The 54000-nt window shown below is 54.0% G+C and carries 54 protein-coding genes, 1 tRNA gene and 1 other annotated feature; of the genes, 16 read left to right on the forward strand and 39 right to left on the reverse strand.

The genetic code is table 11. The annotated features are described in order from the left end of the window. The 4 genes from E0L13_RS08085 to E0L13_RS08100 form a co-directional block, all read left to right on the forward strand. A partial coding sequence (locus E0L13_RS08085; RefSeq protein ID WP_168061609.1) for an aldo/keto reductase occupies positions 1 to 867 on the forward strand: 867 nt, incomplete at its 5' end. 343 nt (positions 868 to 1210) lie between these two features. Then, positions 1211 to 2062, forward strand: a complete 852-nt coding sequence (locus E0L13_RS08090; RefSeq protein WP_168061611.1) for an aldo/keto reductase — start codon at positions 1211 to 1213, stop codon at positions 2060 to 2062. Between the two features lie 241 nt (positions 2063 to 2303). Further along, on the forward strand, positions 2304 to 2729 hold the full coding sequence (locus tag E0L13_RS08095; RefSeq protein WP_168061613.1) for a MarR family winged helix-turn-helix transcriptional regulator: 426 nt from the start codon (positions 2304 to 2306) through the stop codon (positions 2727 to 2729). A 98-nt stretch (positions 2730 to 2827) separates the two neighbouring features. Next, positions 2828 to 3382, forward strand: a complete 555-nt coding sequence (locus E0L13_RS08100; RefSeq protein WP_168061615.1) for a DUF2148 domain-containing protein — start codon at positions 2828 to 2830, stop codon at positions 3380 to 3382. A 221-nt stretch (positions 3383 to 3603) separates the two neighbouring features. Here E0L13_RS08100 and E0L13_RS08105 read toward each other — a convergent pair whose 3' ends face one another. After that, positions 3604 to 4509: a LysR family transcriptional regulator gene (locus E0L13_RS08105; protein WP_168061617.1), complete on the reverse strand. Its 906-nt coding sequence runs from the start codon at positions 4507 to 4509 to the stop codon at positions 3604 to 3606. A 143-nt stretch (positions 4510 to 4652) separates the two neighbouring features. On the opposite strand from E0L13_RS08105, the gene E0L13_RS08110 reads away from it, so the two are divergent. Next, positions 4653 to 5552, forward strand: coding sequence for a DMT family transporter (locus E0L13_RS08110; RefSeq protein ID WP_168061619.1), 900 nt, complete (start codon positions 4653 to 4655; stop codon positions 5550 to 5552). A gap of 17 nt (positions 5553 to 5569) precedes the next feature. Then, positions 5570 to 6634, forward strand: coding sequence for a hypothetical protein (locus E0L13_RS08115; RefSeq protein WP_168061621.1), 1065 nt, complete (start codon positions 5570 to 5572; stop codon positions 6632 to 6634). Between the two features lie 91 nt (positions 6635 to 6725). On the opposite strand, the gene E0L13_RS08120 is transcribed toward E0L13_RS08115, so the two are convergent. After that, positions 6726 to 7715: a bile acid:sodium symporter family protein gene (locus tag E0L13_RS08120; protein ID WP_168061623.1), complete on the reverse strand. Its 990-nt coding sequence runs from the start codon at positions 7713 to 7715 to the stop codon at positions 6726 to 6728. A 499-nt stretch (positions 7716 to 8214) separates the two neighbouring features. Beyond that, the gene (locus E0L13_RS08130) at positions 8215 to 9564 is read right to left on the reverse strand and encodes a hemolysin family protein (protein WP_206081590.1); all 1350 of its coding nucleotides are present in this window, start codon (positions 9562 to 9564) and stop codon (positions 8215 to 8217) included. A 261-nt stretch (positions 9565 to 9825) separates the two neighbouring features. Here E0L13_RS08130 and E0L13_RS08135 point away from each other — a divergent pair, with 261 nt between their 5' ends. Next, positions 9826 to 10713, forward strand: coding sequence for a radical SAM protein (locus E0L13_RS08135; protein WP_168061629.1), 888 nt, complete (start codon positions 9826 to 9828; stop codon positions 10711 to 10713). A gap of 15 nt (positions 10714 to 10728) precedes the next feature. Continuing rightward, positions 10729 to 11361, forward strand: a complete 633-nt coding sequence (locus tag E0L13_RS08140) for a hypothetical protein (protein WP_107196220.1) — start codon at positions 10729 to 10731, stop codon at positions 11359 to 11361. Between the two features lie 56 nt (positions 11362 to 11417). Here the strand turns inward: E0L13_RS08140 and E0L13_RS08145 are convergent, their stop codons facing one another. The 5 genes from E0L13_RS08145 to E0L13_RS08165 form a co-directional block, all read right to left on the reverse strand. Continuing rightward, on the reverse strand, positions 11418 to 12710 hold the full coding sequence (locus tag E0L13_RS08145) for an aldo/keto reductase (RefSeq protein WP_206081591.1): 1293 nt from the start codon (positions 12708 to 12710) through the stop codon (positions 11418 to 11420). Between the two features lie 4 nt (positions 12711 to 12714). Next, positions 12715 to 13710 (reverse strand): DUF6282 family protein, encoded by a 996-nt coding sequence (locus E0L13_RS08150; RefSeq protein ID WP_168061631.1) that lies wholly within the window; start codon positions 13708 to 13710, stop codon positions 12715 to 12717. A 194-nt stretch (positions 13711 to 13904) separates the two neighbouring features. Continuing rightward, a complete protein-coding gene (locus E0L13_RS08155) occupies positions 13905 to 14189 on the reverse strand; it encodes a hypothetical protein (RefSeq protein WP_168061633.1) in 285 nt (94 codons plus the stop codon). A 293-nt stretch (positions 14190 to 14482) separates the two neighbouring features. Beyond that, the gene (locus E0L13_RS08160) at positions 14483 to 15067 is read right to left on the reverse strand and encodes a LysE family transporter (RefSeq protein WP_095629754.1); all 585 of its coding nucleotides are present in this window, start codon (positions 15065 to 15067) and stop codon (positions 14483 to 14485) included. 25 nt (positions 15068 to 15092) lie between these two features. Beyond that, complete coding sequence (locus E0L13_RS08165; protein WP_168061635.1) at positions 15093 to 15584, reverse strand: GNAT family N-acetyltransferase; 492 nt, start codon at positions 15582 to 15584, stop codon at positions 15093 to 15095. Positions 15585 to 15711: 127 nt separating this feature from the next. On the opposite strand from E0L13_RS08165, the gene E0L13_RS08170 reads away from it, so the two are divergent. After that, on the forward strand, positions 15712 to 16632 hold the full coding sequence (locus E0L13_RS08170; RefSeq protein WP_168061637.1) for a LysR family transcriptional regulator: 921 nt from the start codon (positions 15712 to 15714) through the stop codon (positions 16630 to 16632). Positions 16633 to 16725: 93 nt separating this feature from the next. Here E0L13_RS08170 and ilvD read toward each other — a convergent pair whose 3' ends face one another. From ilvD to E0L13_RS08210, 8 genes are all read right to left on the reverse strand, one after another. After that, complete coding sequence (gene ilvD / locus E0L13_RS08175) at positions 16726 to 18378, reverse strand: dihydroxy-acid dehydratase (RefSeq protein ID WP_168061639.1); 1653 nt, start codon at positions 18376 to 18378, stop codon at positions 16726 to 16728. Positions 18379 to 18407: 29 nt separating this feature from the next. Continuing rightward, positions 18408 to 18920 (reverse strand): acetolactate synthase small subunit, encoded by a 513-nt coding sequence (gene ilvN, locus E0L13_RS08180; protein ID WP_206081592.1) that lies wholly within the window; start codon positions 18918 to 18920, stop codon positions 18408 to 18410. Continuing rightward, positions 18917 to 20614 (reverse strand): biosynthetic-type acetolactate synthase large subunit, encoded by a 1698-nt coding sequence (gene ilvB, locus E0L13_RS08185; protein ID WP_168061641.1) that lies wholly within the window; start codon positions 20612 to 20614, stop codon positions 18917 to 18919. The genes ilvN and ilvB overlap by 4 nt, the downstream gene beginning before the upstream one ends. A 34-nt stretch (positions 20615 to 20648) precedes the next feature. Next, on the reverse strand, positions 20649 to 21659 hold the full coding sequence (gene ilvC, locus E0L13_RS08190) for a ketol-acid reductoisomerase (RefSeq protein WP_168061643.1): 1011 nt from the start codon (positions 21657 to 21659) through the stop codon (positions 20649 to 20651). A gap of 91 nt (positions 21660 to 21750) precedes the next feature. Continuing rightward, positions 21751 to 21994, reverse strand: a binding site (T-box leader). A 143-nt stretch (positions 21995 to 22137) separates the two neighbouring features. Next, positions 22138 to 23367: an ATP-binding protein gene (locus tag E0L13_RS08195; RefSeq protein ID WP_168061645.1), complete on the reverse strand. Its 1230-nt coding sequence runs from the start codon at positions 23365 to 23367 to the stop codon at positions 22138 to 22140. Between the two features lie 263 nt (positions 23368 to 23630). Then, positions 23631 to 24056 (reverse strand): hypothetical protein, encoded by a 426-nt coding sequence (locus tag E0L13_RS08200; protein ID WP_168061647.1) that lies wholly within the window; start codon positions 24054 to 24056, stop codon positions 23631 to 23633. Positions 24057 to 24164: 108 nt separating this feature from the next. Then, a complete protein-coding gene (locus tag E0L13_RS08205) occupies positions 24165 to 24440 on the reverse strand; it encodes a hypothetical protein (RefSeq protein WP_095629274.1) in 276 nt (91 codons plus the stop codon). Between the two features lie 603 nt (positions 24441 to 25043). Then, a complete protein-coding gene (locus tag E0L13_RS08210; protein ID WP_168061649.1) occupies positions 25044 to 25916 on the reverse strand; it encodes an aldo/keto reductase in 873 nt (290 codons plus the stop codon). A gap of 341 nt (positions 25917 to 26257) precedes the next feature. Here E0L13_RS08210 and E0L13_RS08215 point away from each other — a divergent pair, with 341 nt between their 5' ends. From E0L13_RS08215 to E0L13_RS08225, 3 genes are all read left to right on the forward strand, one after another. Continuing rightward, positions 26258 to 26467, forward strand: a complete 210-nt coding sequence (locus E0L13_RS08215; RefSeq protein ID WP_168061651.1) for a DUF6485 family protein — start codon at positions 26258 to 26260, stop codon at positions 26465 to 26467. A gap of 58 nt (positions 26468 to 26525) precedes the next feature. Continuing rightward, complete coding sequence (gene sugE, locus E0L13_RS08220) at positions 26526 to 26846, forward strand: quaternary ammonium compound efflux SMR transporter SugE (protein WP_168061653.1); 321 nt, start codon at positions 26526 to 26528, stop codon at positions 26844 to 26846. Between the two features lie 170 nt (positions 26847 to 27016). Continuing rightward, positions 27017 to 28195: an aminotransferase class V-fold PLP-dependent enzyme gene (locus E0L13_RS08225; protein WP_168061655.1), complete on the forward strand. Its 1179-nt coding sequence runs from the start codon at positions 27017 to 27019 to the stop codon at positions 28193 to 28195. A gap of 88 nt (positions 28196 to 28283) precedes the next feature. Here the strand turns inward: E0L13_RS08225 and E0L13_RS08230 are convergent, their stop codons facing one another. From E0L13_RS08230 to E0L13_RS08310, 17 genes are all read right to left on the reverse strand, one after another. Next, positions 28284 to 29495 (reverse strand): DUF819 family protein, encoded by a 1212-nt coding sequence (locus E0L13_RS08230; protein ID WP_168061657.1) that lies wholly within the window; start codon positions 29493 to 29495, stop codon positions 28284 to 28286. A gap of 106 nt (positions 29496 to 29601) precedes the next feature. After that, entirely contained in the window at positions 29602 to 29967 is a 366-nt protein-coding gene (gene rplL / locus E0L13_RS08235; RefSeq protein WP_168061659.1) for a 50S ribosomal protein L7/L12, read from the reverse strand. A gap of 52 nt (positions 29968 to 30019) precedes the next feature. After that, on the reverse strand, positions 30020 to 30577 hold the full coding sequence (gene rplJ, locus E0L13_RS08240; protein ID WP_087477292.1) for a 50S ribosomal protein L10: 558 nt from the start codon (positions 30575 to 30577) through the stop codon (positions 30020 to 30022). Positions 30578 to 30755: 178 nt separating this feature from the next. Next, a complete protein-coding gene (rplA, locus tag E0L13_RS08245) occupies positions 30756 to 31472 on the reverse strand; it encodes a 50S ribosomal protein L1 (RefSeq protein WP_095629271.1) in 717 nt (238 codons plus the stop codon). A gap of 62 nt (positions 31473 to 31534) precedes the next feature. Continuing rightward, positions 31535 to 31960 carry a 50S ribosomal protein L11 gene (gene rplK / locus E0L13_RS08250; protein ID WP_087477290.1) on the reverse strand — a complete coding sequence of 142 codons (426 nt, stop codon included), beginning with the start codon at positions 31958 to 31960 and terminating at the stop codon, positions 31535 to 31537. Positions 31961 to 32049: 89 nt separating this feature from the next. After that, positions 32050 to 32592 (reverse strand): transcription termination/antitermination protein NusG, encoded by a 543-nt coding sequence (nusG, locus tag E0L13_RS08255; protein WP_087477289.1) that lies wholly within the window; start codon positions 32590 to 32592, stop codon positions 32050 to 32052. A gap of 16 nt (positions 32593 to 32608) precedes the next feature. Next, entirely contained in the window at positions 32609 to 32836 is a 228-nt protein-coding gene (gene secE, locus E0L13_RS08260) for a preprotein translocase subunit SecE (protein WP_087477288.1), read from the reverse strand. Between the two features lie 49 nt (positions 32837 to 32885). Beyond that, positions 32886 to 33035, reverse strand: coding sequence for a 50S ribosomal protein L33 (rpmG, locus tag E0L13_RS08265; RefSeq protein ID WP_087477287.1), 150 nt, complete (start codon positions 33033 to 33035; stop codon positions 32886 to 32888). Between the two features lie 245 nt (positions 33036 to 33280). After that, a complete protein-coding gene (locus tag E0L13_RS08270) occupies positions 33281 to 34654 on the reverse strand; it encodes a tripartite tricarboxylate transporter permease (RefSeq protein ID WP_168061661.1) in 1374 nt (457 codons plus the stop codon). After that, positions 34654 to 35100 carry a hypothetical protein gene (locus tag E0L13_RS08275; protein ID WP_168061663.1) on the reverse strand — a complete coding sequence of 149 codons (447 nt, stop codon included), beginning with the start codon at positions 35098 to 35100 and terminating at the stop codon, positions 34654 to 34656. Before E0L13_RS08275 ends, E0L13_RS08270 begins: the two co-directional genes overlap by 1 nt. A gap of 15 nt (positions 35101 to 35115) precedes the next feature. Next, positions 35116 to 36372, reverse strand: coding sequence for a hydroxymethylglutaryl-CoA reductase, degradative (locus E0L13_RS08280; RefSeq protein WP_168061665.1), 1257 nt, complete (start codon positions 36370 to 36372; stop codon positions 35116 to 35118). A gap of 54 nt (positions 36373 to 36426) precedes the next feature. Further along, a complete protein-coding gene (locus E0L13_RS08285) occupies positions 36427 to 36747 on the reverse strand; it encodes a hypothetical protein (RefSeq protein ID WP_087477283.1) in 321 nt (106 codons plus the stop codon). Between the two features lie 4 nt (positions 36748 to 36751). Beyond that, a complete protein-coding gene (locus E0L13_RS08290) occupies positions 36752 to 38110 on the reverse strand; it encodes an acyclic terpene utilization AtuA family protein (protein WP_168061667.1) in 1359 nt (452 codons plus the stop codon). Between the two features lie 273 nt (positions 38111 to 38383). Beyond that, positions 38384 to 39802 (reverse strand): sigma 54-interacting transcriptional regulator, encoded by a 1419-nt coding sequence (locus E0L13_RS08295; RefSeq protein ID WP_168061669.1) that lies wholly within the window; start codon positions 39800 to 39802, stop codon positions 38384 to 38386. Positions 39803 to 39834: 32 nt separating this feature from the next. After that, positions 39835 to 42819, reverse strand: coding sequence for an AAA family ATPase (locus tag E0L13_RS08300; RefSeq protein ID WP_168061671.1), 2985 nt, complete (start codon positions 42817 to 42819; stop codon positions 39835 to 39837). A gap of 5 nt (positions 42820 to 42824) precedes the next feature. After that, complete coding sequence (locus tag E0L13_RS08305) at positions 42825 to 44087, reverse strand: DNA repair exonuclease (RefSeq protein ID WP_168061673.1); 1263 nt, start codon at positions 44085 to 44087, stop codon at positions 42825 to 42827. Positions 44088 to 44091: 4 nt separating this feature from the next. Next, the gene (locus E0L13_RS08310) at positions 44092 to 45486 is read right to left on the reverse strand and encodes a PLP-dependent aminotransferase family protein (protein WP_168061676.1); all 1395 of its coding nucleotides are present in this window, start codon (positions 45484 to 45486) and stop codon (positions 44092 to 44094) included. 204 nt (positions 45487 to 45690) lie between these two features. Here E0L13_RS08310 and E0L13_RS08315 point away from each other — a divergent pair, with 204 nt between their 5' ends. After that, positions 45691 to 46239, forward strand: coding sequence for a radical SAM protein (locus E0L13_RS08315; RefSeq protein WP_346766171.1), 549 nt, complete (start codon positions 45691 to 45693; stop codon positions 46237 to 46239). On the opposite strand, the gene E0L13_RS08320 is transcribed toward E0L13_RS08315, so the two are convergent. From E0L13_RS08320 to E0L13_RS08330, 3 genes are all read right to left on the reverse strand, one after another. Beyond that, positions 46181 to 47452, reverse strand: a complete 1272-nt coding sequence (locus E0L13_RS08320; RefSeq protein ID WP_168061680.1) for a hexokinase — start codon at positions 47450 to 47452, stop codon at positions 46181 to 46183. The two genes, E0L13_RS08315 and E0L13_RS08320, sit on opposite strands and share 59 nt — an antisense overlap. A 127-nt stretch (positions 47453 to 47579) precedes the next feature. Beyond that, the gene (gene folP / locus E0L13_RS08325) at positions 47580 to 48431 is read right to left on the reverse strand and encodes a dihydropteroate synthase (RefSeq protein WP_168061682.1); all 852 of its coding nucleotides are present in this window, start codon (positions 48429 to 48431) and stop codon (positions 47580 to 47582) included. A gap of 134 nt (positions 48432 to 48565) precedes the next feature. Continuing rightward, positions 48566 to 49348 (reverse strand): aldolase/citrate lyase family protein, encoded by a 783-nt coding sequence (locus E0L13_RS08330; RefSeq protein ID WP_168061684.1) that lies wholly within the window; start codon positions 49346 to 49348, stop codon positions 48566 to 48568. Positions 49349 to 49609: 261 nt separating this feature from the next. On the opposite strand from E0L13_RS08330, the gene E0L13_RS08335 reads away from it, so the two are divergent. Both E0L13_RS08335 and E0L13_RS08340 read left to right on the forward strand, forming a co-directional pair. Continuing rightward, on the forward strand, positions 49610 to 50344 hold the full coding sequence (locus tag E0L13_RS08335; RefSeq protein WP_206081593.1) for a cyclase family protein: 735 nt from the start codon (positions 49610 to 49612) through the stop codon (positions 50342 to 50344). Between the two features lie 143 nt (positions 50345 to 50487). After that, positions 50488 to 50563, forward strand: a tRNA-Thr gene (locus E0L13_RS08340). A gap of 64 nt (positions 50564 to 50627) precedes the next feature. Here the strand turns inward: E0L13_RS08340 and E0L13_RS08345 are convergent. The 3 genes from E0L13_RS08345 to E0L13_RS08355 form a co-directional block, all read right to left on the reverse strand. Beyond that, entirely contained in the window at positions 50628 to 51707 is a 1080-nt protein-coding gene (locus tag E0L13_RS08345; protein ID WP_168061686.1) for a site-specific integrase, read from the reverse strand. Between the two features lie 292 nt (positions 51708 to 51999). Beyond that, positions 52000 to 52323 (reverse strand): hypothetical protein, encoded by a 324-nt coding sequence (locus E0L13_RS08350; RefSeq protein WP_168061688.1) that lies wholly within the window; start codon positions 52321 to 52323, stop codon positions 52000 to 52002. A gap of 84 nt (positions 52324 to 52407) precedes the next feature. Beyond that, on the reverse strand, positions 52408 to 52869 hold the full coding sequence (locus tag E0L13_RS08355; protein ID WP_168061690.1) for a hypothetical protein: 462 nt from the start codon (positions 52867 to 52869) through the stop codon (positions 52408 to 52410). Positions 52870 to 53049: 180 nt separating this feature from the next. Here E0L13_RS08355 and E0L13_RS08360 point away from each other — a divergent pair, with 180 nt between their 5' ends. Then, positions 53050 to 53265 carry a helix-turn-helix transcriptional regulator gene (locus E0L13_RS08360; RefSeq protein WP_168061692.1) on the forward strand — a complete coding sequence of 72 codons (216 nt, stop codon included), beginning with the start codon at positions 53050 to 53052 and terminating at the stop codon, positions 53263 to 53265. The last annotated feature ends 735 nt before the right edge of the window (positions 53266 to 54000 follow it).

Here is a 54000-nt window from a genome sequence, read left to right on the forward strand (position 1 = left end):
GAAGCTGTCGATATGGGATATACATTTTTTGATACAGCGGAAGTCTATGTCGGCCAATATGCCGACGGCACGCCGGCAATTAATGAAGAACTTGTCGGCGAAGCCTTAAAGCCCATCCGGGACAAGGTCGTCGTCGCCACGAAAGGAGGGATCACCTTAGGCTCGCAGCATCACACCGTATCAGACGCATCGCCGGCTTCGCTGCGGCGTTCTTTGGAGCAAAGTTTACGGCGCCTCCAGACCGATACGATTGATCTATATTATCAGCACCGTCTCGACGCCGCCAGAGAACCTGAGGAAGTGGCCTATACGATGCAAACCTTTATCAAAGAAGGTAAAATCCGCCATTGGGGCATATCAAACGCCTCGCCCGGCTATATCCGCCGCGCCCATGCCGTTTGTCCCATAACAGCCATACAAGAACGGTATTCTCTCATGTATCGCCAGACGGCGCAGCTCTTTCCCCTATTAGAAGAACTGCACATCGGCTTCGTCGCTTATTCGCCCTTGGCAAACGGCTTTTTATCCGGCCTCTATAAAGGAACGGAGCAATTTGACAAAGAGCTGGACTTCCGCAGCTGGATGCCCCAGTACACGGAAGAAGGAGCGCAGAAAGCCAAAGAGCTAACCCATTTGCTCGCCGGTCTAAGCGTGGAAAAAGACGCGACGCCGGCGCAAATCTCCCTGGCCTGGATGCTCTGCAAAAAGCCCTGTATCGTCCCCATTCCCGGCACGACGAAAGCCAACCACCTTTGCGAAAATACCGAGGCCGCAGATATTATCTTATCGGAAGAAGACGTCAAAAAAATCGACCAGGTATTAGACCATTCCGAATTCAGCGTCTTTGCCCCGCACACAGAATCATAAAGAGACACTGCGCCATGAAAACGGCGTTAGCAGCGGGAGCTCCTTCCGGCATCGGCGTAAGCGCCGCCATGCGATTATGCCGGCCGCAGCAGCTGCATCAACGCCGTTTGACCTAGTACGACCAATACGCTATGGTCGCCCAAGCAATCAAAGACTTCCCAGACGATATAGCTAAGTCTATCGGACAAATTCCTATGCAGCACATAGCGTCTGTGTCGTAAATCACCGATACCCTCCTCACCGGGATATCCAGTAAAGAGGGTACATATCAGCTGTCGTTCCTTACGGCGGTTATTCTATTGGTTAAACTCATGATGAATGTTCAGCAAAGGAGAAATTTCTTATGGATTACTTGACGTTAAATGATGGAAATACTATCCCCGCCGTCGGATTCGGCGTATTTCTCATCCCCAACGACGGCAGCACCTACGACGCCGTGACGAAGGCCCTGCATCTCGGCTACCGCCACATCGACACGGCGGCGGCCTATTTCAACGAAGACGAAGTCGGCAGGGCCGTCTGCGACAGCGGCATCCCCCGCGACGAAATCTTCGTCACCAGCAAGCTCTGGCTTCAGGATTACGGCTACGACGCCGCCTGCAGGGGCATCGACGCGTCCCTGAAAAAATTGGGCCTCGACCACATAGACCTGTACCTGATTCATCAGCCCTACGGCGACGTGCCAGGCGCGTGGAAAGCCATGGAAGACGCGCAAAAAGCCGGAAAAATCAAATCCATCGGCGTCAGCAACATGACGCCTAATATCTGGAACCATTTCGTCCCCCAGTTCGACACGATGCCGGCAGTAAACCAAGTCGAATGCAACCCCTTCTTCCAGCAGAAGCAGCTGCGGGAAGTATTAGACGCCTGCGGAACAGCGCTGGAAGCCTATTTCCCCTTAGGCCACGGCGACGAAGCCCTCCTCGCCCATCCCCTCGTCACGGCCCTGGCCCATAAGTACAATAAGACAGCCGGCCAAATCATCCTGCGCTTCGAAGTACAGGAAGGCTTCGTCGTCCTGCCGAAATCGACCAATCCCCAGCACATGGCCGACAACATAGACATCTTCGATTTTTCCCTGACCGACGAAGACATGGCGCGGATGCGCAGCCTCGATACGGGAAAGGGCAGCCACGACCCGGAAACGCCGGGCATGGGCGACATGCTGCTGAAAGCATATAAGGTTCACGATTGAGCGCTACATATAACTTCGGTATCGGTAAAGCTCAATCATGTAAATCATGTCAACAAAACAGCCTTAGTCTGTATCGATAAGCAAATTATACATACCTATACGATAATAAGGGCAGCCGCACGAAGACGATGCTCATCTTCGGCGGCAGCCCTTATTTTTTGTTGTCAACCACATGGTAATAGCCTTGACAGAAAGCCATATATTAAATACAATGGTGTATATACACGATTAGGAGGAAATCATGAAGCGTTCCATAAGTCCCTGTTTTTGTATCAACCTGCGGCGCGCTGCCGGCGTCTTATCCGATTTCTATGACAAATCATTGTCAAAAGCGCAGCTCACAACAAGTCAATTTTCTTTGATGAAATCGTTAAGCCGCATACAGCCTTGTACCGTTACGGCGTTGGCCGATGAAATGGGGTTGGAACGCACGACGCTGGTCCGTACGATAAAGCCCCTTGCAGATCGCGGTCTGATACATAATTTAGCGCCTGCCAAAAGCCGCAATAAGCTATTGTCGCTGACAGAGGACGGGGACGCGCTTATGGAGTACGCAGCCTCGTTGTGGGAAGAAGCCCAAGGAGCCGTGAAAGCTTACATGGGAGCAGAGCAGATAGAAACCCTGATGCAGCTCCTGGCCCGGTTGGAAGAGTTCGGGGAATCCTAATCTCTCTCAGCAGCGCAGTACATAACGCACGGCGCAGACTAGTCAGGCTGCAGATTCCCACTATGCATGTAAGTATTTTCCGAAAGGAGACGATATGTATGAAGTACGAACATGAGCAGATTTATAAGGACGCCTTGTTATCGACGGCAAAAAGAATGTGTGCGGCGGCGCAAACGGCTCCAAAAGGACATGGCGTAGACTCTATTTTGACATACATTCTTACTGGCGATGAAAAAGAACAGCTTGCCTGTGAAATGGAGCGGCTTGGTACAGAATATATGGGAGCTGAGATGCCGACCTGGTATGGCCGAGATGCAAATTGCGTCCGCAAGGCCGGCGCAGTCGTCGTCATTGGAGCCAAACATATTCGCCGGGGCATGAGCCGCTGCGGGCAATGCGGTTTTGAAAACTGCGCAGCTAACGCTGCCGCCGGCGGCCGCTGCGCCGATACGTTTATGGATTTAGGCATCGCCATCGGCTCCGCCGTTTCCGTGGCCGGAGATGACCGCATAGACAACAGAATTATGTTTTCTATCGCTCAAACGCTGAGGCAAATGCCTGAATACGGCCCGGAATACGTCTGGTACGGGATTCCCCTTTCCATATCGTCGAAAAACATATTTATGGACAGAGGCATCACCCACAAGCTGTAACTACGACTAGCCTGCATATGATGGACAATTTAGGAAGGGGCCTGCGTAAAAAAAAGACGCAATTCTATAACGGGTTCGCTTGTTCACCATAGCTTTTACTCCTATGATTTTAAGTTTTACAGAAAACAGGCAGTTTCATTCGCCCATAAACCAGGGGCTGTCGCACGAAGATGAGATAATTCTTCTTCGGCGACAGCCCCTTTGATTGTATGCAATAGGCATCATTCCTCAGAACCGACAATATGCCGCTTGATAATGCCGATAAATCCCCGCACTGCCTCGGACGGCTTCTTAGCGTACAAAATCCCGTAGGAAACGCCGTAATCCAAATCGACGAGGGGCAGCGTAATCAGCGAGGGATGCACGCCTGCCCAGGCGTCCAGCGTCAAGAGGGGCAAGCCCTGCTGCCCGCAGAGATTGAACGTATCGACGTCGTAATAATAGCTTGCCTCTTCGATGATAATCTGGGGATGCTCCCGCTTCAGCAGGCGATGAAACTCGTCTATCTGCTCTGTATCGCCGCTTTTTACCATGACGACGCGCTCGCCGTGAAGGTCGTCCAGCGTCAGGGTCTTCCGCGACGCCAGGCGATGGCCTTCAGGAAGGGCGATGCAGAACCGATACGTCCCCAAGGGCAGGTAATTGGCCCTGGCCTGCATGCTGCGGGAGTTGAAGGAGCCCACTAAGACGTCGATGCGGTCGCCCAGGGAAGTGATGACCGACAGAATCTGTTCCTTCGTATCTTCATAGGGGACGATGCGGAACGTATAGTTCCCATAGGTTTCGCGCAGCGGAGCCCACAGGTCCGTCAGTACGTTGCTGGGATTGAGCAGGGAAGAGCCGACGCGGATCGTCACGCCGTCCCGGCCGCCGGCCTTCTTCGCCCGGGTCACGGCATCGGCGGCATAGGCGCGCATCTTCCGTCCGTCTTCATACAGGGAACGGCCTGCCGCCGTCAGCAAAACGCCCTGATTGTTCCGTATCAGCAGCGTAAGGCCCAATCGCCGTTCCAAGGCGTTGATCTGCTTCATGACCGACGCCGGCGTTACGAAAAGGCGCTGGGCAGCCTTGGAAAAGCTGCCGCTGTCTGCGACCTGTAAAAAGACTTGCAGCTGTTGACTCAGCACGATGTCATCCTCCCCTTCTGTGTAGTACACGAATTGTAGCACGCCCCTTAGCAGAGGTCAAGAAATTTGCGTCGTTTATTCCCGTTTCCGTCAAGGTATGCTATACTGATTAAACATACATACGAAAGGAAGCTTGTTACAGTATGGCTCTATCGGCTCTTTACAAAGGCATTCTATACTGTGTCCTCGGCGCCGTCACCTGGGGCGTCAACGGCACGGTCAGTCAATATCTCTTCACCCATTACGTCGTCGACTCGGCCTGGATTACGGCGCTGCGCATGATCGCCGCCGGCGTCGTCCTCCTAGTCCTGTTTTTTCCGAAGCAGCGGGCTGCCTTTTACGGCATGTTTCACGACCCGGCCAGTCTCCGCAATCTTCTCCTCCTGTCGATTTTCGGACTCCTGCTCTGCCAGTATTCCTATTTGACGGCCATCAAATATTCCAATTCGGCAACGGCAACGGTACTGCAGACCCTCAACGTCGTCCTCATGTCCTTTTTCCTGGCCGTCCGCTTCCGCCGCAGGCCGTCGGCCCGCGAGCTCGTCTCCGTCGCCCTGGCCGTTCTGGGCGTATTCCTCGTCGCGACGAACGGCAACCCGTCGACGATGGTCCTGTCTCCCCAAGGGCTGACGTGGGGCCTCATCGGAGCCGTCGGCTGCGTCGCTTACCCCACCCTGTCCCAGGGCCTGGCCATCCAGTGGGGCGCCGTGCCGGTCAACGCCGCCGGCATGATTATCGGCGGCTCCGCCCTCTGCCTGGGCGTGCAGGCCTGGGGCATGACGCCGGAGCTGGATGCCGTCGGCTGGCTCACCGTCGCCTTTATCATCCTCGTCGGCACGGCTTTGTCCTTTACGCTCTTCGTGCAGGGCATCCGCCTCGTCGGCCCGATGAAATCCACCCTCATCGGTACGCTGGAACCGGTGACAGCCGCCGTTGTCTCCGCCGCCTGGCTGGGCACGGCCTTCCATCCCGTCGAGCTCGCCGGCTTCGTCTGCATCCTGGCCACAGTCTTCCTCATCGTAGTACAATGGCCTTCCCGGTAATGTAAAGGAGGATTCCCATGCCTGCCAGCACCTTCGACATCAGAAACAGCATCCGCATCGCCGGAGCCTTCATCGCCTGGGTCATCGGCTCCGGATTCGCTACGGGCCAGGAAATGCTGCGGTTTTACGCCAGCTTCGGCCTCTATGGGTACGGGGCTGTCGCCGTCAATTTAGCCGGCTTTTTAGGAATGGCCTACTTGCTGATGCGGACAGGCTTCGAGCACAAAAAAGAACCGGGCTTTAATCATTTTCAATTTTTCTGCGGCCAAAGGCTCGGCCTCGTCTATACGTGGCTCATCATCGCCACGCTGATCCTGCTCATGCCGGTTCTCGTCGCCGGCGCGGGGGCGACCTTATACGAATATTACCGCGTGCCCCAGCCTCTCGGCTCCGCCGTCATGACAGCCCTGCTGCTAGCGGCCTATCTCATGGGCTTTGAGCGCCTCATCCAGGTTATTTCCTCTATCGGGCCGGTCATCATCGTCTTTTCCTTGAGCATAGGCTGCGGCGCAATCGCCGTCGATTACGGCCAATTTTCCCGCATAGGAGAGTACGAATCGGCTCTCGCCCCCTATCAGGCGGCCCCCAACTGGTTTCTGAGCGCCGTCCTGCACCTGAGCCTGAATTTTTTTCCGCCCAGCATGTACTTCACCCGTCTGGGCGTCTCCGCCTCATCCAAGCAAGAGCTGCGGGCCGGCGCGTTCCTGGGAGCCTTCGTCGTCATCCTCTGCATCGCCGTCATGACCACGGCCATCCTGCTGAACAGCAGCGCCGCCGCAGGGCTGGACGTCCCCGTCCTGTACCTGGCGCAAAAGCTCCATCCCCTGCTGGGCACGGCCTTTTCCATCACGCTGCTCTTGGGTATTTTTTCTTCGTCGTCCGTCATGATGTGGTCCATCTGCAGCCGCGTCACCCGCTGGGGAAAGAAGGGCAACGTCGCCTTTGCCGTCGCCGTCGCCCTGTTTACCTACGTCGTCAGCCTCTTTTCCTTCGGCCGCTTAGTCGCCGTCCTCTATCCGGCCATCGGCTACGCCGGACTGCTCTTTATTGCCAGCGTAGTATACAAAAGCTTCAGAAAATAAGATATGCAAAACAGCGTATGTCCGCTCCCCTTTTCATCGGACATACGCTGTTTTTTACGTCATATAATATTATATTCTATAATACAGCAGCTTAATGGTGAGCCGGAGCCGGTACGGCTTCCGCTACGGCGGCCTTCCGCGCTTCTATAGCGTCCATCCTGCGGGCAAAGATACCAGCCAAAATGGAACCCGTGACCTGATGAATAGCCGCGCCGATGGCTGCGGGAATCGCCACGGCCGGAGCGAAGAATACCGACACGAGGGAAATAGCCAGGGCGTCGTTCTGCATACCCACTTCCAGCGTAACAGAATGGCGCTGCCGCTGTCCCAGTCCCAGCTTGCCCGTGACGAAGTAGCCGATGCCGAAGCCGAACAGGTTATGAGCCAATACGATGAGAACCATAAAGAAGCCCAATTCCAAAATCTTTGCGCCGTTGACGGCGATGACGCCGCCGACGATAGTCAGCACGCCGAAGGCCGAAACGAGGACCAATACCTTGGACAACGAAGCGATATGCTTTTCACCGATGATTTTGTGAACGATCAGGCCGGCGGCCAGCGGCACGAGGATAACCTTCATGACCGTCATGGCCATGGCCAGGAACGAGACTTCGACCCACTGGCCTGCCAGGGCCCAGACGATAAAGGGCATCATAATCGGCGCCAGCAGCGTCGAAACTGTCGTAATCGATACGGCCAGAGGGACATCGCCCTTGGCCAGAAAGCTCATGACGTTGGACGCCGTGCCGCTGGGGCAGGAGCCGAGCAATACCATGCCGACAGCCAGCTCCGGTGTCAGGTCAAAGGCCAGCACCAGGGCGTAAGCCACGATAGGCATAATCGTGTAGTGAGCCGTGCAGCCGATGAGCACTTCCTTCGGCCGCTGGATGACCAGCTTGAAATCCCTGGCGTGCAGGGTCATGCCCATGCCGAACATGATGATGCCGAGAAGCGTGACCGTATGGGGTACAGACCATAAAAACGCGCCGGGCATGAAGTAGGCCCAAACGACGACGAGGAAGACGATATACGTCAAATACCGCCCTACAAATCCACTCAGCATTCCAATCCATTTCATCATACAAAAAACCCCTTTCTTTACCCCTATCTTACGTATAACGAACAGCAAAACGGCGATTGGCGAAAAAAAAAATACTTTGCCTCAAAAAAGAGACAAAGTATCATATACTCTGCGGTACCACTCTCGTTGCCCAAAAGGCCCCCTCGTCGGCATCTCCGGAAACTCCATTCAATGCCCGGCATGATAACGGATGCCTGCCGGCTGCGTCTACTAACTTGAAGGATAAGCGTTCGGGCAGCTGCTCCTGGGCGACTTCCTGCAGCGCTTCCATCCCGCCTCTCAGCATACGGCCGGTTCTCTGTAATTTCTGCGGCAGCAGTACTATTCCCAATCAACACTGTTTTGTATTCGTTGAAGCCTATTATACGCTTAAATCCTTCAAAGTCAATACATTTTTAAAATTTTACGAAGTTTACTAAATAAATTAATCGCTTAACTTTATATTTTAAAGTCAGTAAAACGTATCATCTATCCGGCAGCGCCGAAGGGCGGAGGCCCGTCAATCCTTGTTCAGCTGCTCGTCGAGCATATCCTGGCTGACGTCGTCCAGCTCGCTCAGCAGCTTGATCTTCAAGCGCGTAATGCGGAGATTTTCCACTTCTTCCACGTAAATTTCCGCCTTGGGCAGCTTGACCATCTGGCCGGCTTCGGGCTGCGTGTTGAGCTGCGTGTAGACCCAGCCGCCGATAGTATCGCACTGCTGGTCTTCCAGCTCCAGCTCGAACAAGTCGTTTACGTCTTCCAGCAGCATCTTGCCATCGACGGAGTAGATCTTATCGGTCTTTTCCTCTACCTCCGGCCGTTCCTCGTCAAATTCGTCCTGAATATCGCCGACGAGCTCTTCCAGGATATCTTCGATCGTCACCATGCCGGCCGTACCGCCGTACTCGTCGATGAGGACAGCCAGCTGCTTCCGTTCCTTCTGGAGCTGGCGCAGGAGCTTGCTGATAGGCATGAAGACCGGCACTTCCAGCACGTCGCGGGCCAAGGTCCGCAAGTCCGATTTTTTCCCGTCCTTTAAGGACCGCAGCAAGTCCTTGATGTGCAGGAACCCGATAATGTGATCCTTGTCGCCGTCGCAGATAGGGTAGCGGGTCATGCGCTCGTTCAGGGCCGTCTCGACGCAGTCGTCGAAGCTGTCGTCCAGATACAGGCAGACCATATCCGTACGGGGCACCATGATCTCGCCGGCGCTGCGGTCGGAAAAATCGAAGACGTTGTCGAGATAGGTCAGCTCGCTTCTGTCGATATAGCCGTATTTATAGCTTTCCTTCATCAAAATGCGGATTTCTTCTTCGTTATGAGCTTCTTCCGCCTCGCTGGCAGCCTGTATGCCCATGCGGCGCAGCGTCCAGTTGGCAATATGGTTCAGCGTCCAGACGGTCGGGTACATGAGCTTGTTAAACCAAATCAGCGGGCGCGATACGAACAACACCACGGCTTCGGTCTTCTGAATCGACAGGGATTTCGGCACCAGCTCACCCAATACGATGTGCAGGGCCGTAATCAGAGAAAAGCCGACGATAAAAGCCAGCGTGTGCTCCAGCTGTACGGGCACCTGGAAAAAATGAAACACCGGCGCCAGCATCTTGGCCACAGCAGGCTCGCCGATCCAGCCCAGCCCCAGGGAGGCCAGGGTAATCCCCAGCTGCGTCACCGACAGGTAGGCGTCTAAATGCTCTGTCACCGTGCGGGCGTATACGGCGCTCTTATTCCCTTCCTTAAGCAGCGTATCGACTCGCGACGGACGCATCTTGACGATGGAAAACTCCGACGCTACGAAGAAACCGTTCAGCATGACTAAGGCTAAAATCAAAATGATGTTGAAAGTTATCTCAAAATAATCCAAGTACAGCGTTTCCCGAAGGAAACAGTCACCTCCGCTCAAAAAGCAAATAGTATTAAAAAGAAATATCATTTTTATTATATCATATAACGCAAAGGCTTCAAAGGGGCGGTACGATTACAAATTTGCATAGCTGTCTTTGGGAAGCGTGATTCTTTGTCCCTGCCATTTCCTGCCATGGCCAGCCCGAAAAAACTATTTGAAAATTTTACTTATATGCGTATAATTGTGTATAATATACATGAGAAAGGATGGTTTGCTTATATGATGATTGATAACGCAGAAGGCCTCGTATTCCGGCCGCCCAGCGAAGCGCGCAGCTTTATCCTGCGGGTGACTATCGGCTGTTCCCATAATATGTGCACGTTCTGTGCGATGTACAAAGATTCCAAATACCGCGTCCGTTCCCTCGAGGAAATCGACGGCATTATCGAGCGGGCCGCCCAGGCCTACCCCTTCGTGCGCCGCGTCTTCCTCGCCGACGGCGACGCCCTCGTCCTGCCGACGGACGATTTGATCCATATTCTGAAAAAATGCTATGCTACGTTCCCCAATATTAACCGCATCGGGGCCTACGCCACGCCGGCCGACCTGAACCGCAAATCGCCGGAAGACCTGAAGCGCCTGCGCGAAGCCGGCCTGGGTATCGTGTACATGGGCATCGAAAGCGGCGACGACGAAGTCCTGCGCCACGTCAAGAAAGGCACGACAGGCGAGCTGACTATCAAAGCCGGCAAAAAGGCCCTCGACGCCGGCATGAAGCTGTCGGCCATGATCCTCATCGGCCTGGGCGGCAAGGAGCGGACAAAGGAGCACGCCCTCCATACGGCAGAAGTCGTATCGGCCATCAACCCGACCATGCTCAGCGCCCTGACCCTCATCATCCCCGGCAACGTGCCGCTGTACGAAGAAGTCGTCACAGGCAAGTTTACGCCTCTCACGGCCCGGGGCTTCCTCGAAGAGCTCCATATGATTCTGAGCCATACGGACATGAAAAATCCCTGCATTTTCCGCAGCAATCACGTGTCCAACCTTGTCCCCGTCGGCGGCACCCTGCCGATGGATAAGGACGCCATGCTGGCTACGCTGGAACGGTATATTCCCCGGGCCGACAATGTGCGTCCCCTCTTAAACGACACCGGTAATTTCTGATAGGAGGTCTTTCCTATGAAAAAGTTCCTGCTTCTCATCCTGGCATTGTTCACTATGACGGCGTCAGCCTTCGCCGCTGACAGCGAGCCGCGCTTTGACAACATGCGCACGGCCCTCATCGTATCTACGACGCAGCGGGGAGCCGAAGCGCAGTACATGCTGAAACGGCTGAGAGAACCGTTCCGCATCCCCTACTGGGACCGCGTAGAGGCGCAGGAACAGCTCGCTCCCGACGGCATTACCATCGACGCCATGCGGGCTTTATCGGAAAAATACAACGCCGACATCGTCGTCGTTCCCGTCGTCCAGACCTGGTATTGGCGGCAGTATCAATTCTTCTTCCGCTTCGACGGCGAAATCGTGACGGACTGCGCCTATTACCTCTCGGTCTACGCCTACGACCGCCAGCAGGACACGCTGAAGAGCTACAGCTCCCGCGGCCGCGAACGGGAATCGGCGTCTATCCTCAACAATCCTTACGAAATCTTAGGGAAGGCCATGGACGAAGTCCTGGCCAAACTGCCGTACAAGCGGATTCCTACGGACATCGAAGCCGTCCGCGGCAGCATTTCCAAGCTGGACGTCAAGACGACCGAAGGCGGGGCAAAGATCATTACCAACGAACTGCCTATCCCCGTAACGCAATAACACGACAAAAAATCGGAGCAGACACTTTCGTCTGACTCCGATTTTTTTATTGCATCCTATTTTCCAAAGGCCCCTTCGACTCGTTTTAACAAGGCTGGAATATCCAATCCCTGCGGGCACTTGGCCAGGCATTGGCCGCAGTTCGTACAGGACGAAGCCGGGTCGCCGCGCTGGATCGGCGACATGGACGTCGTGTAGTCGAACATGGCCCGTTTTAAATCCTTGTGGAGCAAATAGTTGTTGTACACGTAGGCAAAGATATAGCCGATGGCTACGTTTTCCGGACAAGGAATACATTGATAACAGCCCGTGCAGTCGATATGACCCGGCGTTTCGCGGTAGGCCCGGATCGCCCGCCCCAGGGCTTCCCGTTCGTCCGGCGTCAGCATGTTGGGTTTGGCCTTTGCAGCGTACTGCAGGTTCGCTTCTACGTCCTTCATAGAGCCCATGCCGCTGACGGCGACGCTGACTTCAGGAATATCCCACAAGTAATCCAAGGCCCATTCGTTGTCGGGCTTATGGATGCCCGTCGAGGCCAGGGCCTCGCGCATGGACTCAGGAAGGTTCGCCAAAAAGCCCGTCCGCGCCGGCTTCATGACGGCCAGGCCCATGCCGTTTGCCGCCGCGTATTTCGGCCCCAATACGCCGGCCTCGTATTCATAGTCCAGATAATTGTGCTGAATAAGGCAGAAATCCCAGTCCGCCGCCTCGACGACCTCCTTAAACAGCCCCAGCCGGTCATGGAAGGAAAATCCCATGAAGCGGATTTTTCCCTGAGCTTTCAGCTTTTCTATCTTTTCAATAAGGCCGAAGGGAATGACCTTTTCCTTCCAGCCGCGGTGCATGATCATATGGATATGGTAAAAGTCGATGACGTCCGTGCCGATAGCCTGCCGCGATTCGTCAAACATCCTTTCAAAATCGTCGGGCGACTCCATAATCCACCACGGCGACTTCGACGTGACGTACACCCGGTTGCGCCAGCCCTTAGCCAGGGCCTTGCCTACGGCCAGCTCGCTCTGTCCGCCCAGATACACCCGCCCCGTGTCGATGTAGTTGACGCCGCCGTCGATGGCCCGATGGACCATATCGACGGACTGGTTCATGTCGACGGTCTTGCCGTCGGCCAGCATGGGCAGGCGCAGCATGCCGAATCCCAAAGCCGATACCTTGACGCCGGTCTGGCCCATAGGCCGGTACTTCATCTTAGGATTGTAGTTCAATATGTCTTTGCCGTCTTCCGCATCGCTTCCCGCCTTATCCTTGGCCAAGGCCGTCGGCCCCATGACCATGCCGGCGGCGACGGTCAGGGCCGCGCTTTTGAGAAAATCTCTTCGGTTCATCGCCATCTGTCTATCCCTCCAGTCCGAGTAAGTGCGCCGGATTATGACGCACCAGCGTATCGACGACACGCTGGGACACGCCGCCGTCCAGCAGCTCGCCGATGCAGGCCCGCATCCCTTCCGACGGGTCGGGCATGTTCTCCTGTCCCATGTCGGTAGAAATAAAGCTCCGCTCCGGCGCGACGGAAACGTAATCCAGAAAATCCCGAGCCGACTCCCGTTCGTACTGGCTCATGGCCGTGCCGGCTCCCCATACGCGGGGCAGATAACAGATTTCGATGTACGCGCCCAGCTCGACACAGCGCTTGATGTCATCGGCCGTCATGCGCCAAATCAGGGAGTTGCCATGGGTGACGACGAATTTATGTACGCCCACTTCCTTAGCCTTAGCCGCCATGAGCAGGCTCTCCTGAGGCGACGAATGGCCCGTCGCAAAGATGATGTCGTAGTCGGCGCAGATTTCCATGACCTGCACGACCTCCGGCAGGACCTTGCCGTCCTGGACAACGGGAATCCCCTGTCCTCTGCGGCCTTCGACGGCGTTAGGATATACGGCGGCCATCGTCGGCATCCAGATGCATTTGCAGCAGTGCCCCGTCGTTTCCACGGCCATCTTCGCCGCGTGGACGTTGATTTTGTCGCCGACGGCGTAATTCATGCAGAAGCTGCCGAACACTTCAAAATCCGGCAGGGACTGGCGGATGAGATAGGCCCGGTCGTGGCAGCTCCATTCGTTCGACTTGTACATGACGGCCCGATAGCCCAGCTTCTTGGCCTTGCAGGCGAAATCAAACTCATTGATGCACCGCTCCCGCACGTCCGGCGCGGCATGGATGTGGATGTCGCAGACTCCCTTCAATAATTCGTCCGCAGCGCCCTTCTCTTCTTCCATCGCCGCCGCAGCCGACGGGATGCCGCCGGCTACATTGGCCATGACCATGGCGCCGCCGGCTAATCCGGCTTTTTTCAAAAACTCCCGCCGCGTATATGTGAATCCCTCACGCATAGCAAGCTCCTCCTCATTTTATTACAGGTTAATACAAAACGTTATGTATATGGCAAGCAGTCGCCGTCCGGCGCCTTGCCTCTACCGATATTGTATCCCTTTCATGACAACGGGGCTAATGCTTGTTTCAAATAAAAAGAAATACGGCGCAAGCATTTTTACAGATCGGCAAGGTTCCATCTGTCTGGCGCCAATTAATTGTAGCTGGGCTGATGAAACAACGCTTCAAAGGCTTCCCGTTCGGCAACCCGGTCATAATAGGCTGCTTCCTGCTCCGGCGAATCGAAGGCCGGCGCGGCGTAATACGACGCGCTTTCTAACGCCGTCTGGTTGTCGTATCGTTCGGCAAAGGCCTGTCTTGCCCGTTCCTGCTGGTAATGGGCCGTTTCCTGTTCCGGCGAATCAAAGGCCGGCGCAGCGGCAAAGGCAGACGTGCTCATCAGACATACTACGATAGTAGCCGTTACGTTTTTCATCATCGAATCTCTCTCCTTTAAATAAACATTTAAGAAACCATGCTAGTAATCCTAAAAATAAGACTTTTGATTTTTTATTCCCTTTAGGATAACTTTAGTTTACACCTCGTTTCTTATTATGTCTAATGCCTATGTTTTATCGTTTAAAATACGATGCGAGCATTTTTATTGTCCCAAATTCACTTCGCTCCCTCTGAGGTCATCGCCATGACCAGACAGCCGAAGGGCATAGAAATACCCCGACAGCTTGTCTTCACGCAATCTGTCGGGGTATTCCCATACTGCGGCATCCCTGTCTACAGCCATATTTCTATGACGGAAAAGACGAGGAGAGCCGCCAATATCCAGTTTAAAAGGCGTTCGTAGTTTTTAAAGAAACGGTCCAGCGCCGCCCCGGCCAAGGCCCAGACGACATTGGACGCCGCGCAGGCCAGGCACATGACGATTCCCAGGCCGACGATGAGGCCTTCGCTCGTATATACGGGCAGGAGAAACGACGTGTAGCCGATGAGCAGGAAGATCATGACCTTGACATTCGTAAAGTTCAGCAGCATGCCGGCCAGAAACCGTTTCCCCTTGTCGACGGCCTTGCCGCTGCCGCCGCCTGCCGACGGCGCGAACATCTTATAGGTCAAAAATAAGATATACGCCGAGCCGACGGCCTTTAAGGGAATTTCTATCCACGGCAGGGCCGCCTGCAGCGAATGGATACATCCGTAAATCACGCCGTTTAAGATAAAAAAGCTGACGAACAGCCCCCACAGCAGAGGCGCCGCGCCGCGAAAGCCGAGACGCCGGCTTTCGGACATAGCCATGAGGTTATTAGGCCCCGGCGTGAAGGCCATGACGAAGGTATACGATAAAAATGCTATCAGTTCCATAGGTCACTCCCCTTCTCACGGCGTCTTACAGACACTCCTTGACCATCTTTATTTCGTATACCAGGTCTCCGTCAGGACGCCATTCCGTATTTTTCACTCGTTCCGTTATATGAAATCCTGCCCTCTCGTACAGGCGTATCGCGTCGGTCAGGGGCTCTGCCGACCAGAGCATGAGGCGGGTACAGCCCAGTTCCTTTGCCTTGTCTAACACTGTCTTCATCAAAGCCGATCCGACGCCGCAGCGCCGGTAGTCCGGCTCCACTAAAAACAGCCGAACCTGCCCTTCGCCGGCCTCGCCGCTCTGGCAAAGCATGACGCTGCCGATCAGCCTGCCGCCGCACTCGGCTACCCAAAGGGCTTCCCCCTCCTGCTGCGCGCCGGCAAAATCCACGGCGATCTTTGCAGCATACTCCGTAAAAGCCGGCCCCCAGCCGTATTCGGCCGGATACAGCCGGCAATGCGCGTCGGCGACGTACTGCTCTTCGCCGCGCCGATAGGGACGAACGATATACTCCATATTCCTCCATCCTCCTTTGCCTGTCTGTACTACAAGCATACCATAAGACAGGGTAAAAAGAAATTTGACATTATTCATGCCTGGCCATAGAATGAAGTTATATCAGCAAACTGAAAGGATGAAGCGTATGACCTTGCAGCAATGTCGTTATATCATGGAAATCGAAAGGTGCCGTTCCCTCACGGAAGCGGCGAAACGCCTCTTCGTCACCCAGCCGAGCATTACAAAGGCCGTGCGCGAGCTGGAAAAAGAGCTGGGCATCACGATTTTAAAGCGGACGAACCGCGGCGTAGACTTTACGCCGGAAGGCAAGGAGCTGGCGTCGTACGCCCGTCTCCTCGTCGAGCAGGCCGACGCCGTGCGCAGTCGTTTTGCCGGCAAGCACGAGCCGACGCCGTTGAAATTGACCGTCGCCTCGCAGCATTACCATTTCGTTACGCCGGCTCTGGCCGCCTTGATCAGCGAGGTAGCCGATCGTTCTTATGAAATCGCCCTGCGTGAAGGAAAGGGAACGGACGTCGTCGAACAAGTCGGCTCCGGCGCGGCATCCGTCGGCATCCTGTGTGCCTCATCCCTCAACCAGGCCGTACTGGAGCGCAAGCTGGCCGCTCACGGCCTGGTCTTCACCCAGCTGGCGACGCTGCCGGAGCACGTCATCATCAGCAGACATCATCCCCTGTCGAGCTTTGCTTCCCTGCGTCCGGAGCAGCTCGCGCCTTACCCCTATATCACCTTTCGCAAGGACGATACGCTTCTCGATATTACGGAAAGCTATTTCACTCTCCGCCGCGCGTCCCGCCAAATCTTCATCGAAGACCGGGCGACGATGAACTACCTCATCGTCCACACGGACAGCTACTGCCTCGGCACGGGCTGCCTGAGCGAGGGCTTCATTCCGCCGGATATCGTCCCTGTCCCCCTGGACGTTCCGTGGAATCTCTGCGTCGGCTATCTGCAGCGGAAAGACGCCCTGCTGTCGGAAGAATGCCTGCTGTTCATCGGGCACCTGCGCCGGGCCCTGCAGGATTCGCTCCCCCATCATTCCTAACGTACAGATCATCTATGTATATTGCCTACAACAAAGCCCCGGCATCCGAACATCGGGGCTTGTCGTATATCCTGTATCCTGCAAAGAAATGAATTATTTCAATACAGCGCCCGTATTAGCCGACGTAACCAGGCGGGCGTAACGAGACAAGTATCCCGTCTTGACCTTCGGTTCCGGCTGCTTCCAGGCCGCCTTGCGGGCCGCCAGCTCTTCGTCGCTGACCAGCAGCTCCAGCTTGCGGTTCGGAATGTCGATGGAAATCATATCGCCGTCTTCGATGAGCGCGATGGGTCCCCCTTCCATCGCTTCCGGCGAAATGTGCCCGATGCACGCACCGCGGCTGGCTCCGCTGAACCGGCCGTCCGTAATCAGGGCGACTTTCAGGCCCATGCCCGTAATGACTGCCGTCGGGTTGAGCATTTCCCGCATCCCCGGGCCGCCCTTCGGCCCTTCGTAGCGGATGACCACGACGTTTCCTTCCTTGATGTCGCCGCCAATAATCGCTTCGATGGCTTCTTCTTCCGAGTCATAGCACTTGGCCGTACCTTTATAAACCAACAAATCCAGTTCGACGGCGCTTTCCTTGATGACCGCTCCGTCGGGAGCCAGGTTGCCCGACAGGATGGCGATGCCGCCGCGGTTCATGTAGGCGTTATCTACGCTGTGGATGACGTCAGGCCGTTCGATGTCCGCTTGGGCAATGCGTTCGCCTATGGTTCCCGTCACGGTTCTGGCTTCCGTATGGATGATGCCCAGCTTCGTCAGCTCCTTCATGACGGCGCTGATGCCGCCAGCTTCGTTCAAGTCCTGCATGTGGTATGTGCCGCCGGGGCTCATCTTGCAGATGTATGCCGCCTTGCGGCTGATTTCGTCGAACTTCTGCAGCGGCAGGTCGAGGCCCGCTTCATGGGCGATAGCCGGCAGGTGGAGGACCGTATTGGTCGAGCCGCCGATGGCCATGTCGACGGCGATGGCGTTTTCAAAGGATTCCATCGTCATGATGTCCCGCGGGCAGATATTTTTCTTCACCAGCTCCATGACGACGGCCCCGGCCTTCTTGGCCAGCATACGGCGGGCTCCGAAATACGCCGCCGGAATGGTACCGTTGCCGGGAAGGCCCATGCCCAGGACTTCGGTCATGCAGTTCATCGTGTTGGCCGTGAAGATGCCGGCGCAGGAGCCGCAGCCCGGGCAGGCTTCGTGTTCCATGAGGTGCATTTCTTCCGGCGTCATCTGGCCCGATTCGACCTTGCCGGCTGCTTCGAACATGGTGCTGACGCTGATATCCTTCCCCTTGTGGCGTCCGGCCAGCATGGGGCCGCCGCTGACGACGACTGTCGGGATATTGATGCGCCCGGCTGCCATGAGCATGCCCGGCACAATTTTATCGCAGTTGGGAATCATGACCAGGCCGTCGAAGGCGTGGCCGTTGGCAACGGCTTCGATGGAATCGCAGATGAGCTCGCGGCTGGCAAGCGGGTATTTCATGCCGTCGTGGCCCATGGCGATGCCGTCGCAGATACCGATGGCCGGAAATTCGATAGGCGTGCCGCCGGCGGCAGCGATGCCCAGCTTGACGGCTTCGGCGATTTCCCGCAGGTGCATGTGGCCGGGAATGATTTCGTTAAAGGCGTTGACCACGCCGATCAACGGCTTCTGCAAGTCTTCGTCGCTGTAGCCCATAGCGTGAAACAAGGTGCGGTGGGCCGTACGGGTGCTTCCTTTTTTTACTACGTCGCTTCTCATATCAACTATCCTTTCGTATATAGGGTATATTATCTCATGCGCATATGCTTGACGGGGATGACGCCGCGGGACAAGGAAATCTGACCTGTTCTGGCAATTTCAATGACCTCGTAGTCGTCGAGCATCCGCAGCAGCGCTTCGATATGGTCCTCCCGTCCCGTCAGACGGAAGATCAGGGAATCGCGCTGTACGTCGACGACCTTGGCGTGAAACAAGTTGGCAATATTGGTCAGCTCGTCCCGCGCCGCCGGCGTGTCGCATTTAATTTTTATCATAGCCAGCTCGTAGCTGACGAGAGGCGCGTCGTCCAGGTTGACGACCTTGATGACGTCGATGAGCTTCGCCAGCTGGTTGACGGCCTGGTCGAGCTCCCAGCGGTTTTCGACGGAGACGACGATGTTGATGCGCGTCACGTCCGGCTCTTCCGTATAGCCGGCGTTGATGCATTCGATATTGATGGCCCGGCGGCTGATGAGGCCGGCCACGTGGGTGAGTACGCCCGGTTTATTGTCGGCTAAAATAGCCAAGTGCTGTCTCATCATTGTGCTTCTCCTCCTAAGACCATTTCGTCCAGGCGCTTGCCGCCCGGCACCATGGGATATACGTTTTCATCGGCCGGAATGCAGACGTCCAGCAGCGCCGCTCCTTCAGCGGCAAAGAGCCAGTCCAAGCCCTGGGCCAGTTCTTCGGGCTTGCGGACGGTCCGCCCTGGTACGCCCATGGCTCCCGATACGGCCGTAATATCCGGGTTGTCGGCGATGACCGACTGGGAATAATGCTGGCCGTAAAACAGGCGCTGCCACTGGTTTACCATGCCGAGGACGCTGTTGTGCAGGACGACGACCTTGACGTCGACGCCGTATTTATGGAGCGTCGCAAATTCCTGGCAGTTCATCATGATGCTGCCGTCGCCGGTAAACAGCACGACCGTCGAGCCGGAGCATCCCAGCTTGGCCCCCATGGCAGCCGGCAGGCCGTAGCCCATGGTCCCCAGGCCGCCGGAGGTAATGAAGTGACGAGGCTTGGAAATATCACAGAACTGGGCGGCCCACATCTGATGCTGGCCTACGTCGGTAACGACGAAGTCGTCTGCGCCCAAACGGCTGTTGACAGCTTCGAACAGCTTCTGCGGCGATACGGCATCGGGAAGATCCCGCGTCGCAAAGGGATGGGCCTCGTTCATGGCCAGGACCTCTTTCCGCCAGTCGGCAAACTGGGCTGCGAAATCGACGCCGCTTTGCCCTACCTTTTCGGCAAACAGCGGCAGGGACCAGCGAAGGTCGCCGTTGACGCTGATATCGGCATGGACGATCTTGTTGATTTCTACCTTGTCGATGTCGAAATGGACGATCTGGGCGTTGGGCGCAAAGTTTTCCACGTCACCGGTAATGCGGTCGTCAAACCGCGTACCGACGGCAATGAGCAGGTCGCACTTTGTCACAGCCATGTTGGCGGCATACGAGCCGTGCATGCCTACCATGCCCAGATGGGCGTCGTACGAATCGGGCACGGCCCCCTTGCCCATGAGGGACGTAATAACCGGCACCTGCGTCTTCTGGACGACGTCCCACAGGGGAGCGACCATATCGGCGAGGATGATGCCGCCGCCCGTCAGGAGGACGGGGCGCTTCGCCTGTTCCAGCGCCGCTACGGTGCGGTCGATGTCGTAGGCCTGCCCCGTGTATACGCCGCTGTAGCCCCGCAGCTCTACCATTTCGGGATATTCATAGTCGAACTCGGCGTCGAATACGTCCTTGGCTACGTCGACGAGGACCGGGCCGGGCCGGCCCGTCGTGGCGATGTAAAAGGCTTCCCGCAGCACCCGGGGCAGATCCTTGACGTTCTTTACCAGGTAGTTGTGCTTCGTAATCGGCGTCGTGATCCCCGAAATGTCGGCTTCCTGGAAGGAGTCGCGGCCGATGAGGGTCGTCGCGACCTGTCCGCTGATGACGACGAGAGGGATAGAGTCCATGTTGGCCGTCGCAATGCCCGTGACCATGTTGCACACGCCGGGGCCCGACGTGGCGAAGCATACGCCCGCCTTGCCCGTCGCCCTGGCGTAGCCATCGGCGGCGTGGACGGCGCCCTGTTCGTGGCCCGTTAAAATATGGGGAAATTTGGCTTTGTATAATTCATCGTACAAGGTCAGAACAGATCCGCCGGGATAGCCGAAGACGACTTGTACTTGTTCACGTTTCAAGCTTTCGATGATCGCTTGTGCTCCGGTCATTTTCATAGGCACATACCCTCTTTTCTATGTATTGGAATGATTAGTCGTTGGTGTCGTTTTCATGAAGCCACGGCATCATGTCGCGCAGCTTCGCGCCGACCTGTTCGATCGGGTGTTCCGCGTGCTGGCGGCGCATCGCCATGAAGTGAGCCCGGCCGCCGGCCTTGTTTTCCAGGAGCCAGTCCTTGGCGAAGGTGCCGTCCTGGATGTCGCTCAGGATCTTCTGCATAGCCGCCTTCGATTCGGCCGGGATGACCTTCGGGCCTGCCGTGTAATCGCCGTATTCCGCCGTGTCGCTGATGGACTTGCGCATCTTGGCCATGCCGCCTTCGTACATGAGGTCGACGATGAGCTTCATTTCGTGGAACGTTTCAAAGTAGGCGATTTCCGGCTGATAGCCTGCGGCGACGAGGGTTTCGAAGCCGTTGGTGATGAGCTGGCAGATACCGCCGCAGAGGACGGCCTGTTCGCCGAACAAGTCCGTTTCCGTTTCTTCCTGGAAGGTCGTCTGGATGACGCCGGCCCGGGTGCCGCCGATGCCGCGGGCATAAGCAAGAGCGATGTCAAAGCACTGGCCCGTCGCGTCCTGTTCGACGGCGAATACGTCGGGAACGCCGCCGCCTTCGACGAAGGTACGGCGTACGAGATGGCCCGGCCCCTTCGGCGCTACCATAAACACGTCGACGTCGGCCGGCGGCACGATCTGCTTAAAGTGGATGTTGAAGCCGTGGGCAAAGGCCAGGGCGCTGCCGGATTTCAAGTTCGGCCCGATTTCGGCGTTGTATACGTCGGCCTGCTTTTCGTCGGGAATAAGGATCATCGTGATGTCCGCTTCCTTGACCGCTTCGGCCACCGTCTTGACTTCCAGGCCTGCGGCTTTCGCTTTTTCAGCAGATTTGCTGCCTTCATACAAGCCGACGACAACGTCGACGCCGCTTTCCTTCAGGTTCAGCGCGTGAGCGTGGCCCTGGCTGCCGTAGCCGACGATGGCTACCTTTTTACCGTGCATGACATCCCAATTTACGTCCTGATCATAAAATACCTTTGCCATTTGAACATCTCTCCTTTTGTATGTAACAAGTAATGATTTCGTTGGCCTTTAGAGAATACTGCAAGAGGGAAATAAAAAAATCCGTCCCTCACTGAGGGACGGATTGAACTCCGCGATACCACCCTGATTCCCGAATCCATTACTGGACCCAGGCTCTCTACAACGTACCAACATACGCGTTTCCTATAACGTGGAAAAATCGTCAGCGCTTAATACGTACTTCAGCGCTCCTCTTCCGGGATGATTTTCACGGCCCTGCAATTACCGGCTCGCACCGCCCGCCGGCTCTCTGTGAATTGACTGAGGCAATTACTCTTTCCCATCATCAGATTTCATATATGTCGCCCTCAGAAGGACATCCTTCTGAAGAACTTGAACTTATTCTACAAAATGCCGTCCCATTTGTCAATACATTTTACTTGCATTTTTCTTAAAAAATCAAAGTTAAACGTTGCATTTGTTAAGTAAAACGTTTATTTTATGTTTGATTTCCAAGATACCAGCGGACGAACTGGCGGGCGATGCGGCCGTTGCGGCCCGAATGTTCCATTTCCCAGCGCAGTCCCAGGATGCGCAGCTCGTGAGCCTCCAGGGCGACGCCGGCCTTGCGCAGCTCGTGGTCGATGATCTGCAGATACTCGTCCTGCGTCGGCGCGGCGTAGTGGATGATGAGGCCGAAGCGATCCGACAAGGAAATGGATTCGTTCTGGCTGTCGTCGCGGTATACCTCGTCCAGATCGTCGCGCCGGTCGCGCCACGTTTCCTTGAGCAGGTGGCGGCGGTTGGACGTGGCGTAGATGACCACGTTATCCGGCTGGGGGATAATGCCGCCGTCGATGACCGATTTCAGGTATTTGTATTCCTTTTCATCTTCATCAAAGGACAGGTCGTCGAAAAAGAGGATAAACTTCTTGCTCTTGATGGCGCTGAGATGCTCCATGAGAGGCGGCAGCTTCTTCATCTGCCCCCGCTCGACCTGGACGAGGCGCAGGCCCTCCTTGTGAAATTTGTACACCAAGGCCTTGACGGCCGTCGATTTCCCCGTGCCGCGGGCGCCCGTCAGGAGGACGTTGTTGGCCTGCCGCCCTTCGATGAAATTGACCGTATTGCGCAGGAGCTTTTCCTTCTGTACGGCGTAGCCGATGAGGTCGTCCCATTCGCGATGGCGGAATGTCTCGATTCCCTTCAGCTCCCCTGACGGCAGCAGGTAAAAGGCCATATACCGGGCCATATCGCCCCGGCCGTAGGCCTTGTAGTGATGGAGCAGGGCTTCGGCCATCTGCGCCGCGTCGGCCCCTTCCATGGCCTCTGTCAAGGCCTGCAAGAACTCATATTCCTTCGGAGCAGCAGGCTCGTAGTCGTCCAAGAAGGCGTCGAAGCGGAAATCGGAGGGCTTAGCCTGCAAGTAAGGCCGCAGCAAATGCATATCCTTCTGCAGAGCCCGCAGCAGCCCTGCCCCGTAGGAACCGCAGTCCTCGATGGCCGTCGCAGCGATGTTGTTGCCGCGGCACAGCAGGTACAGCAGATACTGCCGCCAAACATTCCCCGATAAGCCAAGCCGTTCTGCCGCCGCCAGCAGCGCCGCAGCTGCGGCGTTCCGCTTGTTGACATTGTCCGAGCTCAGCAAATATTCCCCCATAATCAACAACACCGGGTCGGACAAAAATTCCCGGCACACCAGCAATCCCCGCAAATCAGGATAATTCATTACACGTCCCCCTTATATCGGCCCACGCCGAATCGATATTTCATTTTTCAAAAGAATAGCAAAAAAAGTATAAAATTGCAAGAAAAATTCTTCATATATTTTATTATACTTTATAAAATCAAAACGGCCTCACCTATACAACCATTTTTGCATATCATACAGCAAAAGAGCCATACCAAAAAAGCTGGCAAATTCCTACATAGATTTTTGAGGCCAGCTTTAAAGGGGCAATTCATTTGTTAGCTTTTCCTATAATTACAGGCTTAATATCTTGGCGGCGGCACCGGCGGAGGGATGGGGCGAATGGGCCACGGCTTGGGAATTTCCGGCGTCTGCGGCGGCGGAATGGGCTGCCTGGGACTTAGGGACGGCGGTTTAGGAGCCGGTTGAGGTCTGTCCGGCCGCGGTGTAGGCGGGGGAGAAAGCGGAGGGGGCTGCGGTTGGGGCGGCCGTCCCGGATGCAGCGACGGCGGAGGCGGTATAGGCCGAATGGGCCGCGGCGCAGGAATAGTCGGAGCTGCCGGAGGCGCCGGCGGCGGTGGAAGGGGTCTCGCCCGCAGTACCGTCATATAGGCGCCGCTCCCTCTCGCCGTACCTTGACCGGCAGCCTGCGCCGGAAGGGCCGGTGCGCCCCACAAGACGGCGACGCAGGCTGCGGCGGCAAGATACGCGGCTATTCGTTTCGACATGACGCACCTCTCCTTTCAAAAATATATGCTAACGCAGCGTATGCCAAAAACGACAGAAATCTCTCTGCGAAATTCCTGTCGTTTTCAGCATGTACCTCATGCATCCCCTTAGCGATGATGACGCGGCGGGGGCGGAGGCGGCATAGGCCGGCCGGGCTTATGCGGTTTCGGTTTTGGCTTCTTAACTTTTTTAGGCGGTTTCGGTTTCTTTTTCGGCGGCGGCGGAGGGCCCGGATGATGAGGACGAGCCTTGAACTCCGTCAGCTGCGCGCCTGTAAAGCTCATATCGCCAAAGGAATTTGCCTGAGAAGCCATCGCAAAGGTCGGAGCACATAACGCGCCGACAATAGCAGCTACGATAATAGACCGTTTCCAAATACGCATATCGAATATCCCTCCTTTGTACTGCAATTTCTTGTCTTCATTGTATCACAAAATAGCCGCGATTCAATCCATTTTGTGTCACAGTTTCTTTACAATTTCGTTGCAAATTAAAATATATCCGTTCTCAATCTTTCGTAAATACTTGTTATCACCTTAAGAACTTAAAAATATACAATGTACTGTATCCAGCCGTGTTCAGCCGAAATGCCGTTCCCAGCAGAGCCCTGCATCTATTGACGAACACCAGAAGGGCTGTTATTCTAAGCGTAGGCAAAAGGATGAAATCACAAATTCATAAGCACAGCGAAAAAGCCGCAGGATGCAGCCTGCGGCTTTTTCTATTCCGATTCGAAGGACGGCTTAGGCCTTAGGCTGACTACCGGCTATTCTCCATCCAGCCATCGGCAAAGATAGTGACATACTATTCCTGCTGCGAAAGAGATACAGAAAGATATGAGCCATTCCATTTGCACACCTCTTTCCTGCTGCCAGTATGGAGGCGGTAGCTTACTTATGATAGCAGATACCTTATACATTTACGTCGTCAAAAAAACAGCGCACTCCCAAGGGAAGACGCTGTTCTTTTTCATACTGCGTGTGCAGTTATTCATGAAGAGATGTAACGACGGGGTTATTCAGGAAATCGTAGACCCTTTTTACTTCGCTGGGCCGCTCCGTATCGAGCATCTGCGGATGTCCTAAATCAAGGGCGGCGATGCGTTTCATTTCATCTGAAGTCAGCTCGAAATCCCAGATGGCGAAGTTTTCCTGAATCCGCTCAGGCCGGATCGATTTAACAATGCACGGCAGGCCGCACTGGATTTCCCATCGCAGAATAACCTGAGCTACGCTCTTTCCATGGACCGCGGCGATCTCCTGCAATACGGGCTGGGTAAACATGCCGTTCATCCCTTCGGCGAAGGGAGCCCAGGCCTCGGCCTGCACGCCCAGTTCCTGCATGACAGACAGTTCCTCTGCCCGCTGATAGAAGGGATGCCGTTCGATTTGGTTGACGGCCGGCGCAATGTCGGCATTATAGCACAAGTCCATCAACCGGCTGCTGCTGAAATTGCTCACGCCGATCGTCCGAATCTTCCCTTCCTTATACAATTCTTCCATAGCCCGCCACGAGCCGTAATAATCGCCGAAGGGCATGTGCACGAGGTACAAGTCGAGGTAGTCCAGCCCCAGCAGGCGGAGCTGGCGGTCAAAGGCGGCCTTCGTCTGTTCATAGCCCAATTCGTGAATGTAGGCCTTCGACGTGATAAACAATTCGCCGCGAGCGACGCCGGACTGGCGGATTGCCTGACCGACGGCTTCTTCATTTTGGTACGAGCTGGCCGTATCGATATGCCGATACCCTGCGGCAAGGGCCGCCGCTACAGCTTGTCGGCAAGGGTCTCCGCCGGGAATCTGAAAGGTGCCGAAGCCCAGCATGGGCATGGACACGCCGTTTCGCAATGTGATATATTCCATAGCAATCTTCCTCCTATGTCTGTATACGTTCATTATACGTCCGGCCGCCGCCTTGTCTAATGCCTGCCCCGTATTTCCCAGCATACAAGTTTTCTATATCTGGCGAAACCAATGAGCTGGTCCATCATAAGTCCCGTCCCTCCCCTTGACAGCCTGTATCCGCCAGTGATATACTTTGCTAAACTACAATATTGCATACAATGCCGCCGGGTATCAACCATTACCGTCATTCCGTAAGGCCTTTGAAGGAATGTCCGTAATGGTTTATTTTTTTGTCGGAAAAAGAAGCGCTGCGTATGCAAAACTATTTTATCTATACGCTATGCCAAAGGAGAACCACTATGACCCAAGCCATTACGATTTGCACCTGTACGAACGCAGCCTGTCCCCTTCATCCGTCCAATCACGACAAAGGATGCACGCCTTGTATTGCCAAAAACTTGAAGACCCTCGAAATGCCAAGCTGCTTCTTTAATCAGCTGGAAGACGCTGACTCGCGAAACGATGATTCTTACGAAGCCTTTGCAAAACTGGTATTACAGCAAACTTAGCCGTCTTTTCCAAAACAGGAATATACGACGTATTCATTAAACTACGAAAGGAGCCATTATGACGCATTGGATTTATTTAGTACTCGCCGGCTGCTGCGAAATTGCCTGGGCCACGGGGCTCAAGTTTTCTCACGGCTTCAGCCGTCCCCTGCCGTCCATCTTTACCGTCGCCGCCATGATTACCAGCTTCTACCTGTTGTCGCTGGCGCTGCGCCATCTGCCCCTAGGCACGGCCTATGCCATTTGGACGGGCATCGGCGCCGTCGGGGCCTTTGTCATGGGGATGGTCCTGCTCCACGAATCGCCGACGCTGACCCAAACTGTCTGCATTTGCTGCATCGTCGCGGGAATCGTCGGCCTGAAACTGACTACGCCTTGACGGTACGCTCTTTCCAGCGGTTTCCTATTCTCCAACCAATCGCTATTTTTGATGGAAAACATTAAATGTATTTGTTTTACAGAATGGTTATCCTCCCGTATACTATAGCCAGATGAACTGGCCAATTCATAATAGTACACGTATTAACGCAAAAAAGGAGATTGTATATCATGACAAACGAACGCAGCGTATACACGACGGCCGTTCATGGCGGCACAAGAAAAGACGACGTATTCGGAGCAATCAACGAACCGATTTACATGACATCCAACTACCGCATCCCGACAGACGGCACGCCTGTCGATTGGAGCGGCATTCACAGCAATATTTACTGCCGCAACAGAAACCCGAACCAAATGGTACTGCAGGACAAATTGTGCGCTCTGACCGGCGCGGAAGACTGCGCCGTCTTCGCCTGCGGCGTCGCCGCTTTGACGGGTGTCTTCATTCCCTTCCTGAATTCGGGCGACCACGCCATCGTCTCGGAAGTATGCTACAGCGCGACGAACTTGCTGTTCCGCGAATACTTGCCGCAGAAATACCATATCGAAGTGACCATACTCGACACGACGGACACCGAAGCCGTCCGGGCCGCCGTCCGTCCCAACACCAAGCTCATCCACGTCGAAACGCCGGGCAACCCGACGACGGGAATCAGCGACCTCCCGGCTATCGCGGCCATCGCTCACGAAGCAGGAGCCCTTCTTTCCGTCGACGCCACCTTCGCCGGCCCGATCTGCATGTATCCGCTGAACTTAGGAGCCGATCTGGAAATCCACAGCATGACGAAATACATCAACGGACATGGCGATTCCCTCGGCGGCTGCGTCTTGGGCAAAACAGAACTGATCGACAAGATTAAAGAAATCGCCATGGTTAACTTCGGCGGCATCCTGAGCCCCTTCAACGCCTGGCTCGTTGCCCGCGGCTTATCGACGCTGCCCTTGCGCATGGCTCAGCACAGCAAGGTCGCCCTGGCCGTCGCCGAATTTCTGGAACAAAGTCCTGCCGTGCGGTTCGTCTGGTATCCGGGCTTACAGAGCCATCCCCAGCATGACCGGGCCCTCAAGTACATGAACGGCCAGTATTCCGGCATGATTTCCTTCGACATTAAGGGGAGCGAAGAACAGCATCAGAAATTCCTCGACGCCCTTCACCTGGTCACCCACGCCGTATCCCTCGGCGATATTGAAAGCCTCATCGTCTACTACGACAAACACAGCGACAAGCTTCCCCATTATCCGGAAATATACCGCGAAGGCTTCTTCCGCTTCAGCGTAGGCCTGGAAGACGAAAAAGACATCATCGCCGACTTGCAGCAAGCTTTTGAAGCCGCCGGCATTATTTGATTGCATCAGTTCGTCAAGCCTTCTGCAGATAACAAAAGAAGCGAATCTCCCTCCAATTAAGAGGGGAATTCGCTTCTTTTCGTATACCTTACGCGCCTAATATACTGCCGACGATGATGCCTAAATAGGTTCCGATGACGTAGCCGAAGGTGCCGACCAGCATGGACGGGCCGACGAGCTTCGTCCAGCCCTGGGAAATGGCCATGCCGGCAGCCGTTGTCGGGCCGCCGATATTCGCGTTGGACGCCAGGACGATGTCTTCCAGATGAAAACGGAACAGCTTGCCGCCGACAAAGCAAAACAGCATATTGACGACGACCATGAGGAAGCAGAAGGCAAAGAGCAGGGGCGCGTTGCGCAGGATTTCCGATATAGACGCCGGCACGCCGATGACAAAGAAAAAGAGGTAGATGAAATAGGTGCCGATTTCTTGGGCGCCGCTGACAGAGGCCACCTTTTTGTCAAAGAAGGTAGCGACGAGCATGGAAATAAAGGTAATCCACACGTACTCGCTGCCGAAAAAGGTATTTGCCATGTGGAGAAGCCAGTTGTCCGTCGGAATGACGGCCGACAGGGACGAGCCCATCCACTTGGACAAGGTGACGACGACGGCTGCATACATGACGTTTACGGCGATGTCCCGCAGGGAAATGTCCTTGCGGCTCCAATAGGCGGCGGCCAGCGTCTTGCCTTCATCGGCCTGCCCGCTTTGCTCTACGGCGTCGATATGGGGATGGGTAAAATAGCGGCGGAAAAAGGCGTTGCTTAGGCATCCCAGCAGGACGAGGAAGTAAACGGCCATGGTGAGATTATCCGCTACGATCGTCGAGGACACCAACGTGCCGTCGGTCTTGAAGGCGTCGGCCAGGGCCACGAAGTTGACGCCGCCGCCGATATACGAGCCAGTCATCATGGCCGCCACCTTGGGCAGCCCGTCTATCATGGAGCCGAAAATCGCCGTCCCCAGCAGGGCTCCGCAGATCGTCCCTGCCGAGCCGATGAGAAACACGAAGAGCATCCGCCCCGTTTCCCGCCAGATCTTCGTCATGTTGGCCTGGAGCAGCAGCAAGGGAATGGCCATCGGCACGGCGTATCCCCAGACGATGTCGTCAAACAAGGGCGCGTGCGTAGGCAGGACGCCGACGTTGACCAGCACCAGGGCGAGAATCAGGGCGATGACGGCTCCCGACACCTTCGAAGCCCAGGCATAGGTCTGTTCCAAATAAATCGACGCAGCGACGGACGCGCACATCACCGCCAGCAGCATCCACGTATTTTCAGGACTAATCAATGAATTCAATATCCGTTCCTCCTCCCTATGGTTAGGCCCTTACGAAACAGAGGCATAGAAAAACTCCCAAAACCCAACATCAGCGGGTCTTGGGAGCGTATAATTTCTTCTGAAATTATTTCAATTCAACAGTAGCGCCTGCTTCTTCCAATTTAGCTTTGAGAGCGTCAGCGTCAGCTTTGGAGAGGCCTTCTTTAACAGGGCTCGGAGCACCGTCAACGAGAGCTTTAGCTTCTTTCAAGCCGAGGCCCGTTACTTCGCGGACAACTTTGATTACGTTGATCTTCTTGTCGCCAGCGGAAGCGAGGATAACGTCGAATTCGGATTTTTCTTCAGCAGCAGCGCCAGCAGCCGGAGCAGCAGCAACAGCTACGGGAGCAGCAGCGGATACGCCGAATTTTTCTTCCATTTCTTTTACGAGTTCGGAAAGTTCCAAAACAGTCATGTTTTCAATGGCTTGCATGATTTCTTCTTTAGTCATTTTAAAATACCTCCATAGTATCGATTTTTTTAATTAAAAGTTGTAATTTAGATTAAGCAGTTTCTTGTTCTGCTTTCTTAGCACGTACTGCGTCAAGCACATAAACCATATTGCGGATATTGCCCTGAAGTACGTTGACAAGACCGGAAATAGGAGCCTGCATGCTGCCGACAACCTTCGCGATAAGTTCGTCGCGGCTCGGCAGGTTTGCCAATGCGTCGACGGCTGCTGCATCGATGATCTGACCGTCGGCAATACCGACTTTGACCGTCAGAGCTTCTGTTTTCGTTTCTTTGATGAATTCTTTTAAAATCTTAGCCGGAGCTACGGCGTCTTCCGTGGAATAGGCGATAGCTGTCGGGCCTTCGAGGAATTCAGATACCCCTTCGAAACCGATTTCGCTGGCGGCGATGCGAGTCAAGGTGTTTTTGATAACCTTGTATTCAACATTGCCTTCGCGGAATTTGCGGCGGAGCTTCGTAACGTCGGCTACGGTCAAACCCGTAAATCCAACGAATACAACACCCTGAGCTGCCTGCAGTTTTTCCTTCATTTCTTCAACGACGGCGGCTTTAGCAGGAGAAACCTGATGCTTTGCATACATAGACATTCCTTCGATACACCTCCTTGATTTGGATTTATATCGTCTTAGCAATAAAAACGGCCTCATTTCCATGAGGCCGAACTAGTCGTTATCAGTAGTACTCAATAATCTACTAGTTTTAGCCTCAGATGGCGGACTTGCGTCCATTATACATACCTTCAGTCTACAGCTAAGAGTGATATTATTATTGTTCGTCAGCTTTTACAATGCCTTTTACGCTGAACGGGTTGATATGGATACCAGGGCCCATAGTGGAGCTGACGGTGATCGTTTTGATGTACTGGCCTTTCGCGCCCGACGGCTTTACTTTAATCAGCGTGTCGACGAGAGTCGTAAGGTTTTCAATCAATTTATTAGCGTCGAAAGACTTTTTACCGATAGGGGAATGAATATTGCCGGCCTTATCCGTACGATATTCAACCTTACCAGCTTTGCTTTCGGAAACAGCTTTTGCAACGTCCATCGTAACCGTACCGACTTTCGGGTTCGGCATTAAGCCTTTCGGCCCGAGGATTTTACCCAAACGGCCAACTTTGCCCATCATGTTCGGCGTAGCAATAGCTACATCGAAATCGAGCCAGCCGCCTTTGATTTTTTCAATCAGGTCGTCTGCGCCTACAAAATCAGCGCCGGCTTCCTGAGCTTCTTTTTCTTTATCGCCTTGAGCAAATACGAGAACAGTCTTCGTTTTGCCAATGCCATGAGGCAGAACCAAAGCGCCGCGAACCTGCTGGTCGGCATATTTCGGATCTACGTTTAAGTTTACAGCCAATTCGACGGTTTCGTCAAATTTAGCCGTATCCATCTTTTTCAAGATGTCGATGGCTTCAGCCGGTTCGTACAATTTGTATTTATCGTACATTTTAGCGGCTTCAGCATATTTCTTGCCTACTTTTGCCATGTCTTTTCCTCCTTAGTGGTTTAGCGGGGCATTCGCCCCTTCCACGGGCAGGGAAATCGGAATTAGTCTACGATTTCAATACCCATGCTGCGGGCAGTGCCTTCAATCATTTTCATAGCCTGTTCTACGTCGTTGGCGTTGAGGTCAGGCATCTTCGTCGTTGCAATTTCGCGGACTTTGTCGCGGCTCAGTTTTGCAACCTTTTTCTTGTTCGGTTCGCCCGAAGCTTTGTCAAGGCCAGCTGCTTTTTTCAACAATACGGCAGCGGGCGGTGTCTTTGTAATGAAGGTAAAGGATCTGTCTTCGTATACAGTGATTTCAACAGGGATGATGTAGCCAGCCTGTTTCGCCGTACGTTCGTTGAATTCCTTTACGAAGGCCATGATGTTAACGCCAGCCTGGCCTAATGCAGGACCAATCGGAGGCGCCGGAGTTGCCTTGCCAGCTTCACACTGAAGTTTTACCATTCTTGCTACTTTTTTTGCCATGGTGATTTACACCTCCTCACATTACAAGATGTGGTACGCGAATCCTAATGATTCTCCCACTCGCGGCTTTCGCCGCATTTTAGAAGTATTTATTCCAGACTTTTCTCAATTTGAGAATAGTCGACTTCTACTGGAGTTTCCCGGCCAAACATATCGATAAGGCCTTTGAGTGTTCCTTTTTCCTCATTGATTTCCGTAATGGTCGCAATGAAGTTTTCAAACGGACCGGATGTGATGCGGACCTGTTCGCCTACTTCAACGGAAATATGCGGTTTCGGTTCCGTGTCAAGATTCTGCGATTTCAGAATACTCTTAACTTCCTCCGGTTCCAAGGGAATAGGCTTCGTCGCCGAGCCTACAAACCCCGTTACGCCCGGGGTGTTGCGGACGACATACCAGGAACGGTCGTTGACTTCCATTTCGACGAGGACATAGCCTGGAAAAACCTTGCGCTTTACGGCGCGTTTCTTCCCGTCTTTGCCGACGTCGATTTCTTCCTCCATCGGGACGAGGATGCGGTTAATGACATTTTCCAATCCCATGGATTTAACTTTCCGTTCCAACGTAGCCATTACTTTATTTTCATAACCGGAATACGTATGGATGACATACCATTTTTTTTCAGATTCCATTTAAGCGCAGGCCTCCCTATCCGACAACGGCTCGAAGCAAATTAAACAACTGACCAAAAACGCCGTCGGCCACGCCGATAATCGCCATGACGACAATCGTCGCGACGATGACCATAACCGTGTAGTTTATCAGTTCTCTTCTCGTCGGCCAGATGACCTTTTTCAGTTCCACCTTAACGCCTTGAAAAAATGACTTGCCCGGATTCTTCTTATTCTTTTGTGCTGCTTTTTTTGAAAGTGCCATATAACCTCTCACACCCAAATAAGATTAAGCACATCTTATTCCATCAAAATTATTTCGTTTCTTTATGTACGGTTTGTTTTTTGCAGAACGGGCAATATTTTTTCAATTCCAAACGGTCCGGATTGTTTTTCTTATTTTTGTTTGTCCGGTAGTTACGCTGTTTGCATTCTGTGCATGCCAATGTAATCGCTGTACGCATTCCCTTACACCTCTCTTAAAAATAGTCTGATACTACGCGCAAACCCAGTGCCTGCGCAAGACTGCCTTTATAAGATACCACACCTGTCAGGCTAAGTCAAGAAAATTTTACTGCAACTTAAAAAAGCTAGGCCTCATGTCGCCTAACTTTGTTTATCATACCATAAGAAGATGGGGCTGTCAAATTTTGCTGCGAAAATGCAGTATCTCCTGCACCGCATAGCGATGCAGGAGAATGAATTCATCTTATTTAATGCCCAGCAGTGTCGCCATCAGCCAGGGAGAAGCGTAATACACCATGTACTGCACGCCCGTATGGACGCCGAAATATCTGTTTAAGATACCGCCGAAGATGGCAATGGTAATGGCGATAGCGATGCCGACGACGCCGGCTTCAAAGTACGAAATGACGACAATCAGACCGGAGAACATGCTGATAATCGCTTCCTGACTTACGTGTTTCAATACCCATGCGCTGGCGCGGCGGGCGTAATTCATCGAAAACGGATAGGCTACGAGGAAGGCGACAAACAGCCCGATATATCCATAAATCAAGAAATCCGCCGCCGATAAAAAGGTATGCAGGTTATGGACAGGCTGAGCCGTATATACGGGCGGCGCGTTGAATAACGGAGCTGCCGGCCCTAATCCGACGGGGCTGAGAGGGATGCCGAAGACTAAGAGCGGAATAATCGTTTCCGCAATGTACGTCGCTTCCGTCGTCCCGTTCATGACAGCCAGGGTAGACGTCATGCGCTGGTACAAGCTCTTAATGCGCGCACCGACGAATTCGCCCATCATAACGGTCATGCCGACGGGACTGAACGTAAAGGTCAGCGCCGATACGCCGGCCGTCATGGCGTTGTACATAATTTGATGCTTAGACAAAATTTTGATGGGATTCGGAAAATATCCCTTCCACATCTTAACTTCCGGAGCCAGCCAGAATTCGCGCGACGAATCTCGTTTCAGAATATGACGGGAGTTGGGCGATAAAATCGTCATCAAGTCAGCAAACATAGGCCCGATAGCGATGCCCAGGAACATACTGATAAACACGCCGTGACCGATACCGGCAATAGCCATCTTATTCAAGCCCTGAATGAAGAAGGCAAAGGGAAGAAGGGCAAAGAGACTAGCCCATTTACCGCCTGACGTGTAGGCGATGATGATAGCCGCAACGGTAAATACGACAGGAGCCCAAGCTTTAACAATGTCGGCAAAAGGAGCCAGCAAGGATGCAAAGCCAACGCTGACGGGCAGCGCGATAAACGCCGCAATGATACCACCGGAAATCATTTTCCGCAGCGCCATATGCGGTACGCCCAGCTTGCGCAGCACCGCCGCGTCTTCCAGCATGGGCACGGCCATCGTATCGCCGGGAACGCCCATGAGGGCCGTCGGAATAGCGTGAATCATATGCTTCGAAATAGCCGCCGCCATAAACCAGGAAAATACGGCGACAGGCGGGACGCCGAGCAGAATAATCAGCAAAGTCAGCGGCGCGATCGTCGACGTTTCATCTGTACCGGAAATCAGCCCGATACCGGAAAAGATAATTCCGCCGGCCAAGGCCATGCCTACGGCCCAGAGTAAATCGTGAAAAATCATTCCGTCCATTACCGGTCACCTTCCTTTACAGTCCGTGCCGGCGGCGCGTTTTCACTTGTTCCGGCAAACAATTCATACAACCGCAGGTCTTTCATTTCCTGCAATACTTTTTCGTCGACATACTTTAATTCTTCACGTTCTTTTTCCAAATCAATCTGCAATTCCTTTAAGACGCGTTCTCTATCAGTCTCGGAAAATTCCTCTTCGTTCAGAGTCCGTTTCGGCTTAAACAGGTTGGCTGATACGACGGCTGACAAAACGCAGCCGCCGATGCCAAACAATAAAGAGTACGCCGAGACGAGGTTCGCCGCTAAGTCCGGATATTGAGACGAAATTGCCGTACTAGCGCCCAAATAGCAGCAGAAACTAAGAACGACGCCGATGAGAATACCGCCCGTCAAGTTTCGGAGATCTACCGTATCTCCCCAAATATCTGCTAAAACCGCTCGTTTCATAACGGCCTCCTTTGCTTACAATGTAGACAATAATTCCTTTGCCCGCTCAACGGAAATATTCTTTTCTGCAACCATAGCTGCGACGACCTTATCCAGCATTTCGCCTGTCGCACCGGCAACGGTTGCGATATTGCGGGCATGGAGCTTCATGTGCCCTTTCTGGATACCGTCTGTAGCCAGCGCGCGCATGGCCGCGAAGTTCTGCGCCAGCCCTACTGCAGCGATAACCTGAGCCAGTTCCGCCGCCGTCTGGACACCGAGGATTTTCACGCCGACCTTAGCCGCCGGAAGAATCTTCGTGCCGCCGCCTACGAGGCCGCAAAGGGCGGGAAGTTCAATAGAACCGGTCAAATCACCGTTGGCGTTCTTTTCCCAGCGGGTCATAGACGTATACTTGCCTTTATAGGAGCAGTATGCGTGGCAGGCCGCTTCAATGCCGCGCCAGTCATTGCCCGTCGCTACGATGAGCGGGTCGATGCCGTTCATAATGCCCTTATTGCTCGTAGCGGCCCGGAAAGGATCGGCTTCGGCGAACGCATAGGCAGCAATCACGCCGTCGACGACATCTTCACCGCCGATAGCTTCCTTCGTAAAGGTCGCCGTGGCGCGGGCCAGACGATAGGCCGCCAAGTTAGACAAAATGCGGAGCTTAACGGTGCCGCCGGTAATTTTTTCAATAAACGGCGCAACAGCTTCAGCCATCGTATTGACAGCGTTGGCTCCCATGGCGTCGCCCGTATCGACGAGCAGATGCACGACGACCATCGGCCCGATAAGGGATTCGACGATGCGGACTTCCACGTCCTTCGCGCCGCCTGTAATACCAACTAATACAGGGTCTTTTTCATTGGCAATGCTTAAGATTTCATCTTTATGGTGCAGGATAACCTGTTTGGCAAAATAAGGATTGGAAATTCCAATCGTCTGAATCTGGGCAATCATGATATTTCCCGTATAACTCGTCGTAAAGCCGCCGCCGGGACGAGCCATCTTTGCAGCGTTAGACGCCGCAGCAATGATGGACGCTTCTTCCACGACCATGGGAACGAGTACTTCTTTGCCGTTGATAATGAAGTTCATAGCGACGCCCATAGGCAGCTGATAGGTGCCTATGACGTTTTCAATAACCTTATCCGCTACATCGTTATGCAGCGCGCCCGGCTCGGTAATCAAGCGCAGTTCTTCTCCCGTAAGATTGGCAAATTCAGCGACTTCCGCAGCTCTTTGACTTACAGAAAGTTTATGGAATCCAGAGTAATTATTGGTTTTCATATGTAATCTCTCCTTTAACGTCCTGACACGGTCTATGTATAATTCCAAATTGTTTTATTCGTCGTCAACTTCAATGTACATGCGCAGCAGCGCCGCTTCCATGCATTTGCCCAGCGTGTCGAGGCGCAGGGAGCGCGTCGCGCCGCCGTCTAGGGCATGATGCATGACGAAGTTGAATCCGTCCAGCTGGGGCAAATCGTAGCGTACGACGTCGCCGAAGACGAGTCCTTCAAAGTGACGGCGCACGGCTTCCGCCGTCAGCTGCCGCTCCATAGCCTTATAATACTGGGGTTTGCGGGCGTAAATGCAAATATTGGACGTATCGCTCTTATCGCCGCAGCGGCCGTGAGCTATATCTTTCAACTGAACTTTCATGGCATTAGACCTCCTCTACATGGGTTTCAATCGTAATGGCCTCTCTGGGAATGAGCGTCGGCCACAGGGCGAATACTTCGCTGGGACGGGTACGGCCGCCGAAGAAGCAGCCTTGGGCCGGGCCGTTCAGGTTGCTGACAGCGGCAACTTCCGGCGTCAGTTTCAGGCCTTCTTCCTTCGTTTCCGTCAGAATCGCGTAGCGGAGGACGACTTCGTTCAAATCGGCGTCGAGTTCCGGAGCCAGCGGGCCATGGAGAGCGTTGACGCCTAAGTAGCTGATATGGGTGCGGATGGCTTTCAGTCCCTTCATGGCCATGCGCTTGTCCAGAATATTGGCAGCCATCTTGGCTTTATCCAGCGCTCTCGGCCAGCTGTAGGGCAGATAGGCGATATTGCGGTAGCCTTCAAGGTAGCCGACGCAGAGCTTCAAGGTGTCGGGAGCGGGCTTGCCCGTTACGCCGCGGACGGCGACGTGGTCCCGTTCGATTTCTTCCAGCGTAATCTTGCTGAAATCGGCGACGACGTCGGGCGTAATGTATTGCGACGGGTCGTGGATTTCGTACATGAGCTGTTCCTTGACGGACTGGACCGTTACGAGGCCGCCGGTGTTCTTCGTCTTCGTCAGGATAAGGCTTCCCTTTTCACTGACTTCGACAATGGGATAGCCCAAGAGCTCGGGACGGGGTACGTGTTCCCAGTCGTAGTCGTAGTTTCCGCCTGTGGCCTGGGCGCCGCATTCGCAGAGATGGCCTGCCAAAATGCCCGTAGCCTTGGCGTCCCAGTCGTCGAGCTTCCAGCCGAATTCGTACAGGAGGGGCGCTTCAAACATGGCCGTATCGGTCGAGCGGCCCAGGATGATGATGTCCGCGCCGTCTTCCAGACATTTGACGATAGGCTCTACGCCGTAGTAGACATTGGCGTTGACCATCTTCGGCAGGATGCCGTCGATGTCTTCGCCCGTATCCATGTGCTTCATCAGGACGCCCTGCTCGCGAAGCTGGGGAATCTTTTCCTGCACGTCGTCGCCGAGGACGTAGCCAACCTTCAGGTTATAGCCGCCGGCTTTGACGACTTCCTTAACCTTTTCCACGCAGGCCTTGACGTTCATGCCGCCGGCGTTGGTAATGACCTTCGTCTTCTTTTCCGCCAGGTAGGGCAGCATGCCCTTCAGCGACGTGATGAAATCGCGGGCGTATCCTGCTTCGGGCCGTTTTTCCTGCTGACGGCGCATGATGGACAGGGTCAATTCCGCTAGGTAATCGCAGCAAATATAATCTACGTTGTCTTCCTTCGCCATGATAATCGGCGCGTCGATCAGGTCTCCCCAAAAACCCTGGCCGCCGCCGATGCGTATTGTCTTCATAGATATACCTTCTTTCTGTCTTATATTACATGTATTGTCGCGACGCAGCGCTATCATCAGAATAGCTTCGCTTATGTATATGAAATTTATATGCCAATATATAGTATTTCCGCTATTCAATTTTACAATAAAACTCCACTTTGCGCATATACTCCTGTCTAACTGCCCTTTTGTAAGCACAACATCTTATATCTGTACAAAAAATCCTCCCGGCGATACGAGTACAAACTGTATACCTGGGAGGATTTCTTGTGTTTACCATGTATATAGTGTTTACTTTATAGACGATTCTTTATCTAGTCCGTAGAGTTTCCACTTCTTATAAAAGGTACGGCGGCTGATTCCCAGGACTTCCATGGCCTTGGTCTTGTTGCCGCCGGTTTCTTTCAGCACGCGGAGAATATAATCCCGCTCCATAGCCTGTATGTCGGCCTTTAAGCCATGCGGCGCGCCTGCAGCGGAAGCTTCTGCCGCGTCCGTACCGTCTCCCTCTGCCGGAAAGCCCTGCAGCTCTTCGGGCAGATGCTCCATCCGGATTTCGCCGTCGCCGCATACGATGACGGCGTACTCCATGCAGCTTTCAAGCTGCCGCACGTTTCCCGGCCAGGCATAGGACAGGAAAAACCGCTGCACTGCCGGCGAAAGGCGTCCTGTCTTTCCATACTTCTTGGAAAATTTCCCCAGGAAATACTCTGCCAGGAGCAGTACGTCTTCGCCCCGCTCCCGCAGGGGCGGAATGACGATGGTAAAGGTATTGAGGCGGAAGTACAAGTCTTCCCGGAACTTTCCGTCCCGCACCATCTGCTTCAGGTTGCGGTTCGTCGCCGCGATCACCCGGACGTCGACCTTCTGCATCGTGTCGGAGCCGATTTTCTGTATTTCCCCCGACTGCAGGGCCCGCAGCAATTTGGCCTGCATAAACAGCGGCATTTCACCGATTTCGTCGAGAAAGATGGTGCCGCCGTCGGCCAGCTCAAACTTCCCGGCTTTGCCGCCCTTGGCCGCGCCGGTAAACGAGCCGGCCGTATAGCCGAAGAGCTCGCTTTCCATGAGGCTTTCCGGAATGGCCGAGCAATTTATGTTGACGAAGGGACGCTGCCGCGGGCCGCTGAGGCGCAGAATCCCGTCGACGACGACTTCCTTGCCTGCGCCGCTTTCCCCTTCTACCAGGACGGTCGCGTCAGTCGGAGCCACGAGCTCCGCCAGCCGCAGGCAGCGCAGGAACTTGGCGCTGTCCCCGACGATATGGGATAATTCCGGCGGCAGCGTATGGCAGCCGTCGGCAGCGGCCTTGAAGATAGACCGGCTCAGCCGCTGGGCCCGTTCCAGCTCCTGATGGCTGAGGGACAGCTCCGTAATGTCTTCAAAGACCGACACGGCTCCGATAACCTCGCCGCCGTCAAAAATCGGCGTAATGTTGACCAGAATCTGCTTGCCCCGCGTCTTGACTTCTACGGGAAGTCGCGAGCGGGGCTGCTTGTCGCGCAAGGCGTCCAAGATGACGGCGCCCGGCTCGATGACGCTGATCTGCTTGTGCAGCACCTTTTGCCGCTCTACCCGCAGGATGCGCGTATACGCGTCGTTTATGTAAATAATACGGGAATCCTTGTCTACGATAACGATGCCGTCGCTTACGGCGTCCATCGCCGCCAGCATCATAGCGGACGGCAGCGCCGGCCGAGTAACCGTCATAGCTTCTGCACCTGCCTTTCCAATCGCGCGGGTTATACGCTCTGCCGAATCGTTCCCTGCTCGATTTCAAATAAATGAATCGTATCGGTTTCTCCGGCTAATTCCTTCTGCACCTCGCCGGCGAGATTTCTCGTCATCTGGGAGCAGGTAAATAAGAAAATCTGTTCCTTCTTGCCTAAGTCGGCCAAGAAGTGAATGGCTTCCTTCTGCCGCTGTTCGTCGAAGCGGACAAGGATGTCATCCAAAATCAAAGGCATCGCCTCGATTTGTTTGGAAAACGCCATAGCCAGGCTGATGCGTATGGCCAAATAAATCTGGTCGCCCAAGCCGCTGCTCCATTGCTTTTCCGGAATGCGCCGCTGCGTACCGTCGACGGCGTAAAGCTGGCGGCCGTCAAAGCTGGCCTGAAGGGTATAGCGGCCCTGGGTCATGAGATGAAGGTAATCGCCGGCCTGGCGGATGACTAAGGGCTGGCGCACCCGCTCGTAATACGACTGGGCCTCGCCGAGCATATACTGAGCGAAAAGATAGGTCAGCCACTCATTCACCTTGCCGTCCAGCTCGGCCTTGCGGTTTTGTTTTTCCTGCAGAAGCCGGCCATAGGCGTCGCTCTTGGCCATCTGGCTGAGCCGTTCTACGATACTGCCCCGCTTTTCGGCGACTTCGGCCAATTTCTTTTCCGCGTCGGCGATTTTCTTTTCGTAGTATTCCCGTTCGTCCGTCCAGTTTTTCAGTGTATGGACTTTCAGCTCGTGCCGCAGCTCTGCCAGCTGCTTCGGCGTCTTGGCAATGAGCCGGATGTGGGCTTCGGACTGCTCGTATACTTCCTTATACTGCTGGAACTGGCGGAATTTCAGAACCTTGCTACGGAATTCTCCCGTCGTCTGAGCGCCGGTCAGGGCCAATAAATCCTGCTGCTGATTTTGCCGGATTTCCTTGTCCTTTCGCAGCTGGACGATTTGGTCCTGCCGCTCCTGCTGCTGCTTGTCCTGCTCCCGGGCTACTTCGGCCTGCACGCGGATCGTCTGCCACTGCTTATATACAGTCTCTGTCTGTTCCGGCGTGCCTTCACCGGCGACGCCCAATTCCCGAAACAGCTGCTCTGCGCTGTCGCGCCACTGGCCCATGCGCCGCAGGAGCTCTTCCTTACGGACGCGCCAGCTCTCAGACGCCGACACGGCGGCGTGCCATTTGTCCCATACTTCCTTGGCCTGAGCCAGCTGGCCGACTTCAAGAGAAGCAAATCCGCTGCCGCTGCGCCATGATTCCCAAGCCTTCCGGCTGGCTTCGAGCTTGCTCTGCCAGGCGGCGCCCTTCTTATTCCACTCGTCATAAATAGCGTCGTACATGACCTTCTGTTCTTTTTCCCAGACTGTCTTCGACTCCTGAGTCTTCCAGTCCATGTACCGCATCCTGATTTCGTCCAGCTTACGCGACCAGACGTCGTCATCGTCACTCGCCGCCAGACCTGCGTTCGCCTCCGCCGCCAGGGCTTCCATCCGCTCCTGCACGGCGGCCAGGCTCTTTTCCAATTCCTCAATCCGCCGGGGGCCCTTGCCGGCCAGCGATTTTTGCTTGGCAAAGGCCGCGGCGGCCAAGGCCAGGCAAAGGCCGGCGCCGTAACCAAACAGCTGGTCCATGCCGTATATGAAGACCATCGCCGCCAGCCCGGCCGCAGCAACTAAACACAGGACCGCCAGTACGGCCGGTCCGTGAGATACGCCGCTGCCGTCCGATTTCAGCCACTGCAGCTGTTCGCGCAGCTTCTTCCTCTCCATCAGGCATTCCTGAATGGAAGAAACGGCCTTGCCCACGGCCTGCCATTCCTCCTTGGACGGTTCCCCTTCGGCAGGTATTTCCGCCTTGTCCGCCGCGACGTTTTTCGGCTTGGCGGCCTGCCACTTTTCCAGCTCCTGCTCGCAGCGGGCCAGTCCGGCCGCCGCTGCCTGTCCGCCGGTCCAATCGACGGAAGACGGAATCGTATCGCCGGTCCATTGCTTCAGCAATTCTGCCCATTGATTTTGTTCAAACTGCCAGTCTATTTCCATGTCGGCATGGGCAGCGACTTCTTCCAACCCCTGCTTCCACTCGCCGACGTGCAGGTACAGGTCGTCGAGCTGCGGGCCGCACAGCAGCCAGCCGTTCCATTCCTCGCGGAAGGCCGGCCCCTTGGCTGACAGCGCTTCCAGCTTGCGAATCTGCTCGTCGATTTCCCCTATCTTCGTTTCCAGCTCCGTCCATTTCTGCGCGCCGTCGGCAGGAAACTGGGAGACGTCGGCCAGATCCTGCATGCGCTTGAGCGCGTCCTGTCCCCGCTTGTATACGTCCCAGGCAGCGATGGGCATGGAGATGCGCTCGATTTGCTGCTTCGTTTCTTCGATGCTCAGCCGTATGCGGTTTTCCGTCTCGTGGGTCGCCTGCTCCTTCACCTGAAGCTGGGCAAACTCGTCTTCGTCGTAGGACAGAGCCCGGATGCGGTTGTCAAAGTCACGCTGCTCCGCCAGCAGGACGTTAATCGGCTTCTTTCCCTGAGGCGACGCAACGAGGAGATCGCCCATCTGGCGGATGATATCCCGTCGCGTCGCGCCCATGCGCACGCCTCCTTCAACGCTGAAAAACTGGCTGCGCACCTTTTCGTTGGATAATATCTTAAAGCCCTGCAAATCTTCCAGACCCATGGCGAAAATTTTATCGTAGGTCTGCCGGTCCAGGCCGTGCCACCACAAGTCGGCCGGCTCGTCGTGCAGCGTCAGCTGGCCGTCCGTCATATACGATTCTTTTTCCTTCCGATATATGCGGTATTCGCGCCCGTCGTCTCGGCGAATATCCATATGGCCGAAAAAGCCCTTCCAATCGCCGCGCAGATAGCCGAAAAACATGGAGCGTACGTATTTCATCAGCGTCGTCTTGCCGCTTTCATTATGGCCGTGCATGACGATGAGCCCCGTTTCCGGCGGGTTCCATTCGACATTGTGGTAAATGCCGAAATCGTCTAAATTCATCTGTATAATCTTCATAAGTCCTATCCTCTTCCATCTTCCAGCAATTTCTGCATCCCCAGCCACTTGGCTTTTTCAAAGGCTTCCAGCAGCCTGTCGTCAGAAATCGCCTTGCCGTACGCCCCGAGGCGGTCGAATTCGGGCCGTTCCCGCAGGATCTCCCGCAGGGCCTGGACCATCTCTTCCGGCGGCAGGGCGGCCAGCTTGTCGGCGACATTCAAGTAATCGCCTACCGTATCGGGCAGCTTGCTCCGTTCTGTCAGATTGATCTTCGGCCGGGCCATATTGCGCAGCCGTTCCACCATGACGAAGGCGTATTTCCCCTGCTCCTCTTCGCGCCAGCTGTCAATCCAGTACTGCGTCGCTTCGGGATTGTTGATGACCTGGTACATGCTGCCGGCACCGGTGAAATTGACCGTCAGGAACGTCGGCTTGCCGATGTCGCGGCGGATTTTTTCCTTGGCGAACCGCACGGCCTCACGCAGGCCCGACACCGATTCAATCGACTCGATGCTGATGTCCGTGCTTTCCCAGCGGACGATGCTCGTATCTAAAAACTCGACCTTCGTCGTCCCGTAGGGGCCGACCTCTACGTAATAGCAGCCGTGCGCGCCGGTCTCCGTGCAGTCTAAGCCCTGCGGGCTTCCGGCATACACGATATAGGGCTTTTCGCTCAGTATCTGATGAGCGTGGACATGGCCCAAGGCCCAATAGTCCATGCCGCTCTCTTTCAAATCCGTAAGAGAGCACGGCGCGTAGGGAGACGGCCCGCCGATCTGCGTATGGAGCAGGCCGATGGCGTAGCGGTCCCCGGCCTCGCGGGCAAAGTTCCAGGCCAGATTGTCCCGCTGTTCCGCCTTGGCGTAGCTCTGGCCGTACACGGCCGCCACTTCCTCGCCGTCGACGACGAGGGGCATGCGCTCTATTTTCTCGGCGCTGAAAATGTGTACGTTCGGCGGAAAGGGAATCCGGGCCTTCCAGGCCTCCATGGGGTCGTGATTGCCCAAGACGGCGAAGACCTGTATATTGTTCTGCGCCAGCTTGTGCAGCAGCCGCACGTAGTCCAGCTGGGCCGTCAAATTGTGCGTCGCGCTCGTATATACATCGCCGCTGATCAGCACGGCGTGCGCTTTTTTATCAATGGCCAGCTGCACGATTTTCTGAAACGCCCGCATCGGCGCTTTGCCTACAATGCGCTGCCACCGGCTGCCGACAGCGGCGACATCGTGAAAGGGACTGCCTAAATGTAAATCGCCGCAATGAATAAATCGTAAACTTTTTGCCATGACGCTATCCTTCCTTTTCCGTCCAGGCCTGACGCAGGGCCGCAACGGCCTGTTTCAGGTTTTGACTAGGTATCTTTGAAAACGACAAGAGAAATTCCTTCGTGTTCGCCTGCTCCGGCCGCTCGTAAAAAGACTGCATCGCCAGCACGCGGCATCCCCGCTCTTCCGCCCGGCGTCGCAGCTCGCTCTCGTCGTGGGGGCTCTGCAGGGCAACGTGGCAATACACGCCGGACACGACGCGGCTCACGGAAATGTCCTTCCCGAAGGCCTCCAGCAGCAGGCGCTCCATGAGCGCGCCTTTCTCCTGATAATCCTTGCGCAGGCGGCGCACCTGCCGGGCCAGCTCGCCGCTTTGAATATACGCGGCCAGCACGCACTGCTCCGGCACGGAGGCTCCCTGCCGGAACAAGCTCCGCCGTTCATTGTACAGCTCCATCAGCTTCGGCGGCAGCACCATATAGCTCAGGCGGACAAAAAAAGGAAGCACCTTGGATAAGGCTCCCATGTAAATAACCCGGCCCGACGTATCCAGCCCCTGCAAGGCCGGAATGGGCCGGCCGTAATAGCGCAGCTCGCTGTCGTAGTCGTCCTCAATGATGACGCCTTCGCGCTCTTCGGCCCAACGGAGCAGCTGCCGGCGCATGCCGATAGGCATGACCGTCCCCGTAGGAAACTGGTGCGACGGGCTGACGTACACCAGCGACGCCCCGCTGCGTTCCAAGGCATCCATGTCGAGAATCCCCTGCCGTATCGCTACGGGAACAATACCGTATCCCATGTTGCGGAACAGCTCCCGTCCCAGGCGGAAGCCGGGATTTTCTACGGCAATATCGGAGTGATCCTCCCGCAGCAGCGACGTCAGCACGCCCAGCAGGGCCGCCGTACCGGCGCCTACGATAATGCGCTCCGGCGGCGCATAGACGCCGCGCGTCTCATAGACGTAGCGGCTCAGGGCGTCCCGCAGATCCGGTACTCCCTGCTCGTCATTGCAGGCCGTCAGGTATGCCGGCTCCGACAGCACCTTATTCATGTACTTCCGCCAAATTTCCAAGGGAAAGCGCTCCATATCCATGTCGCCGCTTCCAAAATCATATAAGTAGGAGCGGCGCGACGCAGCCGGCGCCTCTTCATCGCCCGGCCCTCCGGCAGCTTCCCGGCTCTGGCCGACGAAGGCCACTTCATACCGCGCCTTATTCCTGCGTAAAATATAGCCTTCGCTCGCCAGCTGATAATAGGCCTTTTCCACGGTCATCTTGCTGACGTTCACCGTCTGGGCCAGCTCGCGGACAGAAGGCAGCTTCATGCCGGCAATCATGCGCTGTCCTTCCACCTCGCGGCGGTAATATCTATAGATTTGTACATAATATGGTATTTTAAGCGTTCTGTCGATTTGCAGCATACGAGACACCTAACTATGATTTGTCATGATTAGTTATATTGTAGCGAAAAACTGGCCTAGTGAAAAGAGCTGACAAACAAAATATCTGTACAAGTTTACAGCGATAAAAAGTATGTACAGCTCTTATTGTTAACGTTTTATTTAATTGCAAATAGTTAATTCTCCGGCATCCGTTTAGTATATTTACAAAAAACGTTCAAGGAAATTTACTACGAAGATTGCCGGTTCTGCGCCCAATCGTCTCATTACCAAACGAAACTCCCGTCCTATCCGCGTCTGGACCAGGCCGCTATACTAGACGCCGCTGAAAAGGCAAAAGAAAAGGGAGCGTCCCGCTTTTCCATCGTGACCAGCGGGCGCTCCGTCCGTGAAGGAGCCGAGTTCGCCGAAATCCCGCACGTGATTTCCTCTACCCGTGACGCAGGACTGCAGGCCTGCTGTTCCCCCGGCCTGATTACAGCCACCCAAGCCAGCGAGCTCAGGCGCGCCGGCGTCTCGCAGTATCACGCCAATATCGAAACGGCTCCGTCATATTTTTCTCATATTTGTTCTACCCATAGGATAGACGATAAAATCGGCCTGACAGGAGGGTTCAACGGCCTCATGATCGGCGACTACTTGACGACGAAGGGAAATGACCTGTCTGCCGATATGGAAAGGCTCCGCGACTTAGACCCAAAATCGGCCTGCCCGGCTAATGATGGGCAGCCATGGCCGCGGCGATGGCCGCGCCGACTGAAGGGCCGTCTTTGACTAATACGGGCGACGCTTCGATCTTTTTCCCTCTGGCGAAGCCGGCCTGGCAAATGTGCAAGGCGTCTTCCAGCATGAATAAACTGCCCCGTACATGCTCCAATACACTGCCTTCTACGGCAATGGTCTGAGCGGGAATCGCGCCGTCGGGATACAAATGGCGGAGCACGCCGAAGCAGGACGCCCCTGTCAGCTGAGCTGAACGCACGAAGACCGCCGCACCGATGCTGCGCAGAGGCTTGACGTCCTGCTGGGCGACGATCCGCTTCCATACGCGCCCCATGAGCAGCCGCCCTTCGGCCGGGCTGTCGTTTGCCACGATATGATTCATCGCCTCCGTCGTAAAGGCCGGCATGGATTCGGCCTCCAAATACTCCATGGCGACGCGGCGGTATATTTCGCTCAGGTAGGCGCCGCTGACCATTTTTTCCAGCTGATGGTATCCCGGCTGCCGCGACGCTTCGTCTACGGCGATATCCCAGTTCGTCCGGGCCATGCCGTCGTATCCGCCGGCTTCCAGGCTCACAATCATATCCCAGCGCGGCTCGTAATAGCAAATATTAAATCCCGTCCCGCAAATGATGCCGACCTGAGACTGGCCGTGCTGATATCCTGCAGCCAGCAGCAAAGCCGTCGTATCGTTGAGCAGCGCAACGGGAATGATGTCGTCCAAGCCCTTTCGCAGCAGGGCCTGCCGAAGCATGTCATTGACCATGCGGCCTTCAGCTCTGGCGACGGTAATTTCCTTCGACCACTGCAGAAACTGAGCGTCGCCGACATCGTGCTGCGCGACGCCGAAGGAAAAGGTATGACCTAAATAGAAGGGCTTATTGCCGCCGGCTGCTTCGCCTACGAGATCGGCAATGAAATCAAACAATTCGTCCGCTGTCGTCTGAGCCGTCATATAGTTGTATTCGCCGTCCTTTTTCAGCGGGCGGGAAACCTTTTTCTCCACGATAAAGCAATGGTGCCCCAGCAGGCGAATCCGAGAAACGCGCACATTCGTGCCGCCGAAGTCGAGAGCCAGGTAGGTCCCCTGCTCCCTGCCCGTCGGCAGGGACAAATACGACTTAACAGCTTGAAGCGATGAAGGCTGTCCAGCCAGGACGCGCTCTATTTCAGCGGAAAACTGCTGGGAAAACTGCAGCAGCCGCTCGTTGCTCCAATAAAAGCACTGGGCTATATTCATCCAATCGGTCACTTCACGACTCATACGGTATTCCTCCTCGTTCATGCAAATCCGCGTTGTACACTCTTATTGTACCATATATATCCATAACCAGCCCCGTATTTTGCATGAATTCAGAAAAAATTCCGCATACCTATACCCTGCGGCCAGATTACCTCGAGCCGCCGTCTTCGCGCAGCGCGTCGGCCATGCGGCACATGCGGGCAATCGGCTTGACATCGTGGACCCGCATGATCGCGCAGCCTGCCAACACGCCGGCGACGCAGGCCGCGCCCGTCCCTTCCATCCGCTCTTCTGCCGGCAAGTTGAGGACTTCGCCGATGAACCGCTTGCGGCTGGGGCCGAGGAGCATCGGATACGGCAGGGCCGTCAGTTCGCGCAAATGCTTCATGACGTATATGTTTTGGGCAAAAGTCTTGCCAAAGCCGATGCCCGGGTCGAAGATGAGCTTGCTCTGCGCAAGTCCCGCTTCGGCAGCCAGAGCAGCCGTACGGGAAAAAAAGGCCTTCATATCGCCGATTATATCGGTATACTCCGTGCCGTTTTGATTGTGCATTGCCACGACCGGCACATTCTTGGCCGCAGCGACGGCCGCCATCCGTCCGGGCTCCGCCTCATACTGGAGCCCCCAAATATCGTTGATGATATGGACTCCCATTTCCAGGGCATAGGCAGCTGTTTCCGCCTTGTACGTATCGACGGAAATAGGCACGGGGCAGGCAGCAGCCAGCTTCGGCAAGATACCGCGAAGCCGCTCGATTTCTTCCTCCGCCGTAATCGCCTGATGACCTGGGCGCGTAGATTCAGCGCCGATATCAATGATGTCCGCCCCGTCGGCGACCATCTCCTCCATATGACGCAGGGCATCGTCTATGCGATTCCATTTGCCGCCGTCGGAAAACGAGTCGGGCGTATAGTTCAGTATGCCCATAATCAGCGTCTTTTCCCCTATCGTCAGCGTTTTTCCATCCTTCCATGCATAGCGGCGAATCTCTTTTTTCATTCGTATCTCCCTCCCATACTAAAAAAGGATAACGAAGGGCATGACATCCATGCCGCAGTCGTTATCCTTCATTCGGTTCGTAACCTGCGTAAAACCATTTCTATTATATCAGGCGGCGCGCCGCAAGGCAACCGCTATAAGGCCCCTTTGATCGCGGCGACGGCCCCGTTGATCGCCCGGCGGTACAAGATGCAGTCCATGGACAAGGCCACGCTGTCAAATCCCTCGTCAAAGCGTTTCACCGCCGCATCTTCCGAATCGGCGTAGATGATGCAGAACTTACCGGCACGCTGTACCGCTTCCAGCACCCGCGTCAAGGCGGCGGCAAATTCCGGCCGGTCAAACTGCGCCGGCGCGCCCATGGCGACGGACAAATCATAGGGCCCGACAAAGATCCCGTCGACGCCGTCTACGGCAGCAATCTCTTCAATAGCCGCCAAGCAGCCCATCGTCTCGCACTGCGGAATCAGCAGCTGCGACGCATTGCATCGGTCGAAATACTCCTGCACGCTCCCTTTTGCGTCGTCCGAGCAGCCGTACAGCGAATTGCGCGTCGGCGCGAATCCCCGGCTGCCGACGGGATAATATTTTCCGTATTCGACGATGCGCCGCACCTCGTCGACGCTCTGCACCTGCGGGATAATCAAGCCCTTCGCGCCGACGTCGAGCATGCGCAGAATGGAATTGCGCTGGCTGTCTTTCACCCGCACAAAGGGAGCCGCCGTGCCGGCGCCTTCGGCCGCCCGGATGATATCGGCAGCCTGAAGCACGTCATAGGGCCCGTGCTCGCCGTCAATCACAAAATAATCCAAATCCGTCAAGGCGATCATTTCCCCGACAGCCGGCCCGCCCATTTCAAAAAACGTCCCGACAGAAGGCTCACCGCTGCAGAATTTGTCTAAAAATCGATTTTTCACCTCTAATCCCTCCCCGATGCTGCGCTGATATCAGCGTTGGTATCTTTAATTCTTATAATATAAAATTCGAACCCATTGCGCAAGACACTCGGCGTTCTTTGATTATTTTCGAATAACTATGCTTATGCTTTTCACACGTTGCATTTATCTCGTCAATTCATATAAATTTCTCGTTTATCAGAAGGAATCCTTTCATCTGCATAGAATTCTGTATATATACTGAAACGCAGCACATCGCCTATTGCGAAGGGAGGGCTTCATATGATGAAATTATGGGAATTTGTCAACGAATTAAAATCTCCGGCTTATTGCTGGGTAGATTTAACGCATGAACTAAGTCCTGCGACGCCCCATTGGTACGGCTTCGGCGATTTAACCACCGAAGTCATTTACGATTTTAGTCCTGACTGCATTTTCCACTCCGACAAATACGTCATTCCTGCCGGCCAATTCGGCACCCACGTCGACGCCCCGGGCCACTTCGTCCAAGGAGCGCGCACGCTGGACCAAATGACACTGAAGGAAATGGTATATCCTCTTGTCGTCATCGATAAATCGGCAGCCTGTGCAGCAGACGCCGACTACGAGCTGACCATTGCCGACCTGCAGGAATGGGAGCAGGAGCACGGCCCCATTCCCGAAGGCGCCTTTGTTGCCTTCCGGTCCGACTGGTCCAAGCGGCCAGACATGAACAACTACGATGAAAACAATCAGCCCCATTATCCCGGCTGGAAGCTGGACGCGCTGCATTGGCTCGTCGAAGAACGCCATATCGGCGCAATTGGACACGAAACAGCTGACACGGACGCCCCGAGAGCCAATGTCAACTTTGCCGGCGAAATCTATATCTTAGAAACAGACAGGCTGCAAGTCGAACTCATGACCAACCTCGACGCTCTTCCTCCGACAGGAGCCATCATCTTCGTCACCTTCCCCAAGGTAAAAAACGGCGTCGGCTTCCCGGCACGGGTCTTCGCCGTCTACCCAAAAGAATAACGTTAGCAGAAAAAGAAATGGTTTCGGCCATTTCTTTTTTTGCTCTCTTACAACACTTGCTAACAGCCCTTCACACAAATTCAAATTATTTCAAAAAAAGTATTGACAAAACATCCATCTCCGCATATAATAACAGAGTACTCGCCACTATAGCTCAGCTGGCAGAGCATCTCATTCGTAATGAGAGGGTCGTAGGTTCGAATCCTATTAGTGGCTCCAAAACCATAAGGAACTCCATTGTTACCGCAATGGGGTTCTTTTTTTATGCTATTTTCTCGTATGTCTATTCAGCAACAGGAACGAACTGCCCTGCCCAATGCTGCCCCATGATGTCGGCACATTTGTTTTTAAGTATGTCCGTTTGTGCTTCATCAGCGTAGTAATACGGCATTTTGTCGCTTTTCCATCCACCCTGCTTTTTCATGGCTTCCAAGGGTACACCTTCCAATACTAAACGTGTCGCAAAAGCACGACGGCAGGAATGAGGACTAATAGGCTTCGTAATGCCTGCTTTCTCTTTCCATCGTGTAAACGTTCGATTGAAATTCCTCGTACTCTCCATTTTGTCCTGTCGCTTTTGTGCAATGATATATGTTCGGCTGTTTCGCTGTGTATGCTCTTTGTAGTAGAACATCAAATCCACCAGAACTTGCGGAATAGCTACATTTCTATATCCTTCCAGTGTCTTCATGAACTTCTCTACAGTGTGTTTCCCCTTACTGGCAGATACTTTCTTATTGATGCTGATATACCATTGCCCTGTGTCTTCATCTTGAAAAACATCGTTCCATGTCAAGGCCAGCAGTTCGCCTTTTCTCATGCCGCACATCAACAGGATAGGAATAGCAATCCAATAATGATGTCCTTTACACACCTCAAAGAGCTTTCTTGCTTCTGTGTCTGTAATGGTCGGGCGTTTTTTCTTCTGCCTGATCTTCGGCAAATGAACTCCATCACAGGGATTCTTAGGGATTAGCTCCCGCACGTTTACAGCCTCATTAAGCGCAATAGACAAAACACGGACTATATCATGAATTGTACTGTCAGTAACACCTTTAGCCTTCAGATGCTTCACAAATGCCGACACGGTATTATACGAGACATCCATGAGCGTTTTACCTTCAAAGAATGGCTTTATGTGATTCCTGTACCGCCCTTCGTAGTTCTCGTATGTCTTTTGTACTATGTCTATCCCGTGTTTAGCTTCCAGCCATTCCGTCATATAGTCGTTGACAAGAATATGGCTTCCTTCCCATTGCTTCGCCTGTACAGGTGCGATGTTCTGGGAAATGAGTTGCGCCATTTGCATTAATTGTTCATTGTCGAGTTTCACTGCTGATGATTCATTATGTTGTGTCATCATATCGTACTGTCATCCCTTCGTATATAAAAAGGACGACACAACATAGAAAAGCAATCTCGCCTTTACTATATCATGCCGTCATCAAAATATAAAAACACACAAAAAAAGAGAACCAACACATGCGGTATATGCTGGCTCCCTATGGCTGCGGTCGTATTCATTTGTCTCTGTGTGTCTTTTTTCTTGATAAAATAGCGATTTACAAAATTGAAATATCCTTCAAGGGTAATTACACCTAAAAGCCGCTAAAGATTTTTATTTTAGATACTGGTATCTATCTACTAGCAAAAAATCATGAATCTTGTGCCATTGTAGTTTTCTTTTTGCGATTCCGTGCGAGTATCTGCCGTCTGGCTTCTTTTTGCTCAGGTGTCAATGTCCTTTTGACCTTCTTAGTCCTGAATGACAATAAATCCTTATCCACGACATACTCAACAGCGTACAGGCCGCCTTTATCGGTGTATTCCTTTGCACGTGGGTATCTTTTATCAAGATATGTAATCATGGTTGTGTCTGCCGTGTAAATTCTCATGGTGTCGCCTGCACGGTCAAATACGATTGTTGTTTCCTGTTCTTCCATGGTTCGGGGTGCTAATTTCATAGTGGATTTTTTCATGGTGGTTATCTCTCCTTTGATATATATAAAATAGGAGACACACAAGCCCATATGCTTTTATGTGTCTCCCTATAAATAGGCTTTCTATTCTGCTATAGCCTCAATGCTTGCCCTGCTGATTCCTTCATCAAGAATATTATGGTGTTCATTGGCTACCTGCTCCAATGGGGTGTCATCTAAGCCGATAAGGTCGTATATGTCCGCTATACTGCTCGCACATTCTACAGAATCCACCAGCCCCGCACGGTAGAAGTAGTTAGCCACAAGCGTTATCGTCTGGGCTATTACACGATCAAGAAGTTCCGTGTCGGTGTTGGCGGCTCTGTTAAGCAATGCGTCCCGTGTTCCTCTCAATGCGTCGTACTGCTGGGATGCGGCCAGCTTGTACATATGGCGCTGAATCAATACTGTTGCTACATCATGTTGCAGTAGGGTTATTCGCCGTTTCAATTCGTCATAGTCTTCACGGGGTACGTAGCTCATAGGCGTGTTGGATGCTGTTTCTTCTGTGGAATAAATAATAGTGGTGCTGGTGTCTTTCATCATGGTGTTTTCTCTCCTTTGTGGGTGAATGATAGTTATTTAAACACGTGAATATACGTGTTATTTGCTCATATGTTAACACGTGAATACACGTGCAGTCAAGACATAAAAAGCCAATCATGGTATAATGCTGTCATATTATCGGTTGATGTATTATCCTCATCACTAGGAAGGTGAATGCAAATGACGTTAAAAGAGACAATACAAGCCATTGCCGACGAACAGCACATAACCTTGAAGGAAGTAGCGGAAAAAGCAGGCATGAATTATAATGGCCTTCATGACAAATTCCGCAGGGGTTCTATTACAGTCAAAGACCTAGAGAAAATCCTTGACGTGCTCCATAAACGGCTCGCCATCGTAGACAAACAAGACCACGACACCAGACGTTATGATTGACGAGACACCAGACAGACACCACTATCAGTCATAGGGTTCCTTCTGGTTGTCTCCCTTCCATCTCGTGGGACACGTAGCCGCCTGTATATTCGTGAGGCTAGGCCGTTCACTCCTGCTTACTGGTGTTCTGGGTGTCTTTTTCCGTGTTTTATTGTCTAAATGCCGTTTTGAGCGTCTAAAAGGTATCGGGGTATATCAACATACCTAAGACACCCCATAGGCTTTTTATTTTAATAACTGTATTGGTCTGCTCGCAAAAAACAGCAAATCATGAATAGACCATCATGCAGGATTCGCCCATATTGTCCTGTAAGGCTGTTTTGCGGCTGTGCGGTGTAAGGTAGGGTAATCATACCAGACACACACCATCGAAGGAAAATCCCTGCTCAGGAGCAGGCATAACGACAAAAAACAGCATAGCAAGGAATAGACCTGTGTGCAATATCTATCTGTGTAGACCTTTTGGGCGGTGTACTCGCCATATGGCACCATGTGCGGCGCAAAAAGAAAACAGGGAACACCTATCCCCAAAAATAAATTTATCTGGTGTAAGACACGATAACACAAGGAAATTGCTATATCATTCCTTTGTGTAATTAAATCATGAGCAAAAAGAATAATTCATGTCTTGACACACCCACCATGAAATTATTATAATGAGCGCAGGCGGTGGGCTAAAGTGAACTTATATTACCTATAGGTTCCCATGGTTTTATATGGGTACCATATTGTGTA

This window comes from Megasphaera sp. SW808, assembly GCF_012027795.1.
Taxonomy (GTDB): domain Bacteria; phylum Bacillota; class Negativicutes; order Veillonellales; family Megasphaeraceae; genus Megasphaera; species Megasphaera stantonii.

Bases quoted from the DNA above. Each gene is read 5' to 3' on its own strand.
- E0L13_RS08090 (WP_168061611.1), top strand. From the start codon at position 1,211: ATGGATTACTTGACGTTAAATGATGGAAATACTATCCCCGCCGTCGGA.
- E0L13_RS08095 (WP_168061613.1), top strand. From the start codon at position 2,304: ATGAAGCGTTCCATAAGTCCCTGTTTTTGTATCAACCTGCGGCGCGCT.
- E0L13_RS08100 (WP_168061615.1), top strand. From the start codon at position 2,828: ATGAAGTACGAACATGAGCAGATTTATAAGGACGCCTTGTTATCGACG.
- E0L13_RS08110 (WP_168061619.1), top strand. From the start codon at position 4,653: ATGGCTCTATCGGCTCTTTACAAAGGCATTCTATACTGTGTCCTCGGC.
- E0L13_RS08115 (WP_168061621.1), top strand. From the start codon at position 5,570: ATGCCTGCCAGCACCTTCGACATCAGAAACAGCATCCGCATCGCCGGA.
- E0L13_RS08120 (WP_168061623.1), bottom strand. From the start codon at position 7,715: ATGATGAAATGGATTGGAATGCTGAGTGGATTTGTAGGGCGGTATTTG.
- E0L13_RS08135 (WP_168061629.1), top strand. From the start codon at position 9,826: ATGATGATTGATAACGCAGAAGGCCTCGTATTCCGGCCGCCCAGCGAA.
- E0L13_RS08140 (WP_107196220.1), top strand. From the start codon at position 10,729: ATGAAAAAGTTCCTGCTTCTCATCCTGGCATTGTTCACTATGACGGCG.
- E0L13_RS08145 (WP_206081591.1), bottom strand. From the start codon at position 12,710: ATGGCGATGAACCGAAGAGATTTTCTCAAAAGCGCGGCCCTGACCGTC.
- E0L13_RS08150 (WP_168061631.1), bottom strand. From the start codon at position 13,710: ATGCGTGAGGGATTCACATATACGCGGCGGGAGTTTTTGAAAAAAGCC.
- E0L13_RS08155 (WP_168061633.1), bottom strand. From the start codon at position 14,189: ATGATGAAAAACGTAACGGCTACTATCGTAGTATGTCTGATGAGCACG.
- E0L13_RS08160 (WP_095629754.1), bottom strand. From the start codon at position 15,067: ATGGAACTGATAGCATTTTTATCGTATACCTTCGTCATGGCCTTCACG.
- E0L13_RS08165 (WP_168061635.1), bottom strand. From the start codon at position 15,584: ATGGAGTATATCGTTCGTCCCTATCGGCGCGGCGAAGAGCAGTACGTC.
- E0L13_RS08170 (WP_168061637.1), top strand. From the start codon at position 15,712: ATGACCTTGCAGCAATGTCGTTATATCATGGAAATCGAAAGGTGCCGT.
- ilvD (WP_168061639.1), bottom strand. From the start codon at position 18,378: ATGAGAAGCGACGTAGTAAAAAAAGGAAGCACCCGTACGGCCCACCGC.
- ilvN (WP_206081592.1), bottom strand. From the start codon at position 18,920: ATGATGAGACAGCACTTGGCTATTTTAGCCGACAATAAACCGGGCGTA.
- ilvB (WP_168061641.1), bottom strand. From the start codon at position 20,614: ATGAAAATGACCGGAGCACAAGCGATCATCGAAAGCTTGAAACGTGAA.
- ilvC (WP_168061643.1), bottom strand. From the start codon at position 21,659: ATGGCAAAGGTATTTTATGATCAGGACGTAAATTGGGATGTCATGCAC.
- E0L13_RS08195 (WP_168061645.1), bottom strand. From the start codon at position 23,367: ATGAATTATCCTGATTTGCGGGGATTGCTGGTGTGCCGGGAATTTTTG.
- E0L13_RS08200 (WP_168061647.1), bottom strand. From the start codon at position 24,056: ATGTCGAAACGAATAGCCGCGTATCTTGCCGCCGCAGCCTGCGTCGCC.
- E0L13_RS08205 (WP_095629274.1), bottom strand. From the start codon at position 24,440: ATGCGTATTTGGAAACGGTCTATTATCGTAGCTGCTATTGTCGGCGCG.
- E0L13_RS08210 (WP_168061649.1), bottom strand. From the start codon at position 25,916: ATGGAATATATCACATTGCGAAACGGCGTGTCCATGCCCATGCTGGGC.
- E0L13_RS08215 (WP_168061651.1), top strand. From the start codon at position 26,258: ATGACCCAAGCCATTACGATTTGCACCTGTACGAACGCAGCCTGTCCC.
- sugE (WP_168061653.1), top strand. From the start codon at position 26,526: ATGACGCATTGGATTTATTTAGTACTCGCCGGCTGCTGCGAAATTGCC.
- E0L13_RS08225 (WP_168061655.1), top strand. From the start codon at position 27,017: ATGACAAACGAACGCAGCGTATACACGACGGCCGTTCATGGCGGCACA.
- rplL (WP_168061659.1), bottom strand. From the start codon at position 29,967: ATGACTAAAGAAGAAATCATGCAAGCCATTGAAAACATGACTGTTTTG.
- rplJ (WP_087477292.1), bottom strand. From the start codon at position 30,577: ATGTCTATGTATGCAAAGCATCAGGTTTCTCCTGCTAAAGCCGCCGTC.
- rplA (WP_095629271.1), bottom strand. From the start codon at position 31,472: ATGGCAAAAGTAGGCAAGAAATATGCTGAAGCCGCTAAAATGTACGAT.
- rplK (WP_087477290.1), bottom strand. From the start codon at position 31,960: ATGGCAAAAAAAGTAGCAAGAATGGTAAAACTTCAGTGTGAAGCTGGC.
- nusG (WP_087477289.1), bottom strand. From the start codon at position 32,592: ATGGAATCTGAAAAAAAATGGTATGTCATCCATACGTATTCCGGTTAT.
- secE (WP_087477288.1), bottom strand. From the start codon at position 32,836: ATGGCACTTTCAAAAAAAGCAGCACAAAAGAATAAGAAGAATCCGGGC.
- rpmG (WP_087477287.1), bottom strand. From the start codon at position 33,035: ATGCGTACAGCGATTACATTGGCATGCACAGAATGCAAACAGCGTAAC.
- E0L13_RS08270 (WP_168061661.1), bottom strand. From the start codon at position 34,654: ATGGACGGAATGATTTTTCACGATTTACTCTGGGCCGTAGGCATGGCC.
- E0L13_RS08275 (WP_168061663.1), bottom strand. From the start codon at position 35,100: ATGAAACGAGCGGTTTTAGCAGATATTTGGGGAGATACGGTAGATCTC.
- E0L13_RS08280 (WP_168061665.1), bottom strand. From the start codon at position 36,372: ATGAAAACCAATAATTACTCTGGATTCCATAAACTTTCTGTAAGTCAA.
- E0L13_RS08285 (WP_087477283.1), bottom strand. From the start codon at position 36,747: ATGAAAGTTCAGTTGAAAGATATAGCTCACGGCCGCTGCGGCGATAAG.
- E0L13_RS08290 (WP_168061667.1), bottom strand. From the start codon at position 38,110: ATGAAGACAATACGCATCGGCGGCGGCCAGGGTTTTTGGGGAGACCTG.
- E0L13_RS08295 (WP_168061669.1), bottom strand. From the start codon at position 39,802: ATGACGGTTACTCGGCCGGCGCTGCCGTCCGCTATGATGCTGGCGGCG.
- E0L13_RS08300 (WP_168061671.1), bottom strand. From the start codon at position 42,819: ATGAAGATTATACAGATGAATTTAGACGATTTCGGCATTTACCACAAT.
- E0L13_RS08305 (WP_168061673.1), bottom strand. From the start codon at position 44,087: ATGGCAAAAAGTTTACGATTTATTCATTGCGGCGATTTACATTTAGGC.
- E0L13_RS08310 (WP_168061676.1), bottom strand. From the start codon at position 45,486: ATGCTGCAAATCGACAGAACGCTTAAAATACCATATTATGTACAAATC.
- E0L13_RS08320 (WP_168061680.1), bottom strand. From the start codon at position 47,452: ATGAGTCGTGAAGTGACCGATTGGATGAATATAGCCCAGTGCTTTTAT.
- folP (WP_168061682.1), bottom strand. From the start codon at position 48,431: ATGAAAAAAGAGATTCGCCGCTATGCATGGAAGGATGGAAAAACGCTG.
- E0L13_RS08335 (WP_206081593.1), top strand. From the start codon at position 49,610: ATGATGAAATTATGGGAATTTGTCAACGAATTAAAATCTCCGGCTTAT.
- E0L13_RS08345 (WP_168061686.1), bottom strand. From the start codon at position 51,707: ATGATGACACAACATAATGAATCATCAGCAGTGAAACTCGACAATGAA.
- E0L13_RS08350 (WP_168061688.1), bottom strand. From the start codon at position 52,323: ATGAAAAAATCCACTATGAAATTAGCACCCCGAACCATGGAAGAACAG.
- E0L13_RS08355 (WP_168061690.1), bottom strand. From the start codon at position 52,869: ATGATGAAAGACACCAGCACCACTATTATTTATTCCACAGAAGAAACA.
- E0L13_RS08360 (WP_168061692.1), top strand. From the start codon at position 53,050: ATGACGTTAAAAGAGACAATACAAGCCATTGCCGACGAACAGCACATA.